Below are 55,739 nucleotides of genomic sequence, written 5' to 3'. Positions count from 1 at the left end.
CAGAGACCGGGTATCCGGCATGATCGCGGACGTAAGCCGCGAGCAGCGCCCCGATCTCGTCGTGCTCCCCGAGCTGTGGACGACGGGCGCGTTCGCCTACGAGCTGTTCGCGGCGGAGGCGGAGCCGCTGCACGGCGCGACCTACGACGCGATGGCGAAGGCGGCGCGTGACGCCGGGGTGTGGCTGCACGCGGGCTCGATCCCGGAGCGTGTCCCCGCCGGGGAGGCCGACGCGGCACCCGGCGCCGCGGACGCCCCGGTGCACGACGGGCATGTCCTCTACAACACCTCGCTGGTGTTCACGCCCGAGGGCGACCTCGCCGCCTCCTACCGCAAGATCCACCGCTTCGGCTTCGACAAGGGCGAGGCCGTCCTCATGGGCGCGGGGCACGACCTGGTCACCGTCCGCATGCCGGAGACCACCCTCGGCATCGCCACCTGCTACGACCTGCGCTTCCCCGAGCTGTTCCGGGGCCTGGTGGACGCGGGCGCCGACACCTTCGTCGTCCCCGCGGGCTGGCCGGAGCGCCGCCGCGCCCACTGGAGCCTGCTCGCCAGGGCGCGGGCGGTCGAGGACCAGGCGTTCCTGCTGGCCTGCGGCACCGCGGGGACCCACGCGGGCATCCCCCAGGCGGGCCACAGCGTCGCGGTCGACCCCTGGGGCGAGGTCCTCTCCGAGGCGGACGGCGGCGAGACGGTCCTCACGGTCGACTTCGACCCCACGGCGGCCGCCACGGCCCGCGACCGCTTCCCGGTCCTCCGGGACCGGGTGCTGTGAGGCGCGGGGGCGCGCCCTGAGCCACTGAGCCGCCCCCACCGCTTCGGCCCGGCGCCGCCAGCCCCGACCACCCGGCCTCCGGGCCACCGGCCCCCGGTCTCACGGACACCGGTCCTCGGTCACCGGGGCCTCCGGCCATCTGCGGTCACCGGGGCCTGCGGCCATCAGGTCACGGGCCTCCGGTTTCGGGGCCTCCGGCCACCGGGGCGCCGCCTCAGCGGCACCGGTCCTCGGCCACCGGGCCACCGAACCACCGGCCTCCGGCTCGAACCACCAGCCTCCGGCTCGAACCACTGGCCTCGGGGCCCCAGGCCCTGGCCGCGGGCTCCGCGTAACCGGGCCCTCAGCCACCCGAATCCTCGGTCACCGGGTCACCGGGTCACCGGGTCACCGGGCCTCGACCATCGGGCCCCCAGGCCCGCCCCGCCCCCCCCCGCTCCGGCGGCGTACGCCGCCCTAGTCGTTGTCCTCCCGCTCCTTCTCCGCCAGATGGATCGCGCAGACCGCGATGGCGATCATCAGCGCCGGGTCGGCCTCCTCCGGGATGACGTCGACCGCGTACGTCTCCCGGATGTGGAACCAGCGCCGCGAGATGTGCGCCAGCAGCGTGTTGTCGTACTCGACGGCGAACTCGCGGTCGAGGATCTTGCCGCTGATGTCCAGCTCGGTCCCGTCGACCATCGCCACCCGGTAGTGGTGGCGCAGCAGCGAGAGCCACTTGCGGCGGATGGTGGCCAGCTTGTCGCCGTCGCGCTCGATGACCATGGTGTCGCGCACCGCGAGCATCTTCTGCTTGATCTCGATCAGCACCCGCCCCTGGGTGTCCTTGATCTCGAACGTGTCCCGCAGCCGCAGCGCCTTGCCGTCGACGAGGAAGACCTTGCGGCCGTGCTCGTCCTCGATCCAGTAGTCCTCACCGATTCCGAAGAGCCGGTCCCGCACGACATATTTCATAGGGCACCCCTTCCCCGAACCGGAGGCGGAAACGCCCTTCGCGCGGGCCGCGGCCCGCGCGGGGAATCGCGGGGAGCGAGGTGTGGTTGGCTTGTTTTATGGCACGACGCGCACGGCTACGCGCCCCCGAACTGGTCGGCAGGGGCGGCTGGCTCAACACCGGCGGCACCGGCTACCGGCTCTCCGACCTGCGGGGCCGCATCGTCCTTCTGGACTTCTGGACCTTCTGTTGCATCAACTGCCTGCACGCCCTCGACGAGCTGCGCGAGCTGGAGCAGAAGCACCGGGACACCGTGGTGGTCGTGGGGGTGCACTCGCCGAAGTTCGTGCACGAGGCCGAGCACGGCGCCGTCGTCGACGCCGTGGAGCGGTACGGGGTCGGGCACCCGGTCCTCGACGACCCGGATCTGGCCACCTGGAAGCAGTACGCCGTACGTGCCTGGCCGACGCTCGTGGTGATCGACCCCGAGGGCTACATCGTGGCGCAGCACGCGGGCGAGGGGCACGCGCACGCCATCGAGCGCCTGGTGTCCGACCTGGAGGCGGAGCACGCCGCCAAGGGCACGCTGCGGCGCGGTGACGCACCGTATGTGCCGCCGGAGCCGGTCGCCACCGGGCTGCGCTTCCCCGGCAAGGCGCTGGCGCTGCCCGGCGGCACCGTGCTGGTCTCCGACACCAGCAGGCACCGGCTCGTGGAGCTGGCGGAAGCCTCCGAAGCCGGAGAAGCCGGGGAGGACGGCGCGGACGGCGCGGGTGTGGTGCGGGTGATCGGCTCGGGGCTGCGCGGCTTCACCGACGGACCGCCCGGGAGCGCCGCGTTCAGCGAGCCGCAAGGGCTGGCGCTGCTGCCGGACGGCGGTGTGGTGGTCGCGGACACCGTCAACCACGCGCTGCGCCGCGTCGACCTCGGCACCGGCGAGGTGACCACGCTCGCGGGCACCGGGCGGCAGTGGATGCAGGGCGCGCCCGCCGCGGGCCCCGGCCGCGAGGTGGCGCTGTCGTCGCCGTGGGACGTGGCGCTCTTCGGCGGCCGGGTGTGGATCGCGATGGCGGGCGTGCACCAACTGTGGGCCTACGACCCGGCGGACGGCACCGTCGCGGTGGCCGCGGGCACCACCAACGAGGGCCTGGTGGACGGCCCGGCGGCCGAGGCGTGGTTCGCGCAGCCGTCGGGGCTCGCCGCGGCGGGCGACCGGCTGTGGGTGGCGGACTCCGAGACGTCGGCGCTGCGCTCCGTCACCGCGGACGGCACCGTGACCACCGCCGTCGGCACCGGGCTCTTCGACTTCGGGCACCGCGACGGGCCCGCCGCGCAGGCGCTGTTCCAGCACCCGCTGGGGGTGACGGCGCTGCCCGACGGCTCGGTCGCGGTCAGTGACACGTACAACCACGCGCTGCGCCGCTACGATCCGGCCACCGGCGAGGTGACCACGCTGGCGACGGATCTGCGGGAGCCGTCGGACGCGCTGGTCGACGGCGCGGACATCGTGGTGGTGGAGTCGGCGCGGCACCGGCTGACCCGGCTGCGGCTGCCGGAGGAGGCGGTACGGGTGCCTGGTGTGGCGCACCGCACCAGGCGCGAGGAGACCCGGGTGGCGCCGGGGGCGCTCCGCCTCGACGTGGTCTTCGAGGCGCCCGCGGGCCAGAAGCTGGACACCCGCTACGGGCCCGCGACCCGGCTCCTGGTCTCGGCGACCCCGCCCGAACTGCTGGCGTCGGGCGCGGGGACGGGCCCCGAGCTGTCCAGGGAGCTGGTCCTCGACCCGGTCGTGGGCGGGGGCGTGCTGCATGTGTCGGCGATGGCCGCGTCCTGCGACGACGACACCGCCGCCGCGTACCCCGCCTGCCATGTGCACCAGCAGGACTGGGGTGTTCCGGTACGTCTCACGCCGGGCGGCGCTGACCGGCTGCCGCTGGTGCTCGCGGGGCTTGACGCCACGGACGCCACGGACGCCACGGACGCCACGGGCGGCGCGGGCTGACGCGTCGGGCGCCCCGCGGCTGTGCCCGCGAGGGACCCGACGCATGCTCGTGTGGTGGTCCTGTGCCCCGGCCCGCGGTGTGCCGGTGGCGGGGCGTGGCTGCTCTCAGCCGCCGTAGGGCCCGCCGCCCGGGCCGCCGTCGATGTAGCCGTGACCGCTGTGGTGGTGCCCGTCGTCCTCGACGATGGTCTGGGCGGGCGGCACCACGACGCGCCTGCGCCGCGCGATGCTGCTGAACATCGCAAGTCCGATGAGGCCGACCGCCATCAGGATGATGCCGACGAGGTCGACGTTGACGCCCTGGAGGTCCCAGTCCGTCGCGAAGGTGAGGATGGCGCCCACAGCGATGAGGACGATGCATCCACCTATACCCATGGCTCCCGCCTCCGTCCGTGCTGTCCGGTGTGGCTGCTTGTGTGTACTCGCCTCCGGTACCCGGCGGGGGCGCGGGCATGCGGCCCGGTTCGTCAACTGGCGTCCGTGCCCTCCAGAAACGCCGCGAGCGCACCGGCCAGCATGTGGGGGTCGTCGGCCGAGCACAGCTCGCGCGCGCTGTGCATGGAGACGATCGGCACGCCGATGTCGACGGTGGTGATGCCGTGCCTGGCCGCGGTGATGGGGCCGATGGTGGTGCCGCACGGCATCGAGTTGTGCGACACGAACGACTGGTAGGGCACCCCGGCGCGCTCGCAGGCGGCCACGAAGACTGCCCGGCCGCCGCCGTCGGTGGCGTAGCGGTTGTTGACGTTCACCTTGAGGATGGGGCCGCCGCCCGCGACCGGGTGGTGCGTCGGGTCGTGCCGCTCCGGGTAGTTGGGGTGGACCGCGTGGCCGGTGTCGGAGGAGAGGCAGACCGTCCCGGCGAAGGAGCGGGCCCGGTCCTCGTAGCCGCCGCCGCGCGCGTACACGGAGCGTTCGAGGACGGTGCCGAGCAGCGGGCCTTCGGCGCCGGTGTCGGACTGGGAGCCGGTCTCCTCGTGGTCGAAGGCGGCGAGGACGGGGATGTACGGCAGTTCGGCGCCCGGGGCGGCGACCGCGCGCAGCGCGGCGGTGCCGGCGTGCACGGAGATCAGGTTGTCCATGCGGGGGCCCGCGATCAGTTCGCGGTCGCGGCCGAGGCGCGTGGGCGGCTCCACGGGGTGCGCCATCAGGTCCCAGCCGGTGACGCTGCCCGCGTCGAGCCCCGCCGCGTCCTCCACGAACCGGATCAACTCGCCCTCGTGGGGCTCGCCGAGCCCCCACAGCGGCTGAAGGTGGCGCTGCTTGTCGAGCTTGAGCCCGTCGCTGGACACGCTGCGGTCGAGGTGCACGGCGAGCTGCGGCACCCGCATCAGGGGCCGGTCGACGGTGACGAGCCTGGTGCTGCCGTCACGCAGGCTGAGGCGGCCCGCGAGGCCGAGGTCGCGGTCGAGCCAGGAGTTCAGCAGCGGCCCCCCGTAGACCTCCATCGCGATCTGCCGCCACCCGTGGGCGCCGAAGTCGGGCCTGGGCTTGACGCGCAGGTTCGGCGAGTCGGTGTGGGCGCCCACGATCCGGTACGGGGTGTGGGCGCGGGCGCCGGGCGGCACGTACCAGGCCATGAGGGCGCCGCCGCGCAGGACGTAGTGGCCGCCGGTGGTGTCGTCCCACCTGTCGGTCTCCGAGAGCTGCCGGAAGCCCGCCTTCTCCAGGCGTTCCGCGGCGGCCGCCGCGGCGTGGTACGGCGAAGGCCCGGCCGTCAGGAAGGACATGAGGTCGTCGCTGTGGCCTCGGTCGAAGCGAGGAGTGGTAGGCATACGGCCAGCCTAACCAGCGCGGCAGCGAAGGCGATCCCGCTCGCCGGTGCGCGGGGCGCCCTGCGCCCGGCGTCCGAGACCGGGGGCATATGCGGGCCGTTGGGGGGCGCGCGGTGGCGGTGCGCCGGGCGGCGGTACGGGCCCCGGGCCGCGGGTGCTGCGTGGGGCGGGGGCGGGGCCTGGGGCGGCGCGTGTTGCCGGGGCCGTGGGCCCGGGGGCGGGCGCCGTGCGCGCATGGGGGACGCGCACGACGCCCTGAGGGGCGCGCCCGCCGGGGCGCCGACGGCGCGGGGGAGGGCGCACGGGGCGGGCGCGGCCCCCGCCCCGTGGTCAGGGGGAGCCGTGGCTCAGAAGGACGCCTCGTCCAGGTCCATGAGGCCGAGGTCCACGCCGTCCGCGATCAGCCGCTCGGTCGCGACGCCCGGCAGCACCGTCGCGGCGAAGAATTTCGCGGCGGCGATCTTGCCCTGGTAGAAGGCGACGTCCTTGGCGGCGGCGGTCTGGAGCTTCTCGGTGGCGACGGCGGCGCCGCGCAGCAGCAGGTAGCCGACGACGACGTCGCCAGAGGCCATGAGCAGCCGGGTGGTGTTGAGCCCGACCTTGTAGATGTTCCTGACGTCCTGCTCGGTGGCGGCGAGGTCGGTGAGCATCGTGCCCACCATGGCCTCTAGTTCGACCGCGGCGCGGGACAACGCCTCGCGCGCGGGGGCCAGTTCCTCGCCGCCGGTGCCGACGGCCAGGAACTCCTTGATCTCCTCGGCGAGTCCGTTCAGCGCCTGCCCCTGGTTGCGGACGATCTTCCGGAAGAAGTAGTCCTGCCCCTGGATGGCGGTGGTGCCCTCGTAGAGCGTGTCGATCTTGGCGTCCCTGATGTACTGCTCGACGGGGTAGTCCTGGAGGTAGCCGGAGCCGCCGAAGGTCTGGAGGGACTGGGCCAGTTGCTCGTAGGCGCGCTCGGAGCCGTAGCCCTTGACGATGGGCAGCAGCAGGTCGTTGAGGGCGCCGAGCGCGTCGAGCCGCGAGGTGTCCTCGCCCTGCGCCTCCCTGGTCGCGACCGCGATGTCGTCCTGCACACAGGCGGTGTAGAGCACCAGCGCCCGCATGCCCTCCGCGTACGCCTTCTGCGTCATCAGCGAGCGGCGCACGTCGGGGTGGTGGGTGATGGTGACCTTGGGCGCGGTCTTGTCCATGAACTGCGCGAGGTCGGGGCCCTGGACGCGGTCCTTGGCGTAGTCGCGGGCGTTGAGGTAGCCGGTGGAGAGGGTGGAGATCGCCTTGGTGCCCACCATCATCCTGGCGAACTCGATGATGCGGAACATCTGCCGGATGCCGTCGTGCTTCTCGCCGATCAGCCAGCCCTTGGCGGGGTGGCGCTCGCCGAAGGTCAGCTCGCAGGTGTTGGAGACCTTCAGCCCCATCTTGTGCTCGATGTTGGTGGTGTAGACGCCGTTGCGCTCGCCGAGTTCGCCGGTCTCGTGGTCGAAGTCGTACTTGGGCACGAGGAAGAGGGACAGGCCCTTGGTGCCGGGGCCCGCGCCCTCGGGGCGCGCCAGCACGTAGTGGAGGATGTTCTCCTCCAGGTCGTGCTCGCCCGAGGTGATGAACCGCTTGACGCCCTCGATGTGCCAGGAGCCGTCGTCCTGCGGGACGGCGCGGGTGCGGCCCGCGCCGACGTCGGAGCCGGCGTCGGGCTCGGTGAGGACCATGGTGGCGCCCCAGCGGTGCTCGACGGCGACCTCGGCGATGCGCTTCTGGTGCTCGGTGCCCTCCTCGAAGAGGATGCGGGCGAAGCCGATGCCGGTCGAGTACATGTAGAGGGCCGGGTTGGCGCCGAGCACCAGCTCCGCGTTGGCCCACATCAGGGACGGCGGGGTGGTGGTGCCGCCGATCTCCTCGGGGAGCATCAGCCGCCAGTACTCGGCGTCCATGTAGGCGCGGTAGGCGCTCTTGAACGTCTCGGGCAGCGGCGCGGTGTTGGTCTCGGGGTCGAAGACAGGGGGGCTCTGGTCGGCGTCGGCGAAGGGCTCCGCCAGCTCGTTCTCGGCGAGCTTGGCCAGCTCGGTCAGCAGGTCCTTCGCGGTCTCCACGTCCATCTCCGCGAACGGGCCCGTGCCGTACAGCTTGTCGCGGCCGAGGACCTCGAAGAGATTGAACTCGATGTCGCGGAGATTCGACTTGTAGTGGCCCATGGCAACGGCTCCGTTGGTGTCGGAAGACGGGTCCCCGCCACTGTGTCAGTGGCCGCCAGAGCGGCGGTAAACCCACAGCGCTCGCGCGATCGGCGTCGTGCGCGCGCTCTGGCACCGGCTGGTGGCTACGATGATGCTACCCGCCGGTAATAAGACGCAACCCCGCACCGCGGAGTGTGACGGGTCTCCCTCCCCGCGCCCGCGCCCCCGCGGCGCCCGCGGGCTCGGTACCCTTGCGGCATGTACGGCTACGACCAGCACGCGGCCGGTACGGCTGCCGGGCAGCAGTACGGGCAGTCTCAGCAGCAGATGCCCGGCGGTTACGGCGCTCAGCCGTCCTACGGGGAGGTGCCCCAGCAGCCGCTGTACCCGGAGCCGTCCCCGCCGTCCCTGGCGGACGCGGTACGGGCGTTCACCACGGGCTCGATGGCCGCCGAGGACTTCCAGGCGATCTTCGCCACCTCCAAGGTGTACTGCCCCCGCGGCGACTCCCCCGGCTTCCTCGCGCTGCACAACACCCAGCAGCCGGTGATCCCGATGTTCACGTCCCTGAAGGAGCTGCGCAGGTACGCGGGCAAGGACTCGAAGTACTTCGTGATCACGGGTTCCGAGGTGATCGACCTGCTGCCGACGGGGTACGGCTTCGTCCTCGACATGGAGGGCGAGCACCGCATGGTGTTCGACGCGAAGGCCGTCGAGCAGATGGTGGACTTCTCGATGCGCCGCATGTACGGCTGACGCGCCCGTCCGGCGCGCGCGAAGGGCGGCCCCCGGCCGCCCTTCGTCACGTTTGGCGCCTGCTTGCGGACACGCGGTGATGCCCACCGGGCGACCGCCCTTCCGGATCTACTTGAATGCTCAACAAGTCAGGTAATCTGGTCGGCGGGCCCGCATCCGTCCGCCACCGAGGGGAGTCCGCCGTGCCAGACCCGTCCCGCATGCCGGTGCTGTACCTGAGCCACGGCGCACCGCCGCTCGCCGACGACCCCGTGTGGCCGGGCGAGTTGGCGGCCTGGTCCGCGGCGCTGCCGCGCCCCGCGGCGATCCTGATGGTCTCGGCGCACTGGGAGGAGGCCCCGGTCACCCTGGGCGCCACCAGGACCGTCCCCCTCGTCCACGACTTCTGGGGCTTCCCCGACCGCTACTACGACGTCCGCTACGACGCCCCGGGCGCCCCCGCCCTCGCGGCGTCGGTGCGTGCGCTGCTCGCCGGGCCCGGCACACCCGTGGGCGACGCGCCGGAACGCGGCCTCGACCACGGCGCGTACGTACCGCTGGTCGAGATGTACCCGGGGGCCGACATCCCGGTGCTCCAGCTCTCGATGCCCACCCTGGAGCCCGCCCGCCTGATGGCGCTCGGCCGCAGGCTCGCGCCGCTGCGCGACGAGGGCGTCCTGGTCGTCGGCAGCGGCTTCTTCACCCACAACCTGGCGGCGCTGCGCCAGGGCGGCACCCCGTCGTGGAGCACCGAGTTCGACGCCTGGGGCGCGCAGGCGCTGGCCGCGGGCGACCTGGACGCCCTGCTCGACTTCGAGACGAAGGCACCCGCGGGCAGGCTCGCCCACCCCCGCACGGAACACTTCGCCCCGCTCTTCGTCACCCTGGGCGCGGCGGACGCCACGGGCGAGGCGGGCGCGGCCCGCACGACGGTCGAGGGCTTCTGGATGGGATTGGCGAAGCGGTCGGTGCAGTTCGGTTAGCCCAATGGGCGCGCCGGGCTCAGGGGACGAGGGCCGTCAGATCGACCCGGAGCACTTCCGGTGCGCCGACCTTCAGCGTGCCGCGGTGGATACCGGTGGCCACGTACGAGCGCGTCATGCCGTCCAGCTCATAGGTGTGCGCCGCGGCCCGCCCGCTCTCGTCCTCCACCCGCCAGAAGTGCGGGATACCGGCCCGGGCGTACTTGAACGGCTTCAACGAGCGATCCCGGTCGGCCGACTCCTCCGAGACGACCTCCACCACCACCGCGACGTCCTGCGGCGCGTACCAGGTGCGGTCGGGGTCGTAGGCCACCGTGGCCACCACGACATCCGGCTCTGGGCGGCTGCTGCGGTCGAGGCGGACGGTCATCTCCCGCTCGACCTCGTACCCCGGGGGGAGGGCCCGCCGCAGCACGAAGGTCAGGTTCTCCACCAGCCGGGAGTGCCACGACCGCTGCGGCGACACCATGAAGATCAGGGCTCCGTCGATCAACTCGGTGTGCCGTGGCGCCTGTGGCAGGTGGTCCAGATCGTCGGCCTCCCAGCCGCTCGGGTGGGGCAGGGTCGACGACGAGGAGTCCGTGGCGGCGGTCCGCCGCTCCGCAACACCGCCCAGGCCGAGGACAGCGCGGGCGCCCTCCTGAAGGGCCCCCTCACCCGGGCACAACTCGACCAGGTCGCCGAGCTGCTGGCGTAGGGACGCTCCCGGCGCGGTGGTGCGGGTCAGCGGGCGAGGTGGCCCACGCCGCACCACATGGGCAGCGGCCCCGGCGACGGTGTCTCCGGTTCCGGGCGCCAGTCGGGGAGCTGCACCACGCCGGGCGCGAGCAGTTCGGTGCCGGTGAAGAAGCGGGCCACGCCGTCGTGGGTGCGGGGGGTGGCGGAGGCGTGTTCCGCGGCGCGTTCGTTGTACACGCGCATGGACGCGGCGACCTCGTCGCCCGCTATGTCGGAGGCCGGGTGCGAGATCACCAGGTGGCTGCCGGGCGCCAGCGCGTCCAGCAGCCGCCGCACGATCCCGTACGGGTCGTCCGCGTCCCGCACGTACTGGAGCACCGCCACCAGCAGCAGCGCCACCGGCCGCGTCAGGTCGAGATCGGTCCCGGCGGCGGCCAGGATCGTCGGCACGTCACGCAGGTCGGCCTGGATGTACCGGGTGGCGCCCCGCGGATGGCTGACCAGCAGGGCGCGGGCGTGCGCCAGGACGATGGGGTCGTTGTCGACGTAGAGCACCCGGGACTCGGGCGCCGCCCGCTGGGCCACCTCGTGGGTGTTGTCGGCGGTGGGGATGCCGGTGCCGATGTCAAGGAACTGCCGGATTCCGGCGTCGACCGCGAGGGTGCGCACCGCACGGCCGAGGAAGGCGCGGTTCGCGCGCACCGCGGGGACGATGCCCGGGTTGGCGGTGGCGGCGAGCTCGGCCGCCTCCTGGTCGACGAGGTAGTTGTCCTTGCCGCCGAGCCACGCGTTGTACACCCGCGCGGGGTGCGCCTGCGAGGTGTCGGGCACCGGTGTGCCGTCCGGCTCTTCCCCCATGCTGGCTCCTCCTCGGCTCCCGTACGTCCCCCGCGGCCCCGCGTCGCCGGGCCGGGCGGCTGCCAGGCTATCGCGGGGGGCGCGCCGCGGCCCGGCCGCCGCGCGCCGCGGTGCGCGGGACGCGCCGCGGGTCAGCCCTCGTCCGCCGTCCTGGCGTGTACGTGCATGTCGTGCCAGCCGTCCAGATGCCGGGCGGCCGCGCGGCGAGTGGACTCCCACGCATAGCCGGCCTTCGTGGCGACCCGGCAGGACGGCACGTTCGCGGTGGAGTGGACGATCTGGACGCGGTGGAAGCCCGCCGTGCGGAACGCCCACTCCGTCACCGCCCGCACCGCACGCGTGCACAGGCCCGCGCCGCGCCCCGCGGGAGTCATCCAGTACGCGATCTCCGCCGAGCCGTCCCAGGCGTCCCAGCCCTTCAGGGCGACCCGGCCGAGCAGCGCGTCGTCCGCCGCCGTGACCACCGCCCAGTGCGCCGCGGCCTCCCGCTCCCATGTCGACCGGCAGTCCCGCACCCACCCCTCGGCCTCGGGCGCCGAGTCGAGCCGCAGCAGGTGCCACCGCTGGATCAGCGGGTCGTCGAACGCGGCACGCACGGCGGGCGCGTCGTCGAGCCGCCAGGGGCGCAGCAGGGCGCCGGGGGCGAGGGGCAGCCGGGGCTGTGCGGTGCCCGACAGCGAGCCGGGGGCGATGGTCAGCGGTACGAGCAGCGGCATGCCCCGCATTCTGCGACCGGCACCCGGCGCCCCGCCTCCGTATTTTTCCGGCCGCCCCGCATCTCCCGGTTTCCCGGCCGCGCCCCGGGGCCTGGACGACGGCCGTCCGAGCCCCGGGGCGCGGCTCCCGCCCCCGCACGCCCCGGGCCGACACGCCCCGTAACCCGCTCGGCCCCCTTCCCTTCGCCGCGCCCCCCTGGCGAAGGTTGTCTTGAAGACGTGCCGTGCGCCCTCCGCTCCCTGCTCACCAGGGCCCTCATCGCGCTCTCCTGCGTCCTGCTCCCCGCCGGACTCGTCTCCGGCTGGGCGGTCCACGAGGTCGGGCGCGAGGACCGCTACGTCGCCGTCATGGCGCCGCTCGCCACCGACCCCGCGGTGCGCGCGGACGTCGCGGACGCCGTCACCCGTACCGTCGTCCCCACCCTCACGCCCGGTGCGGGCGGCGCCGTGGGACCGCCGCCGCCCCGGCACGCGGTGGAGCGGTTCGTGCGCGCCGCCGCCTGGTCCTTCACCGGGACCCCCGCCTTCCGCACCGCCTGGATCACCGCCAACCAGGCGGCCCACGACGCCGTCTCGGGCGCACTGCGCGGCCGCGCTGACGCGGCCGTCCGGGTGGACCTGGCCCCGGTGACGGCACGGGTGCGCAGCGACCTCATGGGGCGCGGGGTGCCCTTCGCGAACCGTATCCCCGTGACCCACATGGAGGTCACCGTGCTGCGCCGCAGCGAACTCGCGGTGGCCAGGAAGGGGTTTTCCATGGCAGGAGTGCTCAGCGTGTGGGCACCGGCCGCCGCCGCCGTCTTCGCCGTCCTCGGGGTGCTGCTCGCCCTGCGGCGCCGCCGCGCCCTCGCCGCCACCGCGCTCGGGATGGCGCTCGGCGCCGCCGCGCTGCTCGGCGCGGTCGCCGCGGGCCGCGGCCTCACCCTCGCCGACCTGCCGCCCGACGTCTCGCGCGCCGCCGCGGGCGCCGTCTACGACGCCCTCACCTCCCCGCTGCGCCTCACCTCCTGGGCGATCCTCGCCGCGGGGGCCGCCGTCGCCGCCGCCACCTGGGGCTTCGAGCGGTACGGCGCCAGGCGCCGCGGCGCCGACCCGACGGCCCCCGAACTGCCCCCCGAGCCCGTCACGGCCGACAACCTCACCCCCTGACCCCGCCGCGCCCTGCCCCGCAGGCCCCCCGCCCCCGGGCGCCGCGGCCCCCGTAAGGCAGCATGCGGGTGGCCCCGTACCGGCGAGGGCGGGCGACCGGCGGGGACAGGGCCGGCAGGGACCGAGCGCACGGGGGGCGTGGGTGGTTCAGGACGACGACACCGCGGACGGCTACGGCCGCGCGGGCGGTGCGGGGCGCGGTGCGTCCCGGGTGCTCGCGGCGCTGCCGCTGCTGGCGGTGAGCGCGGTGGTGGCGTGCAGGGCCGCCGACACCGACGCGTTCACCCCCGTACCGCAACTGCTCGCCTGCTGGCCGTGGCTGCTCGCGCCCGCGGGCCTCGGCCTGCTGGTGGCGGCGCTGGCGCGGTGGCGGCTCGGGCTGCTGTGGGGCGTGCTGCTCCTCGCGGTGCTCGCCTGGTACGTCGAGCCGTACGGGAAGGTCTCGGAGGCGCGCGGCGCGCCGGTCGCCGCGCTGCGGGTGGTGACCGCCAACCTCCAGGCAGGCCGGGCGGCGGCCGACCTGGCGCGGCTGGTGCGCAGCGACCACCCCGACCTCGTCTTCGTCGAGGAGTGCGACCGCGCCTGCGCCGACCGGCTCGACGAGGCGCTGGGGGACGACCGCCTCCCCCACCGGGCCGCGGCGGGCGACGACGGGCGCGCCTCGCACGGCTCGCTGATCCTCAGCTCCCTCAGGCTCACGGCCGCGCGCGGGGTCGGGGGCACCCTGGGCATGCCGGGCGCGGTCGCCGACGTGCGCGGGCACCCGGTGCGGCTCCAGCTCGCGCACCCGGTGCCCCCGCTGCCGCCGCACGGTGTCGGCGTCTGGCGGCGGGATCTCGGCGCGCTGCGGGACTGGGCCGCGGCGGCCGACGGGCAATCGACGGTGCTGGCGGGGGACTTCAACGCGAGCCAGGACCACTCCGCGTTCCGGCACGTCCTCGACACGGGGCTGCGGGACGCGGCGCGGCTCGCCGGGCACCCGAGGACGCCGAGCTGGCCCGCGCGCACCGCGCCCGCGCTCGGCGCACAGATCGACCACGTGCTGCTCAGCGACGACTTCTCGGTACGTGGCGCCCGCTTCGTGGGGCTCGGCGGCAGCGACCACCGGGCCCTGGTCGCCGACGTCACCCTGCGCTCCGGGGGCGCCGCGGACTGACCCGGGCCCGCGGGGGCCGCGCATGGAGCCGGCCTCCCCAGGCCGCCCGCTCGGCGGGGAGCACCCAGGACGGTGATCCGCAGCCGGTGGGGGGTGGCAGCCGGGGGAGGCCGGGTCTGTGCGCCCGGGCCGGGCGGGCGCCGCGGTGGGCGCCCGCCCGGCGGCGGGGTGGGCTCAGTGCACCTTGTTCAGCTTGTCGAGCGCCTTCTCCAGGCCGTTGGCCCACAGTTGCTCGACCGTCGCGCTCTCCGTGGCGTCCGGGTAGCGGTTGGTGCAGGACGGCCCCGGGCCGCCGCCGGACATGAGCTGGCTGCACGGGCCGTCGTAGGTGTCGGGCAGGCCGAGTACGTGGCCCGTCTCGTGCGCCGCGACGCGGACCGAGTCGTACTGCTGGGTCTGCGCGTAGTCGAGGAAGACGTAGCCGTGGCCGTGGCCGTCGGAGTACGTGTAGGAACCGGACGGGTCGCTGCCCTCGTAGTAGGCGAAGTCCGCGTTCGAACCGCCGGGCGCGAGCTGGACGTTGGAGACCGAGCCGTTCCAGATCGAGGCCGCGGTGGATATCACCGACTGGAAGCTGGGCGCGCCCGAGGCGTCGTAGGTGACGGTGACCGACTTGAGGTCGGGGTGGGCGGCCTGCTTCTTGGCGACGGTCTTGAGGATGGACTCGAACAGCGCCTTGTTGGCGGACGCGCTCTCCGAGCCCTTGGTGAAGTGCGACACCACGCCCGCACGCGCGGGGGAGTCGCCGGGCACGGGCTGCGCGCTCGCCGGGACGGCGGTGCCGAGCGCCGCGGCGGCGAGGCCGACGCCGAGCGCGAGGGAGACGAGTCTCTTCGAGGGCTTCTTCGTCATGGGGGGCTCCTACTCGTTCCGTGTGTGGGGGTGAGAACGGTCGGTAAGCAGGAGTGTCCGGGACGCCGGCGCCCCTGCGGATGATGGCAACTGGCGATAGCACGGGCCTATCGCCCCCCGCGCGCCACCCTCGCCCGGCCCCCGGCACCACCCCCGCGCGGCCCCCGCCGACCGGCTCCCACGGCCCCCGGCGCACCGGCTCCTGCACGCGCGTAGACCCAAGTGCCGCAAGGGGAACGGGCCTTGGCGCGCGGCGCGCGGACCGTCTGGTGCCGGGGGCGCCGCGCGCCTACGCTCGACAGCCATGGAGCTTGAGGTCAGGCACCTGCGCGTGCTGTGTGCCATCGCCGACACCGGGAGCCTGCACAAGGCGGCCCGTGAACTCGGCATGGCCCAGCCCTCGTTGAGCACCCAGCTACGCCGCATCGAACAGGCCCTCGGGGGCGAGTTGTTCGCGCGGGAGCGTACGGGATGCCGTCCCACGCCGCTCGGCCGGGGGGTGCTCAGCAGGGCGCGGCCGCTCGTCACCGAGCTGGCGTCGCTCATCACCGAGACCAGGGCGGCGGCGGCCCGCGCCGCCGGGCCCCATCTGCGCATCGGCGCCACCGCGAGCCGCGCCATCCCCGGCTGGCTGCGGCGGCTGCGCTCCAGGCCGCCGCGTCGTGAACCCACGCTCCAGATGGACGTGTCGGCCAATGCGCTGCTGCGGATGGTCGAGGGCGGCAGGCTGGACGTCGCCTTCGTCCACGAGGTGGAGGGCAGCCCGCTGCGCATCCCGCCGGGCCTCGGCACCCGGGTCCTGGTCGAGCGTGAGCCGCAGTTCGTCTCGCTCGGCGTCGACCACCCCGCCGCCGCCCACCGCGAGGTGCGCCTCGCCGACCTCGCGCACGACCGCTGGATGATCGACTCCACCGTGGACGGCGAGTGGGACGGCCTGTGCCGGGTGCTGCGCGAGGCGAAGATCGACCCTCCGGTGCTGCACGGCGACTATCTGACCGCCTACTCCCTCGCCGCCACCGGCGAGGTGGTGACGGTCAGTCAGCCCACCGCGCGGCCCCGGCCCGAGCTGGTGATACGGCCCCTCCAGGGCGACCCGCTCGGGGTGCGGCTGATGGTGGCGGCCCGCACCGAGGGCGAGATCGACCTGGTGTACGAGGAGTTGGAGGAGGCGTACTGGGAGGCCGCCTGGCAGGCCCCCGCGTACCGGGACTGGCTGCGGCGCCCGCCGGGTGGGCCCGAGGCGCCGGGCGGCGAGGGACTGCTCACGCCCGCACCCCGCGAACTGCCCCCCGCCGCACGGGACGGCAGGCCCCCCGCGGCGCGCGGCGGCAGGGCCCCCGCCGCCTGAACTCCCCCCGCCCAGGCGGCCGTCGGGACCCGTCGCCCCCGTTTCCCGCGGGCTCAGTCCCGCGCCACCGGGCGGCCCGTCAGCAGCCGCGGCAGCAGGGCGTCCCGCAGGGCGGTGAGCCGCGCCGACTCCTCGTCGAGCGCCTTGACATGGGCGAGCGCCCCGGCCGTGCGGACGCCGAGCGCCGCGAGCGCCGCGGGCTCGGGACGGCGCAGCAGGTACCCGGCGAGCGCGCCCGCGGGACAGCGCTGGCGGCCGGAGGACCCCGCCATGGCGGAGATCGCGAACTGCCGGAAGCGCGGACTGCGCGCCAGCAGATACGCGACTGCCTGCGGCACCCCCGGGCGCGCCCGCAGCACGATGAACTCCGTGGACCCGGTGCCGGTCTCGCCGTCGGCGAGGAAGTCCACAAAGGCCGTCTTGCCGTTCTCCAGGCAGGGCGTGATCCGGGCGAACAGCACGTCGCCGTTCCTGAACCTGGCCCCCGCCGCCGCCCGCCGCGCCGGGCGCGCGGTGACCCGGGCGGCGGCCGTGGGCAGCGCCGCCATGTCGACGTACGGCACGTCGGTGCCCGGCGGGCGCGCCAACGGCGGGTTGAACTCCACGAGTTCGTCCGCCCTGATCAGCCCGTCCCCACCGGGCGCGTCGGCGCCGAGCGCCGCCCAGTCCGCCCGCAGCAGCGCCTCATAGGTGCGCGAGATCGTGTCGTTGATCTCGGTCTTGGCGTCGAGCGCCGCCAACCGCCCCGCTATCGCGGCCTGTTCGGCGCGCGGCGGCAGCGCGAGCGGTACCCGCGCCAGCGTCCGCACGTTGAGGTGCGGCATCGTGGCGCCCACCGCGTGCCGCACCAGCCAGGCCCGTACCGCGGGATGGCCCAGGTAGTACGCGAGGAACCCGGGCTCCGCTGCGGGCCCGGGGCGCACCCGCAGGCACCCCGTGCCGCAGAGCCAGCCCTCCTGCGGGGGCCGTACGAGCGCCCGGCGCTCCACGTCGCCGCGGCGCGCGTACACGATGTCGCCCTCGCGCAGCCGGTAGGGCCCGAGGCGTTCCGCGTCGGCCTCGGCGACCCGGGCGATGCCGTCCTCGACGACGCGGTTGTCCCCTATGTTCGCGGGCATCACGCTCGGCACCCCGCGGCCCGCGTCCGGGCCCCGCAGATAGTCGGAGGCGTGCAGCATCGTCCCGAACGGGCCCGTCCTTATCCCGCCGTCGGGCTCGCACACCTCGCCGAGCGTGGTACGGGTCCAGTGCGCGGGCACCTCGCCGAGCAGCGGGTGCGGGAGCGTGCCGGGCGCGGCGGCCCCGGCACGCGCGGTGTCAGCCACCGATCCCTCCCCACTGGGCGCGTACGACGGCCTCCCGCCGCGCCGACTCCTCGAAGTGCGCGAAGAGTTCCTTGCGCAGCCGCGCGATGCTCTCCACCGCGTCCTCCGCGGCCCCGCCGTCGTCCGTGGCGTCCCCCGGCTCGGGGCTGCCCACATAGCGCCCCGGGGTGAGCACGTAGTCGTGCGCCCGGATCTCCTCGGGGCCCGCCGAGCGGCAGAAGCCGGGCACGTCCTCGTACGCCAGGCGTCTCTCGCGCGCGGACGGGGTGCCGCGCCAGGCGTGGTACGTGCCCGCGATACGGGAGATGTCCCCCGGGGTCAGCTCGCGCTCGGTGCGGCCCACCATCTCCCCGAGGCCCCGCGCGTCGATGAACAGGATCTGCCCCCTGCGGTCCGTGTAGCCCGCCTCGCCGCGCGGGCTCTTGTCGCGCGCGAGGAACCACAGGCACACCGGGATCTGGGTGGAGCGGAACAGCCGTCCCGGCAGCGCCACCATGCACGCCACCACGTCGTCCTCGACCATCGCGCGGCGTATGGCGCCCTCGCCCGACTGCTCGCTGCTCATCGAGCCGTTGGCCAGCACGATCCCGGCGCGCCCGGTGCCGGGCGCCAGCTTGGCGGCCATGTGCTGGAGCCAGGCGTAGTTGGCGTTGCCGGGCGGCGGGGTGCCGTAGCGCCAGCGCGGGTCGTCCGCGAGCTGCTCGCCGCCCCAGTCGGAGATGTTGAACGGCGGGTTCGCCATCACGACGTCCGCGCGAAGACCGGGGTGCCTGTCGTCGTGGAAGACGTCGCCCCAGCGGCTGCCGAGGTCGGCGGCGATGCCGTGGATGGCGAGGTTCATCCCGGCGAGCCGCCAGGTGTGCTGGTTCAGCTCCTGCCCGTGGACGGTGATCTCGGGCGCGGTGCAGCCGCCGTGGCTCTCGATGAACTTCTCGGCCTGCACGAACATCCCGCCGGAACCGCACGCCGGGTCGTACACCCGCTCCCCAGGGCGCGGCTCGACCACTTCGACAAGCAGCCGCACCACGCACGCGGGCGTGAAGTACTCGCCGCCCCTGCGGCCCTCGGCCGCGGCGAACCGCGCGAGACAGTACTCGTACACCTCCCCGAGCACATCGCGCGCGCTGCGTCTGCGGCCGTCGGGGGCGAGCTGGTCCCCGAAGCCGATCCGGTCGATCAGACCGACAAGCTCTCCTAACCTGCGGTTGTCGACGCCGCGCACGGTGAACAGGTCGACGGGCAGGGCGTGCGCGAGCGGCGGGTTGGTCGCGGCTATCGCGCGCAGCGCGGTGTCGAGCAGCGGTCCCACGGGCTCGCCGCCGCGGCCCGAGGCGTCCGCGTGCCGGGTGATGGCCTCCCAGCGGGCCCCGGGCGGCACCCAGAAGACCCCGGAACCGGTGTACGCGGCCGGGTCGTCGGGGCCGCGGAACGCGTGCTCCGCCGCGGGCACCGCGCCGCTTTCCGTGCCGGTGTCGGCGTCCGGTACGGGGATGGCGGCGGGAGGCGCGGCGGGCGGCAGCGACGCGTGGCGCTCGGCGAACGCGTCGGAGACGTACTTGAGGAAGATCAGACCGAGGACGAAGTGCTTGTACTCCGCGGCGTCCATGCTGCCGCGGAGCTTGTCCGCCGCCTTCCAGAGTGCGTCCTTGAGGTCTTTGCCTGTGGTGGCCGTGCCTGTGGTGGCGTTGTGTGGTGCAAGTGTCGTCCTCGCCCTTCGTGCGGGTGCCACGGTGTGGCTCCTTCCGGTTGCTCCGTGAAGGGAAGTGTGGCGGGTTACGGGCGCGTACGCTCCGTTGTCCCGGCACCTCGGATTCTTCCGGAGCCCGTATGGGGTGCCCCCTGGGGTGTGAACACGGGGTGAATTCGTGACGCGGGCGAGGCGGGAGCGCCGCGGGTCGGTACCGTCGCCTCGGCGGTCGCGAGGCTTCGCGCCCCTTCAGTAGATCGGGGTCGGTGGCGGCTAACCTTACGTGTCCGTCCTGGCCAGGGATTACGGGAAACAACTCATGCGAAGGGTTGCGCACATGGGCATTCTGAATCGCCTGCGGAACGCGTTCGGGCGGTCGCGCAAGGCCGAGGGGGACGGGGACGCCGCTGCCGCCCCGCTCGTACCAGAGGCCAGGGCTTCGCAGGAGGCGGCGGAGAGCGGGGCCGCCGCCGGAGCGGACACCGCGAAGCCCTCGGTCCCCAGGGCACGCGAGGACTCGGGGGCGGCGGCCGACGATCTGGTGGCGGCTGCCTTCGACAAGGTGGCGGTGCCGGCGCCTGGCGGCGAGCGGGGTGCGGCGGACGCCGCGGAGGCCGCCCCCGGGGCGTCGGCCGCCGAAGCCGGGGCCGGGGCCGACGGTTCGGTCGCGGAGACTCCGGCTGCGGAGTCGGCTCCCGCCGGGGGCGAAGCCGAGCCTGCGGCTGCGGCTACGGAAGAGCCTGCGGCTGCGGCTGCGGAGGCGCCCGAAGCGGAGGTGGCGCCTGCCGCGCCGGAGGCCGGGGCGGAGCCCGAACCGGAAGCTGCTCCCGAGCCGGAGCCCGCCGCAGAGCCTGCCCCCGCGGCGGAGGCCGAGGCGGCCCCCGAGCCACCGGCCGAGGCGGCCCCCGAGCCGGAGCCCGCCGCGCCGGAGGCCGTTGCCACCCCCGAGCCCGCGGCCGAGGCCGCCGCCGAGCCGGAGCCGGAGCCCGCCCCGGCCCCCGCGCCGAAGGCCAAGGCCAAGGCGAAGCCCGCCGCCGAGCCCGCCCCTGCGCCGGAAGCCGAAGCCGAAGCCGAGGCGAAGCCCGAAGCCGAGGCGAAGCCCGCAGCAGAAGCGAAGCCCGAGGCCGAGGCGAAGCCTGCCGTGGAAGCTGCGGAGGTCCGGTCCCGGGCCTCCGCGCTCTTTGCCCCGTACCAGGCGGCCGGTGCCGCGCTTGAGGCGCGGGGTCTTGCCGGTGCCAGAGCCAGGGTGTACCTGGTCCTGGACCGCTCCGGGTCCATGCGCCCGTACTACAAGGACGGTTCCGCGCAGAACCTCGGCGAGCAGGTGCTCGCGCTCGCCGCGCAGCTCGACGCGGCGGCCACCGTGCACGTCGTCTTCTTCTCCACGGAGCTGGACGGCACCGGCGAGCTGACGCTCGACGCGTACGAGGGCAGGATCGACGAACTCCACGCGGGCCTCGGGCGGATGGGCCGTACCAGCTACCACAGCGCGGTCAACGAGGTGGTGGCGGACTACGAGCGCTCGGGCGCCACCGGCCCCGCGCTGGTCGTCTTCCAGACGGACGGGCCCCCGGACACCAAGGGCCCGGCCACGCAGGCCCTCGCGGACGCGTCGTCGCACCCGCTGTTCTTCCAGTTCGTCGCCTTCGGCGAGGAGGACTCCAAGGGCTTCGACTACCTGCGCAGGCTCAAGGCGGACAACGCGTCCTTCTTCCACGCGGGCCCGACGCCCAAGGAGCTGACCGACGCGGAGCTGTACACGGCCCTGCTGGCCGACTGGCAGGCGTAGCAAGGGGCCCGAGGGGCGGTGACCGGTGCGGACGACCGATCCGTGCCCACGCCCTGCGGGCCCTTTTCTCCCCCGGGACCCGCCGGTGCGCTGCCGGGTCCCCGTAACCCACCCCCTCCTGCCGGAGCGTGGTCAGGTTAGCCTACCCTTAGCCTGCCCGTCGGGTGGGCGCACACGCAGGCGCGTCGGGGTGAGGGCGCGCGCGAGAGGGTGGGGACATGAACGGTCGGGGATTCTCACGGCGGGGCTTTCTGGGCGGCGCCGGGGCGCTGGGGGCGGCCGCGCTGCTCGCGGCCTGTTCCGACGGGGACGGCGACAGCGGCAAGGGCGGCTCGTCGACGGCGGCGAAGGACGCCGAGAACGGCAAGGACTCGGCGAGCGGCTTCCCGGTCACCGTGCCGGGCAAGGAGGGCTCCGCCACCATGAAGGCGCCCGCCAAGCGGGTCGCCGCCTGCGGCTACCTCCGCGACACCGACCTCGCCCTCGCGCTCGGCGCCCCCCTGGTGCTGATCGCCAAGAACGCGGTCTTCCCCAGCGGCCTCGCGCCCTGGCAGAAGCCCACCGGCAAGCCGACCCTGATCGACACGGTCAAGGGCATGCCCGTCGAGAAGGTCGCCGCCGCCCGCCCCGACCTCATCCTCGCCAGCGACGACTACCAACTCGCCGACGACTACCCCAAGCTGAGCAAGTTCGCCCCCACCCTCAGCTACAAGGCCGGTGTCGGACAGGACGGCTGGGAGGTCATGACGCAGCGTGCAGGGGACATCCTCGGCAAGCGCGACAAGGCCGACGAGCTGGTGAAGCAGGTCAAGGCGAAGATCGCGGACGTCAAGAAGAAGCACCCCGAGTTCGAGGGCAGGACGGCCACCTTCGGCCCCGTCGTCGGCAACCAGGTCTTCACCACGAGCCGCCCCGACGACGCCAGCGCCCGCTTCTTCAGCCAGCTCGGCATCAAGCTGTCGCCCAAGGTCACCGCGCTGCCGGAGAGCGCCACGCCCGGCAGGTCCGAGGTGTCCCCCGAGCGCCTCGACCTGCTGGACGCCGACATCACCATCCTCACGTTCCAGTCCGACGGGGAACGCAAGCAGTTCGAGGCGAAGCCGCTGTTCAAGAAGCTCAAGTCGGTACAGCGCGGCTCGTACATCGCGCTCGACATGCCCACGGCGATCTCGCTCGGCTTCCCTTCCGTGCTGAGCATCCCCTACGGCCTCGACGCGATCACGCCCAAGCTGGAGAAGGCGGTCGGAGCCATTGGCTGAGCGGCCCGCCGCGGCGCACGGCGGCGAGGAGACGGCGGCCGGGGACCCCGCGGAGCCCACCCCGGCCCAGGACCTCGCCGCCCTCCAGGCCCCGGTACGCACCCGCGTCAACGTCGCCGCCGTGCTCCAGGCGCTCGCCGTCGCGCTGTCGGTGGCGCCCATGGTCGCCGTCGTCGAGATCGGACGGCGCCTCCTCGAAGGGCGTGACGACCACCTGTGGGCCATCGCCTGGAGCGCCGTCGCGCTGCTCGCGCTGCGGCTGCTGCTCTACCTGGGCGCCGGGCTGCTCAGCCACCTCGCGGACGCGGACCTGGCGCGGGTGCTGCGCGCCAGGCTCGCGGACCGCCTCGGGGTGCTGCCGCTCGGCTGGTTCGCCGGGGGCGTGTCGGCGAAGGTCAAGTCCACGGTGCAGGACGACGTCTCCGCGCTGCACCACGCCGTCGCCCACGCCCGCGGCGACATGGCGGCCGCCGTCACCGGGCCGCTCGTCATCGCGGTCTACCTGCTGTGGGCGGACTGGCGGCTCGCGCTGCTGACCCTCGCCGTCGTCGCGGCGGCCCAGAGCATGCGGATGCGGCTCGCGGCCCGCGCCGCCGACCCGGTGCGGCGCATCGCCGCCGCCCGCACCGAGCTGTCGGGCGCCACCATCGAACTCGTCCGCGGCATCGCCGTGGCCAAGGCGTTCGAGGCGGCGAAGACGCCCCGCAGGTTCGCCGCCGCGGCGGCCGAGTTCTCCGAGGCGAACGACGCCGCGCAGCGGGTGTTCGTGAAGCAGCGCAGCCTCACCCGCGCCACCGTCGCGCACGCGACCGTACTGCTGCTGGTCACGGGATGCGGCGTCGGCTTCGCCGGGCTCGGCTGGACCGATCCGCCCGACGTGGTGGCGTTCGTGCTGCTCGCGCTCGGCCTCTTCGACATGATCACGCCGATCTACACGGCCAGGGACAAGCGCCGCGCCGCCAGGGACGCCGCGCACCGCGTCGCGGGGCTGCTGCGCGAGCCGCCCGAGCCCACCGTCGCGGAGCCGCGGGTGCTGCCGCCCTACGAGGGGGCGCCCGTCGTGGAACTCGACGACGTGCGCTTCGCCTACACCCCGGGCCACGAGGTGCTGCACGGCCTCAGCGCCACCCTCGCGCCCGGCACGGTCACCGCCGTCGTGGGCCCCTCGGGCGCGGGCAAGTCCACGCTCGGGCTGCTGCTCGCCCGCTTCCACGACGTCACGGGCGGCGCGATCAGGCTCGACGGCGTCGACATCCGCGACCTCGAACGCGCCGAGCTGCACCGGCACATCGGCTTCCTCTTCCAGGACGTCGTCCTGCTGCGCCGCTCGGTGCGCGACAACATCGCCCTCTACCGCCCCGGCGCCACCGAAGAGGAGGTGCGCGCCATCGCCCGTGCCGCCGCCGTGCACGAGCGGATCACGGCGCTGCCGCGCGGCTACGACTCCGTGGTCGGCGAGGACGCCAGGCTCTCCGGCGGCGAGGCCCAGCGGGTCAGCATCGCCCGCACCCTGCTCGGCGGCAGCCCCGTCGTCGTACTCGACGAGGCCACCGCCTTCGCGGACCCCGAGTCGGAGGCGGCCGTACAGGACGCGCTCGCGGAACTCGCCGCGGGGCGCACCCTGCTCGTCGTCGCCCACCGGCTGCGCACCGTCACCGCGGCCGACCAGATCCTGGTCCTGGACGAGGGCCGGATCGTGGAGCGCGGCAGGCACGAGGAGCTGCTCGCCGCCGACGGCACGTACGCCCGCATGTGGCGCGCCCAACGGACCGGACGCGCCGCCGCCGACGCCACGGCCGACGCCGCCGGAGCAGCAGCGGAGGCCGCCGGCACCGGGAGGGCATCATGATCACCACGCTGCTGCGGATCGTCGGGCGGGACGACAGCCGCCCCCTGCTGATCCGCTACCTCGCCTCCACCACCCTCTACGCGCTCAGTGAGGGCGCCGCCTTCGGGCTGCTCGTGCCGCTGCTCGGGGCGCTGCTCTCCGGCGACACCGGTACCGCGGCCCGCTGGCTGCTGCCGCTCGCGGGCGCCGTCGTCGTCGGCTGGTTCGCGCACTACGACATGGGCCTGCGCGCGCTGTGGCTCTCCTCCGCCTGGCGGCGCGCCCTGCACGCGCGGATCGGGGCGCACGCCGTACGGCTGCCGCTCGGCTGGTTCGACGGGCCGCGCACCGGGCAGCTAGAACGGCTCATCGGCCCCGGCGTCAACACCGTCGCGCTCACCCCGCACCTCGCCCAGACCCTGATCGGCGCGGTCCTCACCCCGTCCGTCATCTTCGTCTTCCTGCTCTGCTACGACTGGCGGATCGCGCTCGCCGTGCTGGTCACGGTGCCCGTGGTGCTGCTGGTGTTCCGGGTGGCGCGGCGGCTGACGGAGCGCACCGACGCCGAGCACGACGCGGCGGCCGCCGAGGCCGCGGCCAGGCTCGTGGAGTACGCGGGGGCGCAGCCGGTGCTGCGCGCGGGCGGCGCCGCCGCCGACGGCCGCCGCGACCTCGACGAGGCGCTTGCCGCCCAGCACACCGCAATGCGCCGCCAGGTCGTCGGCGCGATGCCCGGGCTCCATCTGGGGCAGCTCGCGATCCAGCTCGCGTTCACCGCGGTGCTCGTCGTCGGCCTCGTGCTGGCCGACGGCGGCGAGATCACCCCGACGCGCGCGGTGGCGCTGCTGGTGCTCGGGGTGCACTTCCTCCAGCCGCTCGCGGTGGTCGCGGGCGCGGCGGGCGCCCTGCACGCCTCCCGCGCCGCCGTCGACCGCGTCGACGCGTTCCTCTCCGAGCCCCCGCTGCCCGAGCCCGCCGAGCCCGCGCCGCTCGCCACGACACCGCCCGCGGTGGAGCTGACCGGGGTCCGCTTCGGCTACGAGCCGGGCAAGCCGGTGCTCGACGGCGTCGACCTGCGGGTGCCGCCGGGTGCCACCGTCGCCCTGGTCGGCGCCTCGGGCGCGGGCAAGACCACCGTCACCAAGCTGATCGCCCGCTTCTTCGACGCGGACGAGGGCACGGTGACCATCGGCGGCACGGACGTACGCGACCTGGGGACCGAGGCGGTGCTCGACACCGTGTCCCTGGTCTTCCAGGACGTGCACCTGCTGGACACCACCATCGAGGAGAACATCAGGCTCGGCCGCCCCGACGCCACCGAAGAGGAGGTGCGGGAGGCCGCGCGCAGGGCCCGCGTCGACGGCATCGTGGAGCGGCTGCCGGACGGCTGGGCCACCCGCGTCGGCGAGGGCGGCGGCCTGCTCTCCGGCGGCGAGCGCCAGCGCGTCGCCATCGCCCGCGCCCTCCTCAAGGACACCCCCGTGGTCCTCCTCGACGAGGCGACGTCCGCGCTGGACGCGGAGAACGAGGCGGCGGTACGAGAGGCCCTTGCGGAGCTGGGCGAGGGCCGCGCCCTGCTGATCATCGCCCACCGCCTGGCCACGATCGCGGACGCCGACGAGATCGTGGTCCTCGACGGCGGCCGGGTCGCGGAGCGCGGCACCCATGAGTCCCTCCTCGCGGGCGAGGGCCGCTACGCCCAACTCTGGTCCGCCCACGAGAAGGCCCAGGGGTGGCGGCTGGGGGTGTAGCCCCGGTGACCGGCTGGGAGGGGGTGGCCCCGGCCGGGGAATCCGCCGTCCGGTCGGGCGGGGTGGGCCGGTCGTGTTACGGGGGGACCGGTGGGACGTGGTTACGGGGGGTCGGGGGCGTGAGGGTGGTGGGGGGCGGGTCGCTGCCGGGTGACGGTGGCGGCCGCCTCCGTACGGCCAGAATCCGTCGCGCGGCCCGGCACCCGGGCCGCGGCGCCTCCCCGAGGAGTCCCATGTCCGCCACCGCACGCACCCACCGCGCCATGCAGACCGCCGAGCCGGGGGCCGCCCCGCAGCTCGTGCGCGCCGAGACCCGTGAGCCGGGGCCCGCGCAGGTCAGGATCGCCGTCGAGGCGTGCGGGGTGTGCCACTCCGACGCCATGGTCATCGGGGGGCACCTCCCCGGCACCGCCTTTCCGCTCGTCACCGGGCACGAGATCGCCGGGCGCATCGACGCCGTGGGGGACCAGGTGCCCGGGTGGGAGGTCGGTGACCGGGTCGCCGTCGGCTGGTACGGGGGGAGCTGCGGGCACTGCGACGCGTGCAGGACGGGCGACGGGGTGCACTGCCCCGAGGTGCAGATCCCGGGTGCCGCCTACCCGGGCGGTTTCGCCGACTCGGTGGTGGTGCCCGCCGTGGCGCTCGCCGCGGTCCCCGAAGGACTCACCGCCGTCGAGGCCGCCCCGCTGGCCTGCGCGGGCATCACCGTCTACAACGGGCTGCGGCGCAGCGCCGCACGGGCGGGCGACACCGTCGCGGTCCTCGGGCTCGGCGGGCTCGGGCACCTGGGGGTGCAGTTCGCGCGGGCCATGGGCTTCCACACCGTGGCCATCGCGCGCGGCGCCGAGAAGGCGGAGGCCGCGCGGGAGTTCGGCGCGCACCGCTACATCGACAGCACCGCCGAGGACGTCGCCACGGAGCTGACCGCGCTCGGCGGCGCCAAGGTGGTGCTGGCGACCGTCACCAACAGCGCCGCGATGTCCGACGCCTTCGGGGGCCTCGGGCGGCGCGGCGAGCTGATCGTGCTCGGCGCCACCCCGGAGGGGCTCGACGTGAATCCGCTCCAGCTCGTCAACGGCGGCAGGAGCGTGCGCGGGCACGCGTCGGGCATCGCCGTGGACACCCAGGACACGCTGCGCTTCGCCGCGCGGTCCGGGGTGCGGGCCAAGGTGGAGGAGGTCCCGCTGGAGCGCGCGGCGGACGCGCTCGAAAGGATGCTGTCGGGGCGCGCCCGCTTCCGTATGGTCCTCACCACGGGCAACTGAGGCGCGGGCGTGCCCGGAGCACACCGCGAACTACCGCGAACCCCGACGGGTCCGTGCGGCGAGGAGGCGTGGCATGGCGGACAGCACAGAACTGGGCAGGTTCCTGCGCACCCGGCGCGAGGCGCTGCGCCCCGGCGACGTCGGCCTCACGGCGGGCTCCCGGCGCAGGACGCCGGGGCTGCGCCGGGAGGAGGTGGCGGCGCTCGCGAACGTCTCCGCCGACTACTACGAGCGCCTTGAGCAGGGCCGCAAGGCCAATCCGTCACCGGCGCTGCTGGCCGCGCTCGCCCGGGCGCTGCGGCTTTCGGCGGACGAGCGCGACCACCTGTACGTGGTGGCGGGGCAGCGCCCGCCGTCCGGCTTCCTCGGGCACGGCTACGTCGACCCGGGCCTGATGCACATCCTCGACGCCCTGGTCACCACGCCCGCCCTGGTCAACGACGACCTCGGGCACGTGGTGGCGCAGAACCCGCTCGGTGTGGCGCTGCTCGGCCCCTGGGCGGAGCGCCCGGGCCGGGAGGCGAACACGGTGTGGCGCTGGTTCACGGACCCGTCGAGCCGGGCGCTCTACCCGCCGGAGGACCACGAGCACCTGGGCCGCACCTATGTGGCGCAGTTCCGCGGGGCGGCGTACCGCCACGAGAAGGACCCGCTGGCCAGGGGGATGCTGAAGGACCTGCTGGCGGGCAGCGCGGAGTTCCGGGCCCTCTGGGACCTCGGGGAGGTCGCCGCGATGACCTCGACCCGCAAGACCCTGCTGCACGAGCGGGCGGGCCGCCTGGACGTGCAGTGCGACGTGGTCCTCAGTCCCCGCACGGGCAACAGCCTGATCATGTTCCGCCCGCAGCCCGGCTCCGAGACCGCGGAGAAACTGGACTTCCTGCGGGTACTCGGGGTGGAATCCTTCACCCAGGGGGCCTGAGGACCCGCAGCCGCGGGCGAGGGGCGCGGGGCCCGCGGAAAAGAGCGTGAGAAAAATCCTCCGGCCGTGTCGAGAACGGCAGGCCCGCTCCGTCCCCGCTGTGAACGCGGCCGGACACGGGCCGCACCAGCACAGAGGAGGCACCACGATGGCCAAGTACCTGCTGCTCAAGCACTACCGCGGCGCGCCCGCGTCGGTCAACGACGTCCCCATGGACAAGTGGACGCCCCAGGAGATCTCGGACCACGTGGCGTACATGAACGAGTTCGCCGCCCGCCTTGAGGAGACCGGGGAGTACGTCGACAGCCAGGCGCTGGCCCCCGAGGGGACCTGGGTCCGCTACGACGGCGAGGGCAGGCCGCCCGTCACCGACGGGCCCTTCGCCGAGACCAAGGACGTGATCGCGGGCTGGATGGTGATCGACGTCGACAGCCGCGAGCGCGCCGTCGAGCTGGCCGGGGAGCTGTCCGCGGCGCCGGGCGCGGGCGGGCGGCCGATCCACGAGTGGCTGGAGCTGCGCCCGTTCCTGACCGAGCCGCCCACCATCACGGAGTGAGCCCGCGCATGCCCGAGCACCCGGGGCCCGCCGCCTCGACGGCCGCGCACCCGCCGTCCGGCGCCTTCGACGAGGCGCTGCTGCGCGGCCTCACCCCGCGGGTGCTCGCGATCCTCGTCCGCCGCGGAGCCGACTTCGCGGCGGCCGAGGACGCCGTGCAGGACGCGCTCGTCGAGGCGGTACGCGACTGGCCGTCACAGCCCCCGCGGGACCCGCAGGGGTGGCTGGTCACGGTGGCCTGGCGGCGATTCCTCGACGCGGCGCGCGCGGACGCCGCCCGCCGCAGGCGCGAGGACCGCGTGGACGAGGAGCCGGCGGCGGGTCCCGCGCCTGGCGCCGACGACACGCTCCGGCTCTACTTCCTGTGCGCCCACCCGTCGCTGACCCCGTCGGCGACGGTCGCGCTCACCCTGCGCGCCGTCGGCGGGCTCACTACCCGCCAGATCGCCCACGCCCACCTGGTGCCCGAGGCGACCATGGCTGGGGGTCCCCCCTCTGGGGGAGGATTAGCCGTGCCAAGAGGACGGTGTCCGGGGTGCGTCTCGACCGGCCTGGGGACGTGGCGACGGTGCTGCGGGTGCTCTACCTCGTCTTCAACGAGGGCTACTCGGGCGATATCGACCTCGCGGCCGAGGCCATCCGCCTCACCAGGCAGCTCGCTGCCGCCTTCGACCACCCCGAGGTCGCGGGGCTGCTCGCCCTCATGCTGCTGCACCACGCCAGGCGCGCCGCCCGCACCGCGCCCGACGGGAGCCTGGTGCCGCTCGCCGAGCAGGACAGGTCGCGCTGGGACACCCGGGCGATCGCCGAGGGCGTCGAGATCCTCCAGGCCGCGCTCGTCCGCGACCGGCTCGGCGAGTTCCAGGCCCAGGCCGCCATCGCGGCGCTGCACGCCGACGCGCCCACCGTCCGGGAGACGGACTGGGTGCAGATCGTGGAGTGGTACGACGAGCTGTCGCGGCTCACGGACAGCCCGGTCGTGCTGCTCAACCGCGCGGTCGCGGTCGGCGAGGCGGACGGGCCGCGCGCCGGGCTCGCCGCGCTCGCGGGGCTGGACGCGGGGCTGCCCCGGCACACCGCCGTGGCGGCGTACCTCCACGAGCGCGACGGGGACACGGCGGGGGCGGCGCGGCGCTACGCGGAGGCGGCCCTGAAGGCGCCCAACCTCGCCGAGCGCGACCACCTCACCCGCCAGGCCGCCCGCCTCAACCACCTCGGCCCCGTCTGAGCGGCGCCGCGGGGCACGAACGGGGGCGCGGGCCGTGCGGCCCGCGCCCCCGGCGCCGTGTCACTCCCGGCGGGGCCTACTGCGGCTTGCGCAGCGCGATGTGGAGTTCCCTGAGGCGGGCCTCCGTCAGCTCCGAAGGGGCGCCCATCATGACGTCCTGGGCGTTGCCGTTCAGCGGGAAGGCGATGGTCTCGCGGATGTTGGGCTCGTCGGCGAGCAGCATCACGATGCGGTCGACACCGGGGGCGATGCCGCCGTGCGGCGGTGCGCCGAAGCGCAGCGCCCTGAGCATGCCGGCGAACTCGCGCTCCACCGTCTCCCGGTCGTACCCGGCGATCTCGAACGCCTTGATCATGATCTCGGGCTCGTGGTTCCTGATGGCGCCGGAGGACAGCTCCACGCCGTTGCACACGATGTCGTACTGCCAGGCGAGGACGGAGAGCGGGTCCTTGGACTCCAGGTCGGCCATGCCGCCCTGGGGCATGGAGAACGGGTTGTGCGAGAAGTCGACCTTCCCGGTCTCCTCGTCCTTCTCGTACATCGGGAAGTCGACGATCCAGCAGAACCGGAACACGTCCTCCTCGAAGTGCCCGGTCCGCCTGGCGGCCTCCACCCGGACCGCGCCCATGATGCGGGAGACCTCGTCGTACTCGCCTGCGCCGAAGAACACCGCGTGCCCGGGGGCGAGGCCGAGGCGCTTGGTCAGCTCGGCCACGTCCTCCTCGGTGAGGAACTTGGCGATCGGACCCGAGAGAGCGGGGACACCGCCCTGACCCTCGGGGCCTTGGGGGGCGTCGTCGGTGACGCGCACCCAGGCGAGGCCCTTCGCGCCCTGCGCGACGGCGAAGTCGCCGAGCTGGTCGAAGAAGCGGCGCGGCTGGTCCTGCACGCCGGGCACCGCGAGCGCCCGCACGTGCTTGCCGGAGAACGCCTTGAAGGCGGAGTCGGCGAAGACGTCCGTGAGGTCGGTCAGCTCCAGCTTGGCCCGCAGGTCGGGCTTGTCGGAGCCGTACTTCGCGACGGCCTCGCGGAACGGGATGCGCGGGAACGGCGAGGTGACCTCGCGGCCGCCGCCGAACTCGTTGAACAGCTCCGTCATGAGCTGCTCGATGGGCCGGAAGACGTCCTCCTGCTCGACGAAGGACATCTCCACGTCGAGCTGGTAGAACTCGCCGGGCGAGCGGTCCGCGCGGGCGTCCTCGTCGCGGAAGCAGGGCGCGATCTGGAAGTAGCGGTCGAAGCCCGACACCATCAGGAGCTGCTTGAACTGCTGCGGCGCCTGCGGCAGCGCGTAGAAGCGCCCGGGGTTGAGCCGGGAGGGGACGACGAAGTCGCGGGCGCCCTCGGGCGAGGTCGCGGTGAGGATGGGGGTCGCCATCTCGTTGAAGCCGAGCGCGGTCATCTTGTGCCGGATCGCGGAGATCACCGCGGTGCGCAGCATGATGTTGCGGTGCATGCGCTCGCGGCGCAGGTCGAGGAAGCGGTACTCGAGGCGGCGCTCCTCGTTGACCCCGTCCTCGGTGTTGATCGTGAACGGCAGCGGGGCGGCGGCGCCCAGCACCTCCACGCTCGCGGCCTCGATCTCGATCTCGCCGGTGGGCAGCTCGGGGTTGACGTTCTCGGCGCCCCGGGAGACGACGCGGCCGTCGACGCGGACCACGGTCTCCTTGGAGAGCTTGTCCAGCTCCTCGGCGGCCGCGGTGCCGGGGCGGGCCACGAGCTGGGTGATGCCGTAGTGGTCGCGCAGATCGATGAAGAGGATGCCGCCCAGGTCTCGGCGATTGTGCAGCCAGCCGCTCAGCCGGACGTCGCTGCCGACGTCAGTGGCGCGTAGCTCGCCGCAGGTGTGTGACCTGTACCGATGCATCGTCGTTCATCCAGTCTTCGCGTCAGGGTCTGTGACCGTGGGTGGCTCGGGACGGGCGCCCGGCGGTGCGGGGCGCCCCGTGGCGGGGCCCGTGGTGCGCTGTGTTTGGTACGTCCGTTCGGGTTGCGTGTACGGGTCCCTCCGCACTGCTCCGGTGCGTGACGGGCCTTGTCAGGACCGGCGATGGACAAGGTTACCGTCCGGACCTTGATCGCTTTTCGGGATGCTCTCGGTGGCCGCTCGCACGGGGTGTTCCTACAGTGGAACGGTGCGCGCGGAAGATCCCCTCCCGCAGGTCGGAGATGCTGCCCGGGGCGCGTCCCCGCCCGCGGCGGGCAACGCGGCCCCCGCTGCGGCGCGGCGACAGGACACCCCTGGGCCCCCTGGGCCCCCTCGGTCCGGGGGCGCTGCCGAGGGCGTGGTGGGCCCCGCGGGCGCGGCGGGCGCGGCGGGCGCCGACGAGGGCTCCCCCGCAGATCCAGCACCTGCCGGGCCGGAAGGCTCCCCCGCAGAATCCTCCGAACACTCCGGGCCCTCCGAATCCCCCGGGCCCTCCGAATCCCCCGGGCCCTCCGGATCCCCCGAAACCCCCGGGTCCTCCGAATCCCCCGGGTCCGCCCGGTCCTCCGGCTCCGAGGGTGACGGCCCCGGCGGGCCGTCCGGTGTCTCGCCCGAGCGTCCCGCCGCCTCCGGCGAGCGGTCCCGTTTCCCGCGCCCGACCCCCGGCGTCCCGCTGCCGCCGCCGGAGAACCGCTTCCGCGGCCCGGGTCTTCCGCCGGTCCGCGACGTGCTCGAAGGGCTCGTCACGGGGATGTGGCGCTGGGACGAGACCGCGGGGACGGTGGCGGTCGACGCCGAGGCGGGCCGGATGCTGGGGCTGCCGGCGGAGGCGGCGGTCTATCCCACGGAGACCATCCGCGCCCGCTTCCACCCGGTCGACTGGAACGAGATCGACGGCATCGTCAGGCTCGCCATCGCCGAGGGCACCCTCGCCGAGGGGCGGCTGCGGGTGGTCGATCCCGACGGCACCGAGCTGGGCGTCGTACGGAGCAGGTCGCGGCCGGTCGTCGACCCCGCGTCGAACACGTACGAGCTGATCGGGATGCTCCAGGAGGTCGCCGAGCAGCCGCCGGGACCCAACCCCGTGTACACCTCGGTCACCGGCGACTGGCGGCGCTCGCGCGAGGCGTTCCTGCTGGACGCGGGCCGCGCGCTCGCGGAGGCCAGGTCGACCCAGGAGGTGCTGGAGGTCGCCGACCGGCTGTCGATGCCCGGCTTCTCGCCGGACGGGCTCGCGGTGTTCGGCATCACGGGCGACCGGCTCGTCATGATCGGCAGCCATGGGCACGGGGCCGAGCCCGACAGCCCGGTCGGCGAGATGCCGCTGGACGCGGACTACCCCGGCGTCGACGTGGTGCGCACCGGGCGTGCGGTCTACCTGTCGTCGCCGCAGGAGTACCGCAAGCGGTATCCGGCGGCCTGGCAGAAGGTGGGGCAGTTCCGGCGCAAGTCGTGGGCGTTCCTGCCGCTGATCGAGGGCGGCAGGCCGATGGGGGCGTGGCTGGCGGCGTTCAGCTACCCGGTGCAGTTCACGCCCGACGAGCGCTCGGTGCTCGCCACCGTCGCGCGGATGCTGGCGCAGGCCCTGAGCAGGGCGGGCGTCGCGGACTCGCAGCGGGAGCTGACCGAGGGGCTCCAGCACACCATGATGCCGACGCTCGGCCCCGAGGTGCCGGGGATGAGCGTGGCCGCCCGCTATGTGCCGACCGGCCGGGGCCTCCAGGTGGGCGGCGACTGGTACGACATGATCTCGCTGCCCTCCGGCCGGTTCGCGTTCGTCATCGGGGACGTGCAGGGGCACGACGTACGGGCCGCGGCGCTGATGGGGCAGTTGCGGATCGCGCTGCGCGCCTACGCCTCCGAGGGGCACCGCCCCGACGCGGTCCTGACCAGGGCATCCCGCTTCCTCTCAGGGATCACCGAGTCGGTGGCGCACGGCTCTTCCGAGGGCAGGGGGCGTACGGAGCCCGGCGACGACCGGTTCGCGACATGCCTGTACGTGGAGGCCGACCCGGCCACCGGCATGCTGGAGATCGCCCGCGCCGGCCACCCCGACCCGGCGGTGCGGATGGCCGACGGCACCGTCATCAACCGGCCCACCAGGGGCGGCCTGCCGCTCGGTATCGACCCCGACTCGGACTATCCGACGACGCGCTTCGTGCTGGAGGAGGGCCAGACGATGCTGCTGTGCACGGACGGTCTGATCGAGAACGGCGGGCACGACCTCGACACCGGCTGGAGCCTGGTGCGCCACACCATGGAGGAGGACCGCACCGGCGACCTCGAACGCCTGGTCGACGCCCTGGTGGGGGCGGTGCACGGGCCGGACAAGCGGCCGCCGGGGCCGGTGACGGGACGCAGGGAGGACGACATCGCGGTGCTGCTGCTGCACCGCAGCGCCCCACGGCAGCGCACGGCGCCGGTGCGGCGCACCGCGCTGACGGTGGCGCAGGCGGAGCCGCAGCGGATCGCGAGCGCCCGCCAGCAACTGCGCGAACTGCTCCACGACTGGGCCGACGACGACCAGATCGACTCGGCGGCGCTGCTCGCCTCCGAGGTGCTGACGAACGTACTGGTGCACACCGACGGCGACGCACTGCTGGTGGCGCAGCTCAGCGGCGAGAAGGGGCACCGCAGGATGCGGGTGGAGGTGACCGACCGCAGTGACGACCTGCCGCACAAGCAGCAGCCGGGCGAGATGGCGTCCTCGGGCCGCGGCCTGGTCCTGATGGAGCTGCTGGCCCGCAACTGGGGGGTGTCGCCGCGCGGGGAGGGCAAGAGCATCTGGTTCGAGCTGCGCGAGGGCGACCCCGGCGACGACGAGGCGGCGGACGCCGCGGGGACGCCGGGCGAGGGCGCCGGGGTGCACGCGGCGGACGAGGTGGATTTGAGCGCCTTCGAGGAGAACCTGGAGGCCGGCTTCGAGGCATTCGACAACGGGCCGGGGACAGCCGAGGAGGGTTCCGGCGGCGGAGAACCGGACGACGGAGGCACGGACCGGGACGACGGAGCCGAGCGGGACTGACCGGCGCCCCCCCACAGCGGGACCCTGACCCCCCGGGAAGCAATCCCGGGGGGTCGTTGTTGGGGGCTGGTAGGAAGTTGCCTATTCAACTAAAGTGGGCGACACCAGTAGATGGGGGTAGGACCATGCCCGCTGTGACCGTCGAGAACCCGTTGGCGCTGCCCAGGGTGGCCGCGCCTGCCGACGCCGTGCCGCGGCCCGTGCTCGCCGTTTCCACCGCGCCCTCCGGCTTCGAGGGCGAGGGCTTCCCGGTGCGCCGCGCCTTCGCCGGCATCAACTACCGGCACCTCGACCCGTTCATCATGATGGACCAGATGGGCGAGGTGGACTACGCGCCGGGGGAGCCGAAGGGCACCCCCTGGCATCCGCACCGCGGCTTCGAGACCGTGACGTACATCATTGACGGCACCTTCGTCCACCAGGACTCCAACGGCGGTGGCGGCACCATCACCAACGGCGACACCCAGTGGATGACGGCGGGCTCGGGGCTGCTGCACATCGAGGCGCCGCCGGAGGAACTGGTGGCGTCCGGCGGCCTGTTCCACGGGCTCCAGCTCTGGGTGAACCTGCCCGCGGCCGACAAGATGAAGGACCCCCGCTACCAGGACATCCGCGGCGGCCAGGTCCGGCTGCTGACCACCCACGACGGCGGCGCGCTGCTGCGGGTGATCGCGGGCGGCCTCGACGGTCACGAGGGGCCCGGCATCACCCACACCCCGATCACGATGGTGCACGCCACCGTCCGCCCCGGCGCCGAGGCCACCCTGCCCTGGCGGGAGGACTTCAACGGCCTCGCGTACGTGCTCGCGGGGCGCGGCTCCGTCGGACCCGCCCGCAGGCCGGTGCACACGGGGCAGGCCGCGGTGTTCGGCGCGGGCTCGTCGCTGACGGTGCGCGCCGACGAGAAGCAGGACGCGCACACCCCCGACCTGGAGGTCGTCCTGCTCGGCGGGCGCCCGATCAGGGAGCCGATGGCGCACTACGGCCCGTTCGTGATGAACACCCAGGCCGAGTTGCAGCAGGCGTTCGAGGACTTCCAGAAGGGCCGCCTCGGCACGATCCCCGCCGTACACGGCATGACCGAGGGCGGCCTCTAGGCGGCGTCGTGAAAGGGGCGCCGTCCGGCCGACGGACGACGCCCCCGGCGCCCGGTCCCCGTGTCACGGGCGGGGCAGCGTGGCGAAGTCCACCGTGCCGAGGCCGGTGGCCAGTTCGACGGCCGCCTCCACGACGCGGCCCGGCAGCCCGACGCCGTCCGGACGGCCGGTCCAGCGCTCGAACGGCGAATCACCATTGATCCTCTGTTTGGGTAGCGGTACAGTCACACTGTGTCGTCGCCGGTGGGTCATTGCCAGGCGGAACCGTACCCACTTCGACGTAACTCCCCCGTGGCCTCGAATCTGTTGACCGCTGGAATGGATTGGCCATGCATCGGTCCACGGGCCGAATGGGCAGCGCCACCCGACGAACACCTGTCGTGAAGGAGAAACGTGCCCACTCCCACGGTGCCCTGGGGTGTCAAGCGACTGGCGCTGTATCCCGACATCTCCCAAGTGCCCTACGTCGAGACGGAGCTGGACCCGGTAACGCAGACGACCCGCTACCTTGACGCGAACGGCGACCGAGTTGAGATGGGCGGGCACGGCACCGGAACGGCCACCGCCAACCAGACCGCGACATCGTCCGACGGCGGCGGTCCCCATCCGCCCCCGCCCTCGGACGAAGACCTGACCGAGGACAGTGACTCGGACTGACATGGTCGAGACACCGGTTCTTGTCGTCACCGCGCTTGGTGACGTAACAGCGGACCTGGTGTTGAAAGAGTTGTACGGCCGGGGTGTCCGGACCGTGCGGCTCGACCCTTCCGTCGACTTTCCGCGGACCGCCGACATGAGTGCCCGGATCGAACGAGGTGCCTTCACCGGTGACATCACCACCTCGACCCGGCGACTCGACCTGGCAGGCGTCCGCTCCGTCTATTGGCGCCGCCCGACGCCTTTCGGCAGCCCGCAGGAGGCGCAGACTGCTGAGCGGCGATTCGCGATCGAGCAGTCCCGGCACGGCTATATGGGGGTGCTGCACGCGCTTCCGGGAGCCTTGTACGTCAACCACCCGACACGAAGCCGCGACGCCGAGAACAAGGCGCTTCAACTCGCCACTGCGGCCCGCTCGGGCTTCCTGCTCCCCGATACCCTGATTACCGATGTACCGGCGGATGCCGGCAAGTTCGTGGCCGAGCACGGGACAGTGGTCTACAAGCCTGTGCACCGCGTGCACCTTGCATGCCAGGACGGCCGAAACCGAACCGTCTGGGTGCGCGCCGTCCGGGCGGAAAATCGACGACTCGATCGCGTCGTGCCCCCACCTCTTCCAAGTCTGCGTGCCGAAGGTCGCTGACGTCCGCCTGGCCATGGTCGGTGGGGAAGCGTTTGCGAGCCGCATCGACATCGACGGCGATCACCTTGACTGGCGCCAGGACCAAGGCTTGATCACCTGCTCGCCCGTCTCTGTCCCGGGCCCTGTGCGTGATGCGGCACGGGCCTTCCTTCATGCGTTCGGGCTCCACTTCGGCGCTTTCGACTTCGCTCTTGACGCAGCGGCCCGATGGTGGTTTCTCGAATGCAACCCCAATGGACAATGGGCGTTCGTCGACGAGGGCACAACCCGCGCCATCGCGAATGCACTCGCCGACATTCTCCGGAAAGGCGACACAGCATGACCCGGGATACCGCCGTCGAGCTGCGCCGTCGACTTGTCGCGCGGCTCGTCGCCGATGATGTCCTGCACGACCCCGAGGTACGCCGCGCGGCCGGGACCGTCCCCCGCGAGGTGTTCCTCGGCAGCGCTGTCTACAAGCCGAGCAAACCGCCAGGAGTCACGGTCTGGACACCTCTGAGCCGCGACAGCACTCCTGCCGACGAGTGGCTACGCCTCGCGTACCGGAATCAGACGTGGGTGACGCAGATCGACGGAGTACTCGCCGAGAACGCTGGCGGCCCTGTCACCGGAGGCAGCCCCACCTCGTCCTCGACACTGCCAGGCGTTGTTCTGTGGATGATCGAGCAGGCCGGCATCGCCCGTGGTAAGCGCGTGCTCATCATCGGCACGGGAACGGGCCTCTCGACCGCCTACGTCTGCGAGGTCGCCGGAGAAGGGAACGTGACCTCGATCGAGACCGACGCGGACGCGGCCGAGCGCGCTCGTAAGGCTCTCGGCGAAGCGGGTTACGCTCCGACGCTCATCACGGCCGACGGCCTGCGCGGCTGCCCCGACCGAGCACCGTACGACGTCGTCATCGCGTTCTGCTCGATGCGGCATGTCCCGTATGGCCTGCTCCAGCAGATCGCCACCGGGGGCACGTTGCTCGTCACTCTCTCCGGCTGGGGTGCCGCGTACGGACTCGTCCGTCTCACAGTCGGGAACGGCGCAACCGCACAGGGGCGCTTCCTGCCCGGCTACACCTCGTTCATGATTGCCCGGCCCCACGACCACCCACCGCACGGGCCGTTTGAGTTCCTGCCCGGGCATGAGCGACCCAGCCGCATCGACCCCGCCCTGCTCGACGACTGGACCGGTCGGTTCGTCGCGCAGCTCGCCGCGCCCTCGGCGGAACGGCTCGGGGCGGGTGCCGAGCAGGTGCTGCTCGACGTTTCCACGGGGTCCCAGGCGCGAGTCCGCTCGGCCGCCAGTGGCGAGGGCTGGACGGTGGTCCAGCGCGGACCGCTTGACCTCTGGAATGCCGTCGAGGACTCGGTCACTACGTGGCAGCGTCACGGCTCGCCGTTCCTGAGCGAGTTCGGAATGACCATCACTCCGGACGCCCAGGAGGTCTGGCTCCACTCACCGCGTGGGCCGAAATGGGCGCTGCCTGTCTAGGGTGCCAGGTCGCCGTGTCACGGGCGGGGCAGCGTGGTGAAGTCCACCGTGCCGAGGCCGGTGGCCAGTTCGGCGGCCGCCTCCCCGACGCGGGCCGGCAGACCGACGCCGTCCGGACGGTCGGTCCAGCGCTCGAACGCGGTGCGGAAGATGGCGACGCCGACCTCCGCGAGCAGCGTCGCCTGCGACTCGGCGGCGCCCCGCTCCCGCAGCGCGTCCGCCACCGCGGCCGTGACGGCGGCGAACTTGGTACGTCCCCGTTCCTGCAATTCCGGGCTGGCCCTGACGACCGCGCGCCGTTGGGCGGCGAGCGTGGCCTGGTCGCCCAGCCCGTCGGCGACGCCCAGGAGGGCGGCGAGCAGGGCCTCGAAGGGCGAGAGGGTGTCGTCGGCGTGCCGCACGGAGCGGGCGAGGACGGCCGGAAGCCGGTCGGAACCGGCGAACAGCACGTCCCGCTTGTCCGCGAAGTAACGGGAGAACGAGCGCCGGGTCAGCCCGGCCCGCTCGGTGATCTCCGCGACGGTGACGTTCTCGTACCCATGCTCCAGGAACAGCTCCAGCGCCGCCTCGCGGAGCCGGTCTTCGGCGTGTGGGTCCCATCTCGGCATGGTTGCCATCCTAACGAGTGATGACTCGGTGGGTCATCACCGCTACTATTCTGATGTCTCAGTGAGTCATCACCTTCGTGGCAGAGGAGTAGGCACCATGGTTCTTTCAGGTCGGCGCATCGTCGTCATCGGCGGCAGTTCCGGGATGGGTCTTGCCGCGGCCCGCGCCGCGGCGGCGGCCGGGGCGGCGGTCACCATCGCGTCGCGGGACCAGGAGCGTCTGAAGACCGCGCTCGCAGAGCTGCCCGACACCTGCGACGGGGCCGTCGTCGACACCCGCGACGAGGCTGCCGTCGCCGCCCTGGCCGACCGCGTCGGCGAGTTCGACCACCTGGTCTACACGGCGGGGGACACGGTGCGTCCGCGACCGCTGGCGGACCTGCCCCTCGACGCCGCCCGGGAGCTGTTCGAGGTCCGCTTCTGGGGGGCGGTCACCGCGGTCAAGCACGCGGCGCGGCGCGTCCGGCCGGGGGGCTCGATCGTGCTGACGTCCGGGACGGTCGCCGTCCGCCCCGCGCCCGGTGCGGCGCTCGCCGCCGGTGCCGCCGCCGCCACGGAGGGCCTGACGCGGGGACTGGCCGCCGAGCTTGCCCCGATACGTGTCAACGCGGTGCGGCCGGGGGCGATTCGCACGCCGCTGTGGGACCCGGTCCCCGAGCCGCAGCGGGCGGCGCTGTTCGCGACCCTTGCCGAGAAGACGCTCACCAAGTCGACAGGAGAGGCCGACCAGATCGCCGCAGCACACCTGTACCTGATGGAGAACGGCTTCGTCACCGGAACGGTGCTCACCGTGGACGGAGGCGCTGTCCTCGCCGGGAGCTAGCCGACGGTCTCCTGCCGCGATGTCAGCTCGGCCAGCCACGGGTGTCCGGGATGTGCGCGCTCCAGCCACTCGCTCAGGCGGTCCTGGCGCGTTCGGTCCAGCAGCGGCAGCACCCCGTGGAAGTCCGTGAGGTCCTTGGGGCGCGTCCACTTGGCCTTGAAGAGCAGTACCAGTTCCGGGATCAGATAGGGGATTCCGTCCACCGTCCGCTCGATGATCGCGTCGTACGGCAGCCGCAGCCGTTCGTCCCGGCGGCAGATCCACATATCGCCCTCGTGCGGCTCGCGGAACACGTCGAGGAGGAACTGACCGGTCGCCGGGTCCCGTAGCCAGGTCTGGTGGGTGGCCTCCAGCGCCTCGGCCGTCGGCGCCGCCCAGAGCCGTCCCGAGCCCACCGCGTCGAAGGCGTACTCGGGGAAGCGGTCCCGGACCCGGGGGAAGGCCGCCGCGGGCACCGCGATCTCCAGGTCGCCGTGCGGGCGCGACTGCTCCCCGCGGAACAGGTCGAGCGCCCACCCCGCCGCGACACACCAGGGCACGCCGACCCCGTCCAGCCGTTCGGCGGCCTGCTCGGGACGCCAGGCGTCCGCCCAGCGCGCATCCGCTTCACCCGCGTCGAGCGCGGCACCACCGGGCGGCAAGATCTGGGTCACCGGGCCAAGCTACCCCCGCGGCCCGGCTCCGTAACGGTGCCCGTGGAGGACGGGTGCCCGGGATGCGAGGCCGTGTCGGGCAGGGGGCGGCTCACCCTCTCGGGGGTGAATGCCGTGCGGGCGTGGGGGGACGGTGTTCGGATGGGGGCGTGTCTCTGCTTCCCCCGGCCATCCAGCGTGCGGCGGCCTGGTGTGCCTTCGCGCTGCTCGCCACCGGCGTGGCCGCCGTGGGGATCTGGCTCTGCGTCACCCTGAAGGCCGCCGTGACGCCGGTCCTGCTGGCGCTGCTCGGCACCGCGCTGCTGCGCCCGCTCTACCGGTGGTTGGTCGCGGCCAGGCTGAACGTATCGCTCGCCGCGGGGCTCACCTGTGCGGCGGTGGTCGCCGCGGTGGGCGCGGTGGCGTACGTCGTGGTCAGCTCGCTGATCGACACCGGTGACCAGATCCTGCGTTCGGTACGGGACGCGGTGCACACGGTCGCGCGGCACGTCGGGGCGCCGGGCACCTCGCTCGACGACATCACCGACAACGCCAAGCAGCTCCTCGGCAGGTTCGGCGGCAGCGCGGCCTCCGGGGTGATCAACGGGATCAGCCTGGTGGGGCAGACGGTGGCGACGGCGGTGCTCGCGCTGCTGCTCGTCTTCTTCTTCCTGCGCGACGCCGGGCGCGCGATGCGCGCGCTGCGCTCGCTCGCGCCGCGCGGCAGGGCCGACGTGGTGGAGACGATGGCCCGGCGGGCGTTCCGCGCGGTCGAGGGCTTCATGCGGGGCACGACGCTGATCGCGCTGATCGACGCCTTCTGTATCACCGTCGGCCTCGCCGTCCTGCGGGTGCCGGGGGCGATCGGCCTCGGGGCGCTGGTGTTCGTGGGGGCCTACGTGCCGTATCTCGGCGCGTTCGTCTCTGGCACGGCGGCCGTGCTGGTGGCGCTCGCCGACCGGGGCTTCGCCATCGCGCTGTGGGCGCTCGGGGTGGTGCTCGCGGTGCAGGTGCTCGAAGGGCACGTACTCCAGCCGGTCATCCAGAGCCGCACCGTGCAGATGCACCCGGCGGCGGTGCTCCTCGCGATCACCGCGGGCGCCACCGTGGCCGGCATCCTCGGCATGCTCCTCGCGGTGCCGCTCACGGCGGCGGTCTTCGGAGTGGTGTCGGAGCTGCGCGAGCGCTACGCGCACTGAGCCCGCGTCCCCGGGAGCGACCGTGTCGCCCCGCCGTACGTGCCCCCTCCCCACCGGGCGCACGCCTGCGGCCCGATGACCGGCCGATCCGGGCGAACCGTGCACAAGGGTTGACACCCCCACGGCGCCCGGAGAACGATGCTTGCACAGAGCGAGTTCGGCGTTATCGCCATGTGGAGTCCCAAGGCCCGTGTCGGCCTCCCGGGAACCTCCCCCGCCGCGACCGGCACCCGCACCCGCACCCGTGCTCCATCTCCGTCTCCACCCGCACCTCGCACCCCGTTCTCCACACCCCTTACTCCGACTTCCAGCCCGCCGCCGCCCCGTGCGCAGGCGTGGCGTGAAGGGGGACCCGTGTTCCAGACGCTCCACGGAAAGGGCCGGCTCGTCCGGCGTACCACCGTGGCCGTGGTCGTCACCGCGGCCGCGCTGACGGTCATCGCGGGCGGCTTCGAACCTGCCAACCCGCGCAAGGCCGACGACACCACGGCGGGCGGCGGCGGCCAGAGCGTGGACATCGGGCTGCTCGGGGTGATGAGCGACGCCCCGATCGCCATCGCGGACAAGCGCGGCTACTTCAAGAAGGCCGGTATCACGCTGAAGATCCAGAAGTTCGCCTCGGGCGGCGCCATGGTGGCGCCGATGGCCGCGGGCGACCTCGACGTCGGAGGCGGCGCCTTCAGCGCGGGCCTGGTCAACGCGGTGGCGGGCGGCACCCCGCTCGTCATCACCGCCGACAAGGGCTCGTTTCCGTCGAAGGACCTGGGCTCCCAGCAGTTCGTCGTCCGCAAGAACCTGGCGGGGCGCATCAAGGACTTCTCCGATCTGCGGGGGCGCAAGATCGCTGTCGGTACGGCCGTCGGCACCGCCCCGTACGCGAGCGTGGTGGACGTGCTGCGCAGGGCCGGGCTGCCGAAGCCGCAGGACCAGCTCAGCTCGATGGCCTCGACCGATGTGACGGTCGCCCTCGACCAGGGCGCGGTGGACGCGGCCTGGCTCAGCGAGCCCAACGCCGCCCTCGCCGTCCAGAAGGGCTACGCGGTGCCCTGGAAGTCCGCCTACGACGTGGCCCCGGACGAGCAGGACGCCACGATCTTCTACAACACCCGCTGGTCGGAGGCGAATCCGAAGCTCGCCCAGGCGTTCATGAACGCGTACGTCTGCGGCGCCCGTGACTACCTGGCCGCCATGGCGCCGAAGCCGAAGGCGGAGAAGGGCGGCGGGGGCGGCGACGGCGGCGACAGGGGCGCCGTCATGGAGATCATGGCCGACTACACCCACACCGATGTGAAGGTGCTCGAAAAGGCCCATCCGCCGGGCCTGTTCGACGGTGCCGTGCCCGACGTGAAGAGCATCGAGCACACCGTGGAGACCTTCAGGAACCTCGGCGAGATCAAGCGGACGGTGCCCGCGGACAAGCTCGTCGACCTCGACTACGTCAAGGCCGCGGCCCACGCCCACTGCTGACAAGCGAAGGAGCCCACCCATGCCGAGCGGACCAGCGCCGCAGGGCACCTCGGCCGAGCGGCCGGTGAAGATCGGACTCAGCCACGTCCGCAAGCGGTTCGTCGCGGGCGGCCACGACGTCACGGCGATCGAGGACTTCAGCTTCGAGGTGCGCCAGGGCGAGTTCCTCGCCGTGGTCGGGCCCTCGGGGTGCGGCAAGACCACGCTGCTGCGCATCCTCGCCGACCTGGAGCGGCACGACGACGGCGAGGTCACCATCGTCAGGAAGGACCCGGCCCGCCCGGAGAACTCGATGATCCTCCAGGGCGACAGCGTCTTCCCCTGGATGACGGTGCGTCAGAACGTCGAGTTCGGGCTGCGGTTGCGCAGGATCGGCAGGCGCGAGCGGGCCCGGCAGAGCGGGCACTACCTGGAGCGCACCGGCCTGACCAGGTTCGCCGACTCCTATCCGCACCAGCTCAGCGGCGGCATGCGGCAGCGGGTGTCGATCGCCCGCGCCTTCGCCAACGACCCCGAGATCCTGCTGATGGACGAGCCGTTCGGGGCGCTCGACGAGCAGACCAAGTTCACCCTCCAGCAGGAGCTGCTCCAGCTCTGGGAGTCGACGCGCAAGACGGTCGTGTTCATCACCCACAGCCTCGACGAGGCGCTGACGCTCGCCGACCGGGTGCTGGTGATGACCCCGCGCCCCGGCAGGATCAGCACCGTGCTCGACGTGCCGTTCGCGCGCCCGCGCGACGTGCTCTCGCTGCGCAGGGACGCGCACTACGGCGACCTCATCAACCGCATCTGGACCGCCCTCAAACCGGGCGCGCCCGCACCGCCCGGCACCGGCACGGCCGCGGGCACCGGCACCGGCACGGCCGCGGGCACCGGCACCGGCACCGCGACGGGCGCCGACACGGCCCCGGCCCCCGCGGCCGCCGCGGAAGGGGCCGCGCGATGAGTCAGACCACCGCCGCGACCGGTGCCGCGCCCGCCGCGGGCGACGGGGCGCGGATCGTACGGAGGCAGACCGCGCGCGCCCGCGGTGTACGGGTCTCCGCGTCGGCCCAGGAGCGGCTGCTGACCTTCCTCTCGCCGGTGCTCTTCCTCGCCCTGTGGGAGGTGCTGGCCCGCACCGGCCTCGTCGACCAGCGGTTCTTTCCCGCGCCGAGCGCCGTGTTCCAGGAGTTCGTGAAGCAGCTCGGCTCCGGCGGCACGCTGCGCTACGACACGTATGTCACCGTGCGGCGCGTCCTCATCGGGTTCGTCGTCGGCGGGGTGCCGGGGGTCGTCATCGGGCTCGGGATGGGCTTCATCAGGCCGCTGCGGCTGATGCTCGACCCGGTGATCTCGATGCTGTACCCGATCCCGAAGAGTTCGATCATGCCGCTGCTGCTGCTGATCTTCGGGTTCGGCGAGGCGTCCAAGTGGGTGCTCGTCGCCATCGGGGTGTTCTTCCCCGTGGTCCTCAACTGCATGGCGGGCGTGCTCGGCATCCAGTCCGCGTATGTGGACGTGGCGCGCAACTACGGGGCGGGCCGCGCCCAGTACCTGCGCTACGTGGCGTTCCCCGGCGCCCTGCCGCTGGTGCTGTCCGGGCTCAGGCTCGGGCTCGGCATGGGGCTCGTGCTCGTCGCCATCGCGGAGATCGTCGGCGCCCAGGACGGCCTCGGCTACATGATCCAGCACTCCTGGGAGCTGTTCAGCGTGGAGACGATGTACGTCGGCCTCTTCGTGCTCGGCTTCATCGGCATCGCCACCAGCCTGCTGCTGCGGGAGCTGGAGCGCGCGGTCGTGCCGTGGGCGGTGGAGCGGCGGTGAGGGCCGCGCCGCCCCCGTGGGGCGCCGGGCCGGTCCCGCCCGCCGGGCGGCCGACGCCGCTCCCACGGCCTGGCGCACGTCCGCGCCCGCCGCCGCGGCGGCCCCCGCACCCCAGCGTCCACGCCCCGCGGCTCCCCGAGAAAGCGAGAACCCCCTCGTGAAGAAGCTCGACGCCTTCTGCCACATCATGCCCGCCCCGTACTACCGGCGGTTCTTCGAACTCGACTCGTCCCGCCATGCCGCGAACCTGCGCAAGCGGGTCTCCCACATCCCCTGCCTGTACGACATGGACGTCCGCTTCCGGCAGATGGACGAGTTCGGCGAGGAGTACCGGCAGATCATCAACATCGCGGCGCCGCCCGTGGAGGACCTGGGCTCCCTCGCGGTCTCCCGCGAGATGTCCCGTATCGGCAACGACGCGATGGCCGCGCTGGTCGCGGAACACCCGGACCGCTTCGCCGGGTTCATGGCGTGCGTGCCGATGGACGACCCCGAGGCGGCGGTCGCCGAGCTGGACTACGCGGTCGGGCAACTCGGCGCGCTCGGGGCGCAGATATACACCCATGTGCACTCGGAGCCCATGGACAAGCCGGAGTTCGAGCCGTTCTGGGCGCGCGCCGCCGAGCTTGGCAAGCTGCTCCAGGTGCACCCGTGCCGCAGCTCGGAGTGGAACGACTACCCGGGCGAGGACCGCTCGAAGTTCGAGATCTGGTGGACGTTCGGCTGGGAGTACGACCTGTCGGCGTTCATGGCGAGGATCGTGTTCTCCGGGGTGCTTGAGCGCCATCCCGAGCTGAAGCTGCTCATCCACCACGGCGGCAGCATGGTCCCGCACTTCTCGGGGCGTGTAGGACCCGGCTGGGACCAACTGGGCGCGCGCACGCCCGAGTCGCAGAAGGCCGACGTCACCGGCTACGAGCTGAGCAAGCGGCCCGTCGAGTACTTCCGGATGATGTACGCGGACACCGCCATGTTCGGCGCGGCGCACGCGCTGCGGTGCTGTGTGGACTTCTACGGCACGGAGCACGTGCTCTTCGGCTCCGACAGCCCCTACGACCCCGAGCGCGGCCCCGGCTATATCAGGGCCACCATCAAGAACCTCCAGGAGATCGGCCTCACGACCGAGGAGCAGGAGGCCATCTTCCACGGCAACACCGAACGGCTTCTGGGCCTCTGAGGCGCCTTGCAGGGGCGACGCCTCGGCGGCCAGGGGAGCAGGGGGAACGGCGCGTCGCCGGTCCTGGTTCAGGCTCAGGTGCCGTCGGCCGGACCGTGCCGTTCCAGGGCGGCCGACAGTTCGTCGGCCGTCTCGCGGACCCTGGCGAGGATCGCCGCGCGCCCGTCGTCCGTGAGCCGGAACTCGGGGCACGGCACCGACACCGAGGCGGCGACGGTGCCGTGTTCGCGGACCGCCGCGGCGGCGGCCCACACGCCCTCGTCGACCTCCTGGGTGCTGGTGGACCAGCCCTGCCGCCCGGCGAGTTCCACCTCGCGCTCCCAGTCGTCGGGGGGCGGCGCCGCCTGGCCCTGGCGGACGATGCGGTCCACGTACGCCCGCCGCTCGTCCGCCGTGAGGCCGCCGAGCAGCACCTTCACGCTGGCACCGCGCAGCGGCGGCAGCATCTGGCCGGGCTGGAAGGAGAGCCGCAGCACCCGGCTCGACTCACAGCGGTCGACACACACCGGGAGGCCCGCGATGAACTGCACGAGCAGCACCGTCTCGTCCAACTCGGCGGCCAGCCCCGCCAGATGGGGCGCGGCCAGTTCGAGGAGCGTGTTCGCGGTCCTGGCGGCCCTGCCGAGCAGCAGCACCCGCGGGGTGAGCTGGTACAGCCCCTTGCGGGTGTCGGTGGCGAGGCCCATCTGCCGCAGCAGGGCGACGTACCGGTGCACGGAGGGCGCCGGGATGCCGAGGTCGGCGGACAGCTCCTTGACGGTGCGCCGCGGCCGCTGCTCGGTGAACGCGAACAGGATCTCCAGGATGCGGCGCGCGCTGTCGGAGCCGGCGGGGCGTTCGGCGTCGGGGGGATCGGTTCGGGGCATCGGGCGACCTCTTGACAGGGCGGAAGAGCCGGAGAACACTGAGAATCACTCAGTGATCGTGAGATTATCACAAGGCGATAGGCCGACGGGCGCCAGTCGACCGGACAACGGCCGCCGACGCGCCGCACGGCCCCGGCCCCCGGGCCCCGCCCAGGGGACCCGCCCGCCGCACCGCGCCGTCACCCGCCCAGGCCCCGACCTGGCGCACTCTGCCCCGCGCGACCGCCGCAGACACCCGGCACCCGCCCGCGGGAACCGGCACGGGACGGGCCACGCACACCCCACCGCACCCCGGGCGCACGCCCGCCCCGGCACACCACTCCAGGAGACGCGGATGCTGTCGAGCACGGACAACGAGCTGCTGACCCGGGTCGGCCCGGGCACATCGATGGGCGACATGCTCAGGCGCTACTGGGTGCCTGCGCTGCTCGGCGAGGAACTGCCCGAGCCGGGCTCGCCCCCGCTGCGGCTGAAGCTCCTCGGCGAACGCCTCGTCGCCTTCCGCGACCACGACGGCGCCGTCGGCGTCCTCAGCGAGTTCTGCGCCCACCGCCGCGCCTCCCTTTTCTACGGCCGCACCGAGAGCGAGGACTCCCGCGACGGCACCACCGGGCTGCGCTGCTCGTACCACGGCTGGAAGTACGACCGCGAGGGCCACTGCGTCGACATGCCCAACGAGCCGCCCACCAGCAAGTTCAAGCACCACATCCGGCTGCGCGCCTACCCCGCGAGGGAGCGCGGCGGCATCGTCTGGGTCTACCTCGGGCCGCCCGAACTCCAGCCCGAGCTGCCCGAGTTGGAGTGGGCGATGCTGCCCGACGCGCACCGCTACGTCTCCAAGCGGCGCCAGCGCTGCTCGTACCTCCAGGCCATGGAGGGCGGACTCGACTCCAGCCACGTGTCGTTCCTGCACTCCGACGCCCCGCTGTGGAGCCCCCCGTGGACCCACCAGACCCGCGGCCCGCGCCGCCACCTCGCCACCGGGTCGCCGAAGTTCTTCGTCGAGCCCACCGGCTACGGCCTCCTCCTCGGCGCCCGCCGTGAGACCGACACCGGCGACCACTACTGGCGCATCACCCAGTGGCTCATGCCCTGGTACACGATGGTGCCCAGGGACGAGCACGAGCCGATCGCCGCGCACGCCTGGGTGCCCGTCGACGACGAGACCTGTTTCACGTGGAACATCAGCTATGTCCCCGAGGAGCCCCTGCGCAAGGAGCAGTACGACTACTACCGCACCGGCGGCCACATCCACGCCGAGCTGATCCCCGGCACCTTCGACCCGGTGCGCAACGCCGACAACGACTACCAGATCAGCCGGGTGCTCCAGAAGGCCGACGTCTCCTACAGCGGCATCGCGGGCATCGCCATGCAGGACTCCGCGATGCAGGAGAGCATGGGCCCCGTCGTCGACCGCTCCGAGGAGCACCTGGGCAGCGCCGACGCGGGCATCATCGCCGCCCGCAGGCGGCTGCTCGCGGGGGCGCGGGCGCTCGCCGAGTCCGGCGCCGCCCCGCCAGGGCTCGACCCCGCGACCCACCGGGTCCGCTCCACCAGCGTCGTCCTGCCCAAGGAGACCTCCTGGGTGGCGGCCACGGGCGACAGCCGCCGCGCGGACCCGGCGCTCTACGCGGACCCGGCACGCGTAGCTACGGCGCCCGAAGCCACGGCACCCGCAGCCACGGCGCCCGCGGACCCGCCGCCCGGTGCGAGCACGGCACGTACGGGGGAGCGCGCATGAGGATCGAGGTCGACCTGCCGCTGTGCCAGGGGCACGGCCAGTGCGAGGAGTCCGCGCCCGAGGTCTTCGAGGTCGGCGACGACGCCGTGGTCCACCTCCTCGACGAGGACCCGCCCGAGTCGCGGCGCCCGGCCGTCGAGGAGGCCGCGCGCCGCTGCCCCGTCGAGGCCCTGCGCATCGGACCCGCCGGGGACGGCGCCTAGATGGCCCCCCGCGCGCCGCGCCGCATCGTCGTCGTCGGCGCCTCGCTCGCCGGTCTCCGCGCGGCCGAGGCGCTGCGCCGCCAGGGCTACGACGGCCACCTCACCCTGGTCGGCGCCGAACGGCACTTCCCGCCCTACGACCGCCCCCCGCTCTCCAAGGCCGTACTGACCGGCGCGGAAGCCGAGTCCGCCAGGCTGCGCGCGGCGCCAGGGCTCGACGCGGAACTCATCCTCGCCACCCACGCCACCGCCCTCGACCCGGCCGCCGCCACCCTCACCCTCGACAGCGGCAGGGCCCTCACCTACGACGGCCTCGTCATCGCCACCGGGGTCGCGCCCCGCCGCCCCGCGGTGCTGCGTGGCGGCCAGGGACTGCCCCCGGTGTTCGTGCTGCGCACCGTGGAGGACGCGCTCGCGCTGCGCCGCGCGCTGCGCGCCTCGCCCCGGGTCGCCGTCGTCGGCGCCGGGTTCGTCGGCTGTGAGATCGCGTCGAGCTGCCGGGCGCTCGGGCTCGACGTCACTCTGGTGGAGAGCGCCGCGACCCCGCTGGAACGCGCCCTCGGGCCAAGGCTCGGCGCCCGGCTCGCCACGCTCCACCGCGACCACGGCACCACGCTGCGCACCGGCGCCGCCGTCGCCTCCGTAGAGCCGTACGGGCTCGCGCTCGCCGACGGCGGCCGGGTGCCCGCGGACGTCGTGGTCGCCGCCGTCGGCAGCGTCCCCAGGACCGCCTGGCTCGCCGGCAGCGGCCTCGACACCACCGACGGCGTCCTCCTCGACGCCACCTGCACCGCGCTCGGCGCCGACGGCATCGTCGCCGCGGGGGACGTCGCCCGCTGGTACAACCCCCGCTACGGCGTCGCGATGCGCGTCGAGCACTGGAGCAACGCCGTCGAGCAGGCCGAGGCCGCCGCACGCGCGCTGCTCCTCGGCCGCGCCGCGGCCCCCGGCTTCACCGCCGTCCCCTACTTCTGGTCCGACCAGTACGGCACCAAGGTGCAGTACGCGGGCCGCCCCACCGGCACCGCGCACCTCGTCGAGGGCAGCCCCGAGGAGCGGCGCTTCGTCGCCGTGCACACCGACCCGAGCGGCCGGATGTCCGGCGTGCTGTGCGTCAACAGCCCCGCCAGGCTCGGCCGTTACCGCCGCGGTGTCGCCCGGGGGCTGCCCCTGGACGCGCCGCGTACCAGTACGGAGGGCAGCCCATGCCGCATGTGACCACCGCGCTCGCCAGCGTCGCGGTCGCCCCCGGGAGGAGCGAGCTGCGCGAGTTCCCGCTGCCCGACGTGGGCGACGAGGCGGGGCTGCTCAGGGTGGAGGCCGCGGGCGTCTGCGGCACCGACGTCGCTGGCTACGCGCGCACGGCGCCCGCCCGCATACTCGGCCACGAGAACGTGGGCCGCCTGGTGCGGCTCGGCGCGGGCGCCGCGCGCCGCTGGGGGCTCGCGGAGGGCGACCGGGTCGCCGTCGAGGAGTACCTGCCCTGCGGCCACTGCGACCGCTGCCGCACCACCGACTACCGCTACTGCGCCGCCACCGACTCGCGCGGCGGCGGCATCCGCTACGGCAGCACCCCCGTCACCGTCGCCCCCGCCCTCTGGGGCGGCTACGCCCAGTACCTCTACCTGCACCCCGACTCGGTGCTGCACCGGGTGCCCGAGGATGTGCCCGCCGAGCGGCTCGCGCTCGCGCTGCCGGTGTCCAACGGCTACGAGTGGGCCGTGCTGGAGGGCGGCGCGCGGCCCGGCACGTCGGTGGTCGTGCTCGGCCCCGGGCAGCAGGGCATCGCCTGCGCGTTCGCCGCGAAGCTCGCGGGCGCCGACCACGTCACCGTCACCGGGCTCGGCGGCGACCGGCACCGGCTCGACCTGGCGCGCCGCCTCGGCGCCGACCTCACGCTCGACGCGGAGCGCGACGACGTGGTGGCCGCGATGGCCGACCTCACCCGGGGCGCGGGCGTCGACCTGGTCATCGACACGGCGCGCGGCGACGCGGCCACCCTGGGCCCCGCCGTCGCCATGGCGGGCCAGCGCGGCACGGTGCTGATGTCGACGGCGCCCGACACCGCCGACGGGCTGCCGCTGCGCGCCGCCCAGTGGAAGTGCCTGTCGCTGCGCGGGGTGCGCGGCCACAGCCACCGTGCCGTCGAGTGGGCGGTCTCGGTGCTCGCCGAGGAGCGCCACGGGCTCGGCGCGATGTGCAGCCGCTCGTTCGGCCTCGCCGAGGTGGACCGGGCGATACGTGCCACCGGGGGCGAACCGGCGGGCGCCGACTGTGTGCACGTGACGGTCGATCCATGGCGGGACACCGGGGGAGAGGGAGGCGTGTGATGGCGGCCCACGAGGGTGTGAACGGGGCGGCGGGCCCCGACGGCGGCTTCGAGGAGCGGGTGCGGTGGCTGCTCGCGGTGCCCCATGTCGCGGTGTTCTCCTCCGTGGTCGACGACAGCGGCACCTGGGTGCGGCGCGCCGAGTACCCGGAGATACCGGGCTGCGTGGTCGAGGCGCCCTCGGCCGTCGAGGCCGCGGACCTTCTGGAGGAGCTGCGGGTACGGCTCATCGTGGCGGGCTGCCGCGACGGCGGCCCCGGCCCGCTGGTCGACCGCCCGGCACTCCCGGGCGGCACGGCGGGCCTCAGCGGGCTGACGGTGGAGGAGGTGGTACGGCGCCTGTGAGCCCGGCCCGGACCGCTCCCCCAGGACTGCCCCCTGGGGTCACTCCACCCGGCGCCGCTCCTGCCGCTGCCGCCAGGGCGGCGTCACGTTCTCGTACACGTAGTAGGCCCAGACGAAGGTGCTGCCGCCCGCTATCAGGCCCATCACACAGGTGCGCCAGATCGAGTGGTTGCTCTGCGCGTACAGGAAGCCGAAGGCGGCGCCGAGGAACACCGCCCAGGAAGCGGCGCGCACCTCGGGGGCCAGCCGGGGCGCCGCCTTGTGGAGGGCGAGGCACACCGCGCAGAAGACGAGCGCGCCGACGATGCCGAAGAGGATGTTCTGCCAGGTCACGGGCCCGCCATGGCGGTTGATCGCGAAGGCCCACAGGCCGTACGCGACCCCGAGCAGGGCGGGCCAGTGCCAGCCGGGGCGCACGCCACGCCGGGCGTCCGCGCCGCCCGCGGGCCGCCGTGCCGTCTGTCCGGTACGTGTGGTGGTGGGTGCCGCGTGGGCCATGGGCGCGCTCCTCTCCGTCCCTCCGGGGCTCCCGCTCGCCCCCGGCGCCCCGACGGGTCCCCCTTTGCGCGCCACCTATGCCGCGGCACCCGCCGGGGGTGGTACCCGCCAGGGAGTGGCATCCGCCAGGGGCCCGCCGGGGCCCGCCGGGGCCCGCGCCTCACCACCCCGTGAACAGCAGATGGTTCACCAGCAGCGCCGTCAGCGCCCCCGTGGCCAGCCAGCCGCGCCGCCCGCGCTCGGGCAGCAGCGCAGCCGCGGGCAGCAGCCACAGCGTGAACGGCTGCCAGATCCGCTCCGTCTCCGCCTTGCTCATCCCCGAGGCGTCCGCGACCAGGATCATCGCGAGCCCCACGAGCACCAGCACCACGAGGCGCCCGCGCGCGTCGGGCGCCCCGCGCCACCAGGCACGTACCGCTCCGGGCGCCGAGGACACCGCGCGGGCGGTGCCCGTGACGGCGGGGAGCCCGGAGAGGAGCACGGCGGCGGCGAGGTTGCCCCACAGGAAGTAGCTCTGCGGGCGCTCGCCGCCCGCGCCCTGGTTGTAGCGGGTCACCAGCAGCCGGTACGCCTCCCACCAGTCGAACCCGGCGAGCGTGAAGCACAGCGGCGCCACCGCCGCCCCCGCCACGAACCACGGCAGCGGGCGCGCGGTGCGGGTGAGCAGCAGCACCGCCGCCGCCATCGCGGCGTAGAGGACGAGCCCGTACGAGAGGTAGCACAGCAGGCCGAAGAGGAGCCCGGAGCCGAGCGCGGCCACCGCGCGGCGCCGCCCGGTACCGGTGGTGGCGGCGAGCGCGAGCAGCGCCACCGCCCAGGCGCCGACCGCCGTGTAGTAGCCGTCGGCCGAGACCCCGGCCCAGACCGCCGCGGGCGCGAGCACCAGGAAGGGGGCCGCGGTGCGCGCGAGCCGCCCACTGGTGAGCGCCCGCAGCGTGACCAGCACCGCGGCCCCCGCCGACGCCCCCACCGTGATCACGAACGCCGCGGCCCAGCCACCGCCGCCGAGGCCGATACGGTCGAGCCCGACGAAGGTCAGCACCGCGGCGGGCGGGTGCCCCGCCACGTGCGCGGGCCAGGGGTCGGGGGTGTGCAGCAGGATGTGGTGGGTGAAGTCCCGCAGCGCGGCCCCGGGGTCGCCGAAGCGGTCCACCGACCGCAGGTACTCGTAGCGGCTGGCGAGGCGGCCCGCGACGCCGCGGTCCCAGCCGTCGACCAGCGCCAGCGACCACGTCCACGCCATCGAGGCGCCCCACACCGCCCACGGCAGCCCCCGTCGGCCGAGGCGCCGCGCGGCCCGCGGCCCGTACCGGACCACCGCCACCGCCACGGCCGCGGCGAGGGGGGTGCCGGGCCCCCAGTGCGGGTCCCAGTAGGCGAAGACGGGCGGCCAGTTGAGGTGCAGCGTGTGCGCGGAGTCCTCGATCCCGCGGCCCTCGACGGCCGCGGCGGCGAAGAACACCACCGCGAGGGCGGCGGTCACCAGGTCCCGGCGCCCGCCCCTCGACCGGGGCGCGGGTGGTTCTGGACGGTCGCGTGCCGCGGCCGACTGGGTGGGGATCACCCTGGCACGCTAGGCCGTCACCGGCCGCCCGGGGCTCCGGCGCGTGCAGGGGTCACACAACCGTCAGATCCTCGGGAGGCGTCAGCGATTCGTCATGGGTCGCTGCGCTCCACGGCCCGCTCCCCCGTCCTACCGTCGGCCCATGGTCGACCTCAGGGATCAGCGCCTGCCCACCTCGCCCGCCTTCTGGCGCAGCCCGCTGCGCGGCACCTGGCTCACCTCGGTGCTCGGCGTGGTGCTGCTCCTCGGGATCACGGTGCTCTTCGTCACAGGGCTGCTGTCGTACGCCGCGTACGGCCCGGGTCTGGCGCACGGCCTCAACGACAAGACGCCCGACAAGGGCCTGCTCGGCTTCTACCTCTTCTCCTGGCCCACCCGCCCGCACTGGCTCTACCGGCTCACCCAGGGCGTGCACGTCACCCTCGGCGTCGCCCTGGTCCCGGTGCTGCTCGCGAAGCTGTGGTCGGTGGTGCCGAAGCTGTTCACCCTGCCCCCGGCCCGCTCGCTCGGGCACGCGCTCGAACGGGTCTCGCTGCTGCTGCTCGTCGGCGGCGGCCTCTTCGAGTTCACCACCGGCATCCTCAACGTCCAGCTCGACTACGTCTTCCCCGGCTCGTTCTACCCGCTGCACTTCTACGGCGCCTGGGTGTTCTTCGCCGCGTTCCTCGCGCACGCCGCGCTGCGGCTGCCGCAGGCGCTGCGGGTGCTGCGCGACCCCGGCCTGCGGCGCGGCACGGCGGGGCACACCGCCGAGACGGGACACCCCGCCGGGGCGGGCCACGCCGCCGACCCCGCCGACCCCGCCGACCCCGCCGACCCCGCCGCACTCGCCTCGCCGCGCCCCGCGCGGCCCACCATGTCGCGGCGCGGCGCGCTCGCCACCGTCGGCGGGGCCTCGCTGCTGCTGCTCGTCACCACCGTGGGGCAGAGCATCGGCGGCCCGCTGCGCCGCCTCGCCGCCCTCGCCCCGCACGGCACCGACCCCGGCCCGGGACCGAACGGCTTCCAGGTCAACAAGTCGGCAGCCGCCGTGGGCCTGCGCCCCCAGGACATGCACGGCCCCTGGCACCTCACCCTCAGGGGCCCCTCCGGCACGGTACGGCTGACGCGCGGTCAGCTCCTCGCCATGGAGCAGCACGGGGCGGCGCTGCCGATCGCCTGCGTCGAGGGCTGGTCCACGCCCGACCAGCACTGGAGCGGGGTACGGCTGCGCGCCCTCGGCGCCCTCGTCGGCTTCACCGGCGCCGGCACCAGGACAGGCGTGGTCACCGAGTCCCTTCAGGCCCGCGGCGCCTTCCGCAGGTCCGCGCTCAGCGCCGACCAGGTGCACGACCCGCGCTCGCTGCTCGCGCTGCGGGTCGGCGGCGCCGACCTCTCCCCCGACCACGGCTATCCGGCCCGGGTCATCGTCCCCGCGGCCCCCGGCGTCCTCAACACCAAGTGGGTGGCCGCCCTCACCTTCGGAGACCTCACATGAACCGCCCCCCGCGCGCCACCCCTCCCGGGAGCGAGCCCCCGCACCGCCCGCGCGCCGCCCGTGCGTTCCGGCGGTGGCGCCGCCGCTCGCTGTCCGCCGGGCGGACCCTGCTCCGGCGCGTAGGCCGCTGGTACGGGGAGGGCCCCGCCCACCTCCTCGCCATGCTGGCCTCGTTCGCGCTCGCAGGCTACGCGGGCGTCCGACTGCTCGACGGCGCGGAGAGCGGCCTCGCCCTGGCGCTCTGGTTCGTCGGCGCCGCCGTCCTGCACGACCTGGCCCTGGTCCCGCTCTACACGACGGCGGACCGCGCACTACGGGCCGTACTCGACCGGCGGCGCGGGGCGGCAGCCGATGCCGCGGTCGATGCCGATGCCGATGATGTGACCGAAGCCGAAGCCGAAGCCGAAGCCGAAGCCGAAGCCGGAACTGGA

At 73.9% G+C, this 55,739-nt stretch carries 49 protein-coding genes and 1 pseudogene (1 of these 50 cut by a window edge); 33 read left to right on the top strand and 17 right to left on the bottom strand.

Annotated elements, in window-relative coordinates:
- Positions 1-778, top strand: the 3' portion of a protein-coding gene (locus ACIBIW_RS19115) for a carbon-nitrogen family hydrolase (protein ID WP_399337543.1). It extends 56 nt beyond the left edge of the window; only the last 778 of its 834 coding nucleotides appear in the window; its start codon lies beyond the left edge, outside the window; the stop codon is at positions 776-778.
- A 456-nt stretch (positions 779-1,234) separates the two neighbouring features.
- On the opposite strand, the gene ACIBIW_RS19110 is transcribed toward ACIBIW_RS19115, so the two are convergent.
- Positions 1,235-1,732, bottom strand: coding sequence for an LURP-one-related/scramblase family protein (locus ACIBIW_RS19110; RefSeq protein ID WP_399337541.1), 498 nt, complete (start codon positions 1,730-1,732; stop codon positions 1,235-1,237).
- Positions 1,733-1,830: 98 nt separating this feature from the next.
- Between ACIBIW_RS19110 and ACIBIW_RS19105 the strand changes: the two genes are divergently transcribed.
- Positions 1,831-3,714 (top strand): NHL domain-containing thioredoxin family protein, encoded by a 1,884-nt coding sequence (locus tag ACIBIW_RS19105; protein WP_399337539.1) that lies wholly within the window; start codon positions 1,831-1,833, stop codon positions 3,712-3,714.
- Positions 3,715-3,819: 105 nt separating this feature from the next.
- On the opposite strand, the gene ACIBIW_RS19100 is transcribed toward ACIBIW_RS19105, so the two are convergent.
- From ACIBIW_RS19100 to ACIBIW_RS19090, 3 genes are all read right to left on the bottom strand, one after another.
- Positions 3,820-4,089 carry a DUF6458 family protein gene (locus ACIBIW_RS19100; RefSeq protein WP_399337537.1) on the bottom strand — a complete coding sequence of 90 codons (270 nt, stop codon included), beginning with the start codon at positions 4,087-4,089 and terminating at the stop codon, positions 3,820-3,822.
- 92 nt (positions 4,090-4,181) lie between these two features.
- Entirely contained in the window at positions 4,182-5,489 is a 1,308-nt protein-coding gene (locus tag ACIBIW_RS19095) for a M18 family aminopeptidase (protein ID WP_399337536.1), read from the bottom strand.
- Between the two features lie 347 nt (positions 5,490-5,836).
- On the bottom strand, positions 5,837-7,678 hold the full coding sequence (locus ACIBIW_RS19090; protein WP_399337534.1) for an acyl-CoA dehydrogenase: 1,842 nt from the start codon (positions 7,676-7,678) through the stop codon (positions 5,837-5,839).
- A 240-nt stretch (positions 7,679-7,918) separates the two neighbouring features.
- Between ACIBIW_RS19090 and ACIBIW_RS19085 the strand changes: the two genes are divergently transcribed.
- On the top strand, positions 7,919-8,416 hold the full coding sequence (locus ACIBIW_RS19085) for an SseB family protein (protein WP_399337529.1): 498 nt from the start codon (positions 7,919-7,921) through the stop codon (positions 8,414-8,416).
- A 200-nt stretch (positions 8,417-8,616) separates the two neighbouring features.
- Positions 8,617-9,378: a dioxygenase gene (locus ACIBIW_RS19080; RefSeq protein WP_399337631.1), complete on the top strand. Its 762-nt coding sequence runs from the start codon at positions 8,617-8,619 to the stop codon at positions 9,376-9,378.
- A 19-nt stretch (positions 9,379-9,397) separates the two neighbouring features.
- Here ACIBIW_RS19080 and ACIBIW_RS19075 read toward each other — a convergent pair whose 3' ends face one another.
- The 3 genes from ACIBIW_RS19075 to ACIBIW_RS19065 all read right to left on the bottom strand — a co-directional run bounded on the left by ACIBIW_RS19075 (position 9,398) and on the right by ACIBIW_RS19065 (position 11,630).
- Positions 9,398-9,940: a Uma2 family endonuclease gene (locus ACIBIW_RS19075; protein WP_399337629.1), complete on the bottom strand. Its 543-nt coding sequence runs from the start codon at positions 9,938-9,940 to the stop codon at positions 9,398-9,400.
- Between the two features lie 161 nt (positions 9,941-10,101).
- Positions 10,102-10,914 (bottom strand): SAM-dependent methyltransferase, encoded by an 813-nt coding sequence (locus tag ACIBIW_RS19070; RefSeq protein WP_399337527.1) that lies wholly within the window; start codon positions 10,912-10,914, stop codon positions 10,102-10,104.
- Positions 10,915-11,045: 131 nt separating this feature from the next.
- Positions 11,046-11,630 (bottom strand): GNAT family N-acetyltransferase, encoded by a 585-nt coding sequence (locus ACIBIW_RS19065; protein WP_399337525.1) that lies wholly within the window; start codon positions 11,628-11,630, stop codon positions 11,046-11,048.
- Positions 11,631-11,849: 219 nt separating this feature from the next.
- On the opposite strand from ACIBIW_RS19065, the gene ACIBIW_RS19060 reads away from it, so the two are divergent.
- Both ACIBIW_RS19060 and ACIBIW_RS19055 read left to right on the top strand, forming a co-directional pair.
- Positions 11,850-12,779, top strand: a complete 930-nt coding sequence (locus tag ACIBIW_RS19060) for a hypothetical protein (protein ID WP_399337523.1) — start codon at positions 11,850-11,852, stop codon at positions 12,777-12,779.
- Between the two features lie 142 nt (positions 12,780-12,921).
- Complete coding sequence (locus ACIBIW_RS19055) at positions 12,922-13,935, top strand: endonuclease/exonuclease/phosphatase family protein (protein WP_399337521.1); 1,014 nt, start codon at positions 12,922-12,924, stop codon at positions 13,933-13,935.
- A 174-nt stretch (positions 13,936-14,109) separates the two neighbouring features.
- Here ACIBIW_RS19055 and snpA read toward each other — a convergent pair whose 3' ends face one another.
- Positions 14,110-14,787 (bottom strand): snapalysin, encoded by a 678-nt coding sequence (gene snpA, locus ACIBIW_RS19050; protein WP_399337519.1) that lies wholly within the window; start codon positions 14,785-14,787, stop codon positions 14,110-14,112.
- Positions 14,788-15,091: 304 nt separating this feature from the next.
- On the opposite strand from snpA, the gene ACIBIW_RS19045 reads away from it, so the two are divergent.
- Positions 15,092-16,135 carry a LysR family transcriptional regulator gene (locus ACIBIW_RS19045; RefSeq protein WP_399337517.1) on the top strand — a complete coding sequence of 348 codons (1,044 nt, stop codon included), beginning with the start codon at positions 15,092-15,094 and terminating at the stop codon, positions 16,133-16,135.
- A gap of 53 nt (positions 16,136-16,188) precedes the next feature.
- Here ACIBIW_RS19045 and ACIBIW_RS19040 read toward each other — a convergent pair whose 3' ends face one another.
- Together ACIBIW_RS19040 and ACIBIW_RS19035 are read right to left on the bottom strand one after the other, a co-directional pair.
- Positions 16,189-17,460: a restriction endonuclease subunit S gene (locus tag ACIBIW_RS19040; protein WP_399337515.1), complete on the bottom strand. Its 1,272-nt coding sequence runs from the start codon at positions 17,458-17,460 to the stop codon at positions 16,189-16,191.
- Positions 17,453-19,189, bottom strand: a complete 1,737-nt coding sequence (locus ACIBIW_RS19035; protein ID WP_399337514.1) for an N-6 DNA methylase — start codon at positions 19,187-19,189, stop codon at positions 17,453-17,455. Before ACIBIW_RS19035 ends, ACIBIW_RS19040 begins: the two co-directional genes overlap by 8 nt.
- Positions 19,190-19,484: 295 nt before the next feature.
- Between ACIBIW_RS19035 and ACIBIW_RS19030 the strand changes: the two genes are divergently transcribed.
- The 8 genes and pseudogenes from ACIBIW_RS19030 to ACIBIW_RS18995 all read left to right on the top strand — a co-directional run bounded on the left by ACIBIW_RS19030 (position 19,485) and on the right by ACIBIW_RS18995 (position 29,745).
- Entirely contained in the window at positions 19,485-20,936 is a 1,452-nt protein-coding gene (locus ACIBIW_RS19030) for a VWA domain-containing protein (RefSeq protein WP_399337512.1), read from the top strand.
- A gap of 218 nt (positions 20,937-21,154) precedes the next feature.
- Positions 21,155-22,195 (top strand): iron-siderophore ABC transporter substrate-binding protein, encoded by a 1,041-nt coding sequence (locus tag ACIBIW_RS19025; RefSeq protein ID WP_399337510.1) that lies wholly within the window; start codon positions 21,155-21,157, stop codon positions 22,193-22,195.
- The gene (locus tag ACIBIW_RS19020; protein ID WP_399337508.1) at positions 22,188-24,044 is read left to right on the top strand and encodes an ABC transporter ATP-binding protein; all 1,857 of its coding nucleotides are present in this window, start codon (positions 22,188-22,190) and stop codon (positions 24,042-24,044) included. The genes ACIBIW_RS19025 and ACIBIW_RS19020 overlap by 8 nt, the downstream gene beginning before the upstream one ends.
- Entirely contained in the window at positions 24,041-25,774 is a 1,734-nt protein-coding gene (locus tag ACIBIW_RS19015; protein ID WP_399337506.1) for an ABC transporter ATP-binding protein, read from the top strand. The genes ACIBIW_RS19020 and ACIBIW_RS19015 overlap by 4 nt, the downstream gene beginning before the upstream one ends.
- A gap of 233 nt (positions 25,775-26,007) precedes the next feature.
- Positions 26,008-27,039, top strand: a complete 1,032-nt coding sequence (locus ACIBIW_RS19010; protein WP_399337504.1) for an alcohol dehydrogenase catalytic domain-containing protein — start codon at positions 26,008-26,010, stop codon at positions 27,037-27,039.
- 73 nt (positions 27,040-27,112) lie between these two features.
- Positions 27,113-27,961: a helix-turn-helix transcriptional regulator gene (locus ACIBIW_RS19005; protein WP_399337503.1), complete on the top strand. Its 849-nt coding sequence runs from the start codon at positions 27,113-27,115 to the stop codon at positions 27,959-27,961.
- A gap of 148 nt (positions 27,962-28,109) precedes the next feature.
- On the top strand, positions 28,110-28,517 hold the full coding sequence (locus ACIBIW_RS19000) for a YciI family protein (RefSeq protein ID WP_399337501.1): 408 nt from the start codon (positions 28,110-28,112) through the stop codon (positions 28,515-28,517).
- Between the two features lie 8 nt (positions 28,518-28,525).
- Positions 28,526-29,745 (top strand): annotated as a pseudogene (locus ACIBIW_RS18995) (RNA polymerase sigma factor).
- A 76-nt stretch (positions 29,746-29,821) separates the two neighbouring features.
- On the opposite strand, the gene aspS reads toward ACIBIW_RS18995, so the two are convergent.
- Positions 29,822-31,612: an aspartate--tRNA ligase gene (gene aspS, locus ACIBIW_RS18990; protein ID WP_399337499.1), complete on the bottom strand. Its 1,791-nt coding sequence runs from the start codon at positions 31,610-31,612 to the stop codon at positions 29,822-29,824.
- An 811-nt stretch (positions 31,613-32,423) separates the two neighbouring features.
- Here aspS and ACIBIW_RS18985 point away from each other — a divergent pair.
- Both ACIBIW_RS18985 and ACIBIW_RS18980 read left to right on the top strand, forming a co-directional pair.
- Positions 32,424-34,697: a SpoIIE family protein phosphatase gene (locus tag ACIBIW_RS18985; RefSeq protein WP_399337627.1), complete on the top strand. Its 2,274-nt coding sequence runs from the start codon at positions 32,424-32,426 to the stop codon at positions 34,695-34,697.
- Positions 34,698-34,822: 125 nt separating this feature from the next.
- On the top strand, positions 34,823-35,794 hold the full coding sequence (locus tag ACIBIW_RS18980) for a pirin family protein (RefSeq protein ID WP_399337497.1): 972 nt from the start codon (positions 34,823-34,825) through the stop codon (positions 35,792-35,794).
- A 63-nt stretch (positions 35,795-35,857) separates the two neighbouring features.
- Here ACIBIW_RS18980 and ACIBIW_RS18975 read toward each other — a convergent pair whose 3' ends face one another.
- Positions 35,858-36,022, bottom strand: a complete 165-nt coding sequence (locus ACIBIW_RS18975; RefSeq protein WP_399337495.1) for a hypothetical protein — start codon at positions 36,020-36,022, stop codon at positions 35,858-35,860.
- A gap of 165 nt (positions 36,023-36,187) precedes the next feature.
- Between ACIBIW_RS18975 and tgmA the strand changes: the two genes are divergently transcribed.
- The 4 genes from tgmA to tgmC are packed head-to-tail and all read left to right on the top strand — an operon-like array spanning position 36,188 to position 38,573.
- Positions 36,188-36,451 (top strand): putative ATP-grasp-modified RiPP, encoded by a 264-nt coding sequence (gene tgmA, locus ACIBIW_RS18970; protein ID WP_399337493.1) that lies wholly within the window; start codon positions 36,188-36,190, stop codon positions 36,449-36,451.
- A 1-nt stretch (position 36,452) separates the two neighbouring features.
- Positions 36,453-37,094: an MvdC/MvdD family ATP grasp protein gene (locus ACIBIW_RS18965; protein ID WP_399337491.1), complete on the top strand. Its 642-nt coding sequence runs from the start codon at positions 36,453-36,455 to the stop codon at positions 37,092-37,094.
- Complete coding sequence (locus ACIBIW_RS18960; RefSeq protein ID WP_399337489.1) at positions 37,078-37,416, top strand: hypothetical protein; 339 nt, start codon at positions 37,078-37,080, stop codon at positions 37,414-37,416. The genes ACIBIW_RS18965 and ACIBIW_RS18960 overlap by 17 nt, the downstream gene beginning before the upstream one ends.
- The gene (gene tgmC, locus ACIBIW_RS18955) at positions 37,413-38,573 is read left to right on the top strand and encodes an ATP-grasp peptide maturase system methyltransferase (RefSeq protein ID WP_399337487.1); all 1,161 of its coding nucleotides are present in this window, start codon (positions 37,413-37,415) and stop codon (positions 38,571-38,573) included. Before ACIBIW_RS18960 ends, tgmC begins: the two co-directional genes overlap by 4 nt.
- Positions 38,574-38,590: 17 nt before the next feature.
- Here tgmC and ACIBIW_RS18950 read toward each other — a convergent pair whose 3' ends face one another.
- The gene (locus ACIBIW_RS18950; protein ID WP_399337485.1) at positions 38,591-39,181 is read right to left on the bottom strand and encodes a TetR/AcrR family transcriptional regulator; all 591 of its coding nucleotides are present in this window, start codon (positions 39,179-39,181) and stop codon (positions 38,591-38,593) included.
- 97 nt (positions 39,182-39,278) lie between these two features.
- On the opposite strand from ACIBIW_RS18950, the gene ACIBIW_RS18945 reads away from it, so the two are divergent.
- Positions 39,279-40,004: an SDR family oxidoreductase gene (locus tag ACIBIW_RS18945; protein WP_399337484.1), complete on the top strand. Its 726-nt coding sequence runs from the start codon at positions 39,279-39,281 to the stop codon at positions 40,002-40,004.
- Here the strand turns inward: ACIBIW_RS18945 and ACIBIW_RS18940 are convergent.
- Entirely contained in the window at positions 40,001-40,657 is a 657-nt protein-coding gene (locus ACIBIW_RS18940) for a nucleotidyltransferase domain-containing protein (RefSeq protein WP_399337482.1), read from the bottom strand. The two genes, ACIBIW_RS18945 and ACIBIW_RS18940, sit on opposite strands and share 4 nt — an antisense overlap.
- A 149-nt stretch (positions 40,658-40,806) precedes the next feature.
- Between ACIBIW_RS18940 and ACIBIW_RS18935 the strand changes: the two genes are divergently transcribed.
- From ACIBIW_RS18935 to ACIBIW_RS18915, 5 genes are all read left to right on the top strand, one after another.
- Complete coding sequence (locus ACIBIW_RS18935; protein ID WP_399337480.1) at positions 40,807-41,835, top strand: AI-2E family transporter; 1,029 nt, start codon at positions 40,807-40,809, stop codon at positions 41,833-41,835.
- A gap of 354 nt (positions 41,836-42,189) precedes the next feature.
- The gene (locus tag ACIBIW_RS18930) at positions 42,190-43,302 is read left to right on the top strand and encodes an ABC transporter substrate-binding protein (protein ID WP_399337478.1); all 1,113 of its coding nucleotides are present in this window, start codon (positions 42,190-42,192) and stop codon (positions 43,300-43,302) included.
- A gap of 19 nt (positions 43,303-43,321) precedes the next feature.
- Entirely contained in the window at positions 43,322-44,248 is a 927-nt protein-coding gene (locus ACIBIW_RS18925) for an ABC transporter ATP-binding protein (RefSeq protein ID WP_399337476.1), read from the top strand.
- Positions 44,245-45,108 carry an ABC transporter permease gene (locus tag ACIBIW_RS18920; RefSeq protein ID WP_399337474.1) on the top strand — a complete coding sequence of 288 codons (864 nt, stop codon included), beginning with the start codon at positions 44,245-44,247 and terminating at the stop codon, positions 45,106-45,108. The genes ACIBIW_RS18925 and ACIBIW_RS18920 overlap by 4 nt, the downstream gene beginning before the upstream one ends.
- Before the next feature lie 157 nt (positions 45,109-45,265).
- Positions 45,266-46,285, top strand: coding sequence for an amidohydrolase family protein (locus ACIBIW_RS18915; protein ID WP_399337472.1), 1,020 nt, complete (start codon positions 45,266-45,268; stop codon positions 46,283-46,285).
- A gap of 74 nt (positions 46,286-46,359) precedes the next feature.
- On the opposite strand, the gene ACIBIW_RS18910 is transcribed toward ACIBIW_RS18915, so the two are convergent.
- Positions 46,360-47,151 carry an IclR family transcriptional regulator gene (locus ACIBIW_RS18910; protein ID WP_399337470.1) on the bottom strand — a complete coding sequence of 264 codons (792 nt, stop codon included), beginning with the start codon at positions 47,149-47,151 and terminating at the stop codon, positions 46,360-46,362.
- 334 nt (positions 47,152-47,485) lie between these two features.
- Between ACIBIW_RS18910 and ACIBIW_RS18905 the strand changes: the two genes are divergently transcribed.
- The 5 genes from ACIBIW_RS18905 to ACIBIW_RS18885 are packed head-to-tail and all read left to right on the top strand — an operon-like array spanning position 47,486 to position 51,769.
- Positions 47,486-48,892, top strand: coding sequence for a Rieske 2Fe-2S domain-containing protein (locus tag ACIBIW_RS18905; RefSeq protein WP_399337468.1), 1,407 nt, complete (start codon positions 47,486-47,488; stop codon positions 48,890-48,892).
- Positions 48,889-49,095, top strand: coding sequence for a ferredoxin (locus tag ACIBIW_RS18900; protein ID WP_399337466.1), 207 nt, complete (start codon positions 48,889-48,891; stop codon positions 49,093-49,095). Before ACIBIW_RS18905 ends, ACIBIW_RS18900 begins: the two co-directional genes overlap by 4 nt.
- Complete coding sequence (locus tag ACIBIW_RS18895) at positions 49,096-50,313, top strand: NAD(P)/FAD-dependent oxidoreductase (protein ID WP_399337464.1); 1,218 nt, start codon at positions 49,096-49,098, stop codon at positions 50,311-50,313.
- On the top strand, positions 50,301-51,425 hold the full coding sequence (locus tag ACIBIW_RS18890; protein ID WP_399337462.1) for a zinc-binding dehydrogenase: 1,125 nt from the start codon (positions 50,301-50,303) through the stop codon (positions 51,423-51,425). Before ACIBIW_RS18895 ends, ACIBIW_RS18890 begins: the two co-directional genes overlap by 13 nt.
- A complete protein-coding gene (locus ACIBIW_RS18885; protein ID WP_399337460.1) occupies positions 51,425-51,769 on the top strand; it encodes a hypothetical protein in 345 nt (114 codons plus the stop codon). Before ACIBIW_RS18890 ends, ACIBIW_RS18885 begins: the two co-directional genes overlap by 1 nt.
- 39 nt (positions 51,770-51,808) lie before the next feature.
- Here ACIBIW_RS18885 and ACIBIW_RS18880 read toward each other — a convergent pair whose 3' ends face one another.
- Together ACIBIW_RS18880 and ACIBIW_RS18875 are read right to left on the bottom strand one after the other, a co-directional pair.
- On the bottom strand, positions 51,809-52,267 hold the full coding sequence (locus ACIBIW_RS18880) for a hypothetical protein (protein ID WP_399337458.1): 459 nt from the start codon (positions 52,265-52,267) through the stop codon (positions 51,809-51,811).
- 160 nt (positions 52,268-52,427) lie between these two features.
- A complete protein-coding gene (locus tag ACIBIW_RS18875; RefSeq protein ID WP_399337625.1) occupies positions 52,428-53,828 on the bottom strand; it encodes a hypothetical protein in 1,401 nt (466 codons plus the stop codon).
- A gap of 145 nt (positions 53,829-53,973) precedes the next feature.
- Here ACIBIW_RS18875 and ACIBIW_RS18870 point away from each other — a divergent pair, with 145 nt between their 5' ends.
- Entirely contained in the window at positions 53,974-55,308 is a 1,335-nt protein-coding gene (locus ACIBIW_RS18870) for a molybdopterin-dependent oxidoreductase (protein ID WP_399337456.1), read from the top strand.
- Positions 55,309-55,739 lie beyond the last annotated feature (431 nt).

The sequence above is a fragment of the Streptomyces sp. NPDC050560 genome, assembly GCF_044457285.1.
In the GTDB taxonomy this organism is placed as follows: Bacteria; Actinomycetota; Actinomycetes; order Streptomycetales; family Streptomycetaceae; genus Streptomyces.
The sequence above is the reverse complement of the archived record's forward strand: the minus strand, read 5'-3'. Positions and strand labels throughout refer to the sequence as shown.

What these genes read in the sequence shown, in the direction of transcription:
- ACIBIW_RS19110 (WP_399337541.1), bottom strand. Translation starts at nt 1,732, where the DNA reads ATGAAATATGTCGTGCGGGACCGGCTCTTCGGAATCGGTGAGGACTAC.
- ACIBIW_RS19105 (WP_399337539.1), top strand. Translation starts at nt 1,831, where the DNA reads ATGGCACGACGCGCACGGCTACGCGCCCCCGAACTGGTCGGCAGGGGC.
- ACIBIW_RS19100 (WP_399337537.1), bottom strand. Translation starts at nt 4,089, where the DNA reads ATGGGTATAGGTGGATGCATCGTCCTCATCGCTGTGGGCGCCATCCTC.
- ACIBIW_RS19095 (WP_399337536.1), bottom strand. Translation starts at nt 5,489, where the DNA reads ATGCCTACCACTCCTCGCTTCGACCGAGGCCACAGCGACGACCTCATG.
- ACIBIW_RS19090 (WP_399337534.1), bottom strand. Translation starts at nt 7,678, where the DNA reads ATGGGCCACTACAAGTCGAATCTCCGCGACATCGAGTTCAATCTCTTC.
- ACIBIW_RS19085 (WP_399337529.1), top strand. Translation starts at nt 7,919, where the DNA reads ATGTACGGCTACGACCAGCACGCGGCCGGTACGGCTGCCGGGCAGCAG.
- ACIBIW_RS19080 (WP_399337631.1), top strand. Translation starts at nt 8,617, where the DNA reads ATGCCGGTGCTGTACCTGAGCCACGGCGCACCGCCGCTCGCCGACGAC.
- ACIBIW_RS19070 (WP_399337527.1), bottom strand. Translation starts at nt 10,914, where the DNA reads ATGGGGGAAGAGCCGGACGGCACACCGGTGCCCGACACCTCGCAGGCG.
- ACIBIW_RS19065 (WP_399337525.1), bottom strand. Translation starts at nt 11,630, where the DNA reads ATGCCGCTGCTCGTACCGCTGACCATCGCCCCCGGCTCGCTGTCGGGC.
- snpA (WP_399337519.1), bottom strand. Translation starts at nt 14,787, where the DNA reads ATGACGAAGAAGCCCTCGAAGAGACTCGTCTCCCTCGCGCTCGGCGTC.
- ACIBIW_RS19045 (WP_399337517.1), top strand. Translation starts at nt 15,092, where the DNA reads ATGGAGCTTGAGGTCAGGCACCTGCGCGTGCTGTGTGCCATCGCCGAC.
- ACIBIW_RS19030 (WP_399337512.1), top strand. Translation starts at nt 19,485, where the DNA reads ATGGGCATTCTGAATCGCCTGCGGAACGCGTTCGGGCGGTCGCGCAAG.
- ACIBIW_RS19025 (WP_399337510.1), top strand. Translation starts at nt 21,155, where the DNA reads ATGAACGGTCGGGGATTCTCACGGCGGGGCTTTCTGGGCGGCGCCGGG.
- ACIBIW_RS19015 (WP_399337506.1), top strand. Translation starts at nt 24,041, where the DNA reads ATGATCACCACGCTGCTGCGGATCGTCGGGCGGGACGACAGCCGCCCC.
- ACIBIW_RS19010 (WP_399337504.1), top strand. Translation starts at nt 26,008, where the DNA reads ATGTCCGCCACCGCACGCACCCACCGCGCCATGCAGACCGCCGAGCCG.
- ACIBIW_RS19005 (WP_399337503.1), top strand. Translation starts at nt 27,113, where the DNA reads ATGGCGGACAGCACAGAACTGGGCAGGTTCCTGCGCACCCGGCGCGAG.
- ACIBIW_RS19000 (WP_399337501.1), top strand. Translation starts at nt 28,110, where the DNA reads ATGGCCAAGTACCTGCTGCTCAAGCACTACCGCGGCGCGCCCGCGTCG.
- aspS (WP_399337499.1), bottom strand. Translation starts at nt 31,612, where the DNA reads ATGCATCGGTACAGGTCACACACCTGCGGCGAGCTACGCGCCACTGAC.
- ACIBIW_RS18985 (WP_399337627.1), top strand. Translation starts at nt 32,424, where the DNA reads ATGTGGCGCTGGGACGAGACCGCGGGGACGGTGGCGGTCGACGCCGAG.
- ACIBIW_RS18980 (WP_399337497.1), top strand. Translation starts at nt 34,823, where the DNA reads ATGCCCGCTGTGACCGTCGAGAACCCGTTGGCGCTGCCCAGGGTGGCC.
- ACIBIW_RS18965 (WP_399337491.1), top strand. Translation starts at nt 36,453, where the DNA reads ATGGTCGAGACACCGGTTCTTGTCGTCACCGCGCTTGGTGACGTAACA.
- tgmC (WP_399337487.1), top strand. Translation starts at nt 37,413, where the DNA reads ATGACCCGGGATACCGCCGTCGAGCTGCGCCGTCGACTTGTCGCGCGG.
- ACIBIW_RS18950 (WP_399337485.1), bottom strand. Translation starts at nt 39,181, where the DNA reads ATGCCGAGATGGGACCCACACGCCGAAGACCGGCTCCGCGAGGCGGCG.
- ACIBIW_RS18945 (WP_399337484.1), top strand. Translation starts at nt 39,279, where the DNA reads ATGGTTCTTTCAGGTCGGCGCATCGTCGTCATCGGCGGCAGTTCCGGG.
- ACIBIW_RS18925 (WP_399337476.1), top strand. Translation starts at nt 43,322, where the DNA reads ATGCCGAGCGGACCAGCGCCGCAGGGCACCTCGGCCGAGCGGCCGGTG.
- ACIBIW_RS18920 (WP_399337474.1), top strand. Translation starts at nt 44,245, where the DNA reads ATGAGTCAGACCACCGCCGCGACCGGTGCCGCGCCCGCCGCGGGCGAC.
- ACIBIW_RS18910 (WP_399337470.1), bottom strand. Translation starts at nt 47,151, where the DNA reads ATGCCCCGAACCGATCCCCCCGACGCCGAACGCCCCGCCGGCTCCGAC.
- ACIBIW_RS18905 (WP_399337468.1), top strand. Translation starts at nt 47,486, where the DNA reads ATGCTGTCGAGCACGGACAACGAGCTGCTGACCCGGGTCGGCCCGGGC.
- ACIBIW_RS18900 (WP_399337466.1), top strand. Translation starts at nt 48,889, where the DNA reads ATGAGGATCGAGGTCGACCTGCCGCTGTGCCAGGGGCACGGCCAGTGC.
- ACIBIW_RS18895 (WP_399337464.1), top strand. Translation starts at nt 49,096, where the DNA reads ATGGCCCCCCGCGCGCCGCGCCGCATCGTCGTCGTCGGCGCCTCGCTC.
- ACIBIW_RS18890 (WP_399337462.1), top strand. Translation starts at nt 50,301, where the DNA reads ATGCCGCATGTGACCACCGCGCTCGCCAGCGTCGCGGTCGCCCCCGGG.
- ACIBIW_RS18885 (WP_399337460.1), top strand. Translation starts at nt 51,425, where the DNA reads ATGGCGGCCCACGAGGGTGTGAACGGGGCGGCGGGCCCCGACGGCGGC.
- ACIBIW_RS18880 (WP_399337458.1), bottom strand. Translation starts at nt 52,267, where the DNA reads ATGGCCCACGCGGCACCCACCACCACACGTACCGGACAGACGGCACGG.
- ACIBIW_RS18870 (WP_399337456.1), top strand. Translation starts at nt 53,974, where the DNA reads ATGGTCGACCTCAGGGATCAGCGCCTGCCCACCTCGCCCGCCTTCTGG.